We start from the raw sequence: 56,397 nt of genomic DNA, 5'->3' as shown, positions 1-56,397 counted from the left end.
GTTGCGGATGTCCTGGTCGTGGTGCATGCCGATGATGACCGAACCGGCCGCAAGGAACAGCAGCGCCTTGAAGAATGCGTGGGTCATCAGGTGGAACACGGCCACCGAGTAGGCCGAAGCGCCAAGCGCCACGGTCATGTAGCCCAGCTGCGACAGCGTGGAGTACGCCACCACGCGCTTGATGTCGTTCTGGATGATGCCCAGGAAGCCCATGAACAGTGCCGTGATGCCGCCGATGATCATCACGAACGACAGGGCGGTGTCCGACAGCTCGAACAGCGGCGACATGCGCGACACCATGAAGATACCGGCCGTCACCATGGTTGCCGCGTGGATCAGTGCCGAAATCGGGGTCGGGCCTTCCATCGAGTCAGGCAGCCACACGTGCAGCGGGAACTGCGCCGACTTGCCCATCGCGCCGATGAACAGGCAGATGCACGCCACGGTGATCATCAGCCAGTCGGTGCCCGGGAAGATCACGGTTGCCAGCTGCTCGCGCTGGGCGAACACGTCCGTGTAGTTCATGCTGCCGCTGTACGCCAGCAGCAGGCCGATACCGAGGATGAAGCCGAAGTCACCCACGCGGTTGACCAGGAACGCCTTCAGGTTGGCGAAGATCGCGGTCGGACGCGTGTACCAGAAGCCGATCAGCAGGTACGACACCAGGCCCACAGCTTCCCAGCCGAAGAACAGCTGCAGGAAGTTGTTGCTCATCACCAGCATCAGCATCGAGAAGGTGAACAGCGAGATGTAGGCGAAGAAGCGGTTGTAGCCGGGGTCCCCGTCCATGTAGCCGACGGTGTAGATGTGCACCATCAGCGAGACGAAGGTCACCACGACCATCATCATCGCCGTCAGGGAATCGACCAGGAAGCCGACTTCCATCTTCAGCGAGCCGATGGCCATCCATTCGTACACGGTGGCGTTGTAGCCGGCGCCGTTCATCACGTCGAGCAGCACCATCACGGAGAGGACGAACGAGATGGCGACACCGAGGATCGTTGCCGAGTGGGCCACGATGCGGCCGCCGCGCGTCTCCGAGGAGAACGTGCCGAAGAACTTGGTACCGAACAGACCGGCTATCGCGGCACCGGCGAGCGGTGCCAGCGCAATCGCCAGCAGCAGGTTGGGGTTGAGCGTGGTTGCCATAGGACGCTTATTGGTGTGCGGTCGGGATGCAGTCTTGGTTCATGTCGTGAGCGTTCATGTCAGCCCTTGAGGGTATCCATGTCGTCCACGTTGATCGTGTCCAGGTTACGGAACAGCACGACCAGGATTGCCAGACCGATTGCCGACTCGGCGGCGGCCACCGTAAGGATGAAGAAAACGAAAACCTGTCCGGCCAGGTCGCCCATGTAGTGCGAGAAGGCGACGAAATTCATGTTCACCGCAAGCAGCATCAGTTCGAGCGCCATCAACAGCACGATGACGTTCTTGCGGTTCAGGAAGATGCCAACGATGCTGATCGCGAACAGGATGGCACCGAGGACGAGAAAGTGAGCGAGAGACAGCACAGCGGGTTCTCCGGGCTTAGTTCTTGTTGGCGGACACAGCAGCATCCGCTTCGGCCCGGCCCTCGGCCGGCATCTTCACCATGCGCACGCGCTCGTCGCGGCGTACACGCAGCTGGGCACCCACGTCCTGCGCCTTGACATCCTTGCGGCGGCGCAGCGTCAGGGCCACGGCGGCCACGATGGCCACCAGCAGGATGATGCCGGCCACTTCGAAGGCGTACACGTAGTCGGTGTAGATCAGCTTGCCCAGCGCGGCGGTGTTCGAATAATTCGGGTCCTGCGCGCCCGGCGGCAGCACGGCGTTGGTAGTGCCGATGAAGTTGCGCACCAGCACGATGGCCATTTCGGCGATGATCAGCGCACCGACGATCGACGCCATCGGCACGTACGTCCAGAAGTCGCGGCGCAGGTGCTCGATATCGATATCGATCATCATCACCACGAACAGGAACAGCACCATCACCGCACCTACGTACACCAGCACGAGCAGGATGGCGAGGAACTCGGCCTTCAGGATCATCCAGATCGCCGCGGCGGTGAAGAACGCCAGGACGAGGAACAGTGCGGAATGCACCGGGTTCTTTGCCGTGATGACTTTCAGTGCGGAGAGCACCAGCACCAGGGCAAAGGCATAGAAGATGGCTGTCGTGAGTTCCATGGTCCCTATCGGATCCTCTTTGGGCCGCGCCGGTCCGGGCTGCCCGTCGGGGGCAGCCACGCCTTGCGCGACTTGCTTCTCTTGGTTGTGCCCCTTGCGGGGCGACTTCAAATTCGTTGCCGGGAACCGCGCACCGTATGCCTGGCTCCCGTCCTGCCGGTCCGCTTAGCGGTACTTCGCGTCCGCGGCCTTGGCTGCCGCGATCTGCGGCTCGTAGCGGTCGCCCACTGCCAGCAGCATGTCCTTCGTGAAGTACAGGTCGCCGCGCTTCTCGCCGTGGTACTCGAAAATATGCGTTTCCACGACCGCGTCGACCGGGCAGGCTTCTTCGCAGAAGCCGCAGAAAATGCACTTGGTCAGATCGATGTCGTAGCGCGTGGTGCGGCGGGTGCCGTCGTTACGCACATCCGACTCGATCGTAATGGCCATGGCCGGGCACACCGCTTCGCACAGCTTGCAGGCGATGCAACGCTCTTCCCCGTTCGGGTAGCGGCGCAGTGCGTGCAGGCCGCGGAATCGCGGCGACATCGGCGTCTTCTCTTCCGGGAACTGGACAGTCACCTTCCGGGCGAAGAGATAGCGGCCGGTAAGTGCCATGCCCTTGAAGAGTTCCTTCAGGAGCAGGCTGTTAAAGAAGTCCTTGATGGCGATCAGCATGACGATTGCTTCCTAAGTATTTCCGCGCGGCGCGCCCTGCCCGTTCGGGCGGCGCGCCGTCGCCTGGCCTCTTAGTGCCAGATGTTCCACGGCGACTTGATCCAGATCGCCACAATGATCAGCCACGCCACGGTCAGCGGAATGAAGATCTTCCAGCCCAGACGCATGATCTGGTCATAGCGGTAACGCGGGAACGAGGCACGAATCCAGATGAACACAGACAGCAGCAGGAAAACCTTGATCACCAGCCAGAAGAAGCCCGGGACCGCATTCGTGATCACGCTCGAGAACGGCGGCGCCCAGCCACCGAGGAACATCAGCGAGGTCATCGTCGAGATGATGATCATGTTGATGTACTCGGCCAGGAAGAACAGCGCGAACGTCATGCCCGAATATTCGATCATGTGACCGGCCACGATTTCCGACTCGCCTTCCACCACGTCGAACGGATGGCGGTTGGTTTCCGCCACGCCCGAGATGAAGTACACGGCGAACATCGGCAGCAGCGGCAGCCAGTTCCACGACAGGATGTTGATGCCCATGTCCGCGAAATAGCCCACATTCTGGCTGTTCACGATCGTCGACAGGTTCAGGCTGCCGGCCACCATCAGCACGGTGACCAGCGCGAAGCCCATGGCGATTTCATACGACACCATCTGCGCCGCGGCACGCATGGCGCCGATGAACGCGTACTTCGAGTTCGATGCCCAGCCGGCCAGGATCACGCCGTACACGCCCACCGAGCTGATGGCCATCACGTACAGCAGGCCGGCGTTGACGTCCGCCATCACCACTTCGGGCTGGAACGGGATCACGGCCCAGACGGCCACTGCCGGCACCAGCACCATCAGCGGCGCAACCAGATACATCATCCGGTTGATCTGCGACGGGAACATCACTTCCTTGAGCAGCAGCTTCAGCACATCGGCAATCGGCTGCAGCAGGCCCAGCGGACCCACGCGGTTCGGGCCGATACGGACGTGCATCCAGCCAATCAGCTTGCGTTCCCACAGAATCAGGTAGGCCACGCACAGCAGCACCGGCACCACAATGACCACGGCACGGATCAGGATCCAGATCAGCGTCCAAGCGCTGCCGAAGATGGCCTGGCCCTGCGAGGTAATGAGATCGATCATGTTGCTATCTCGCTCTTCTTATACGGTGGCCGTCGCGGCGGCACCCTGGCCGGCCGACAGGTCGATGGCTTTCTCAACGGTGACGGTACCGAACAGCGCGCCCAGCGTTGCGGCGGCCACGGTGGCAGCCGGCACGCGCACGGCATTGGCCGGCAGCGTCTTTTCCAGCGCCGCGGGCAGCACCACGCTGGCACCGTCCTGCGTCACGCGCACCGGGTCGCCCGCCTGCACGCCCAGCTTGGCGAACAGTTCCGACGACAGGCCCACCGTCATCGCGCGGCGCGCGGCAGCGGTCAGCTGCAGCGAATCGGCACGACGCACGATCGGGTCGGCGTGGTAGATGGGCACATCGGCGATACGCTCGATACCGTTGGCGGCGGCAGCCGTCACGCGGATCGGGGCGTCGGTAGCGTTGTTCAGCTGCGCCGGAGCCAGCTTGACCAGTGCGGCATCGCGCACGGCTTCGGCGGTTTCGAAGTCGAAGCCCGGCACGTCGAGCAGGTTGCCCAGCACGCGCAGCACCTTCCAGCCCGGACGCGACTCACCCAGCGCGCGCACCACGCCGTTGAAGCTCTGGGCACGGCCCTCGGCGTTCACGAACGTACCGGCGGTCTCGGTGAACGGCGCGATCGGCAGGATCACGTCGGCGTATTGCATGGCCGCTTCCGAGCGGAACGGCGACAGCACCACGACGGTTCCGGCCTGCTGCAGCGCGGCCAGGGCCTTGCGTGCATCGGCGGTATCGAATTCGGCTTCGGCGTTCAGCACGATGTATGCCTTGCGCGGCGCATCGAACATCGCCTGGGCATTGGCACCGCCCTGTTGCGGCAGCGCGCCGGCAATATAGCCGCCGACGGTGTTGGCCGCCTCGGTCAGGAAGCCCAGCGTGGCTCCCGTTTCCGTTGCGATCCACTGGGCCAGCGCGTGCAGCGCCGAGAATTGCGGGTGGCGCACGGCTTCGTTGCCGAGGAACACGGCACGGCGCTCGCCCGACAGCAGCGCATCGGCCACGGTCCTGGCGGCGTCGCCACCGTCGAAACCATCGGTCCCGGCCGGAGCGGCCACGCCCTTGGCGGCGGCCACGGCACGGGCCACGCCGGCCAGTGCGGCAGTCCAGGCCGACGGTGCCACGTCGATACGTGCGGCCAGCGGCATCAGCAGGTCTTCACCGCCGGTACCGATCACGGCCACGCGGGCACCCTTCTTGGCGGCCTGACGCAGGCGGGAGGCCAGCAGCGGCTGATCCTTGCGCAGCGAAGCGCCAATCACCAGCGCGCGTTGCAGCGTGGTGACGTCGGCAATCGGCATGCCCAGCCACGGCGCGCCCTTCAGCGCGGCCGAGAAATCGGTCTGGCGCAGGCGGAAGTCCACGTTGTCGCTGCCCAGGCCACGGACGAGCTTGCCCAGCAGGAACAGTTCTTCCAGCGTGCTGTGCGGGCTGGCGATGGCGGCGATCTGGTCGGCACCATGGTCACGCTTGATGCTCGCCAGGCCGTTGGCCACGTATTCCAGCGCGGTCTGCCAGTCGGTTTCCATCCACTGGTTGCCCTGCTTGAGCATCGGGCGGGTCAGACGGTCGGCACTGTTCACGCCTTCGTACGAGAAGCGGTCCTTGTCGGAGATCCAGCACTCGTTGACGTCTTCGTTTTCCAGGGGCACCACGCGCATCACGCGCTGGTTCTTGGTCTGGACCACGAGGTTGGCACCCACGCCGTCGTGCGGCGACACCGACTTGCGACGAGCCAGTTCCCAGGTACGGGCCGAATAACGGAACGGCTTGCTGGTCAGCGCGCCAACCGGGCACAGGTCGATCATGTTGCCGGACAGTTCCGAATCCACGGTCTGGCCGACGAACGTCGTGATTTCCGAGTGTTCGCCACGGTTCAGCATGCCCAGCTCCATCACGCCGGCCACTTCCTGGCCAAAGCGCACGCAGCGGGTGCAATGGATGCAGCGGGTCATCTCCTCCATGGAGATCAGCGGGCCCACGTTCTTGTGGAACACCACGCGCTTTTCTTCCTTGTAGCGCGACTCCGAGGCACCGTAGCCCACGGCCAGATCCTGCAGCTGGCATTCGCCGCCCTGATCGCAGATCGGGCAGTCGAGTGGGTGGTTGATCAGCAGGAATTCCATCACGGACTTCTGGGCCTTGACAGCCTTCTCGGAGTTCGTGAAGACCTTCATGCCGGGCGTCACCGGGGTGGCGCAGGCGGGCAGCGCCTTGGGCGCCTTTTCCACTTCGACCAGGCACATGCGGCAGTTCGCCGCGATGGACAGTTTGCGGTGGTAGCAGAAGTGCGGGATGTAGGTGCCCAGCTTGCGGGCCGCTTCCATCACGAGGCTGCCTTCCGCAACCTCTACCTTCTTGCCGTCGATCTCGAGTTCAACCATGTTCTGCCACGCTTCAGGAATGGGCCGGGACCATGCACTGCTTGTGTTCGACGTGATATTCGAACTCTTTCCAGTAGTGCTTGAGCATGCCGCGTACCGGCATCGCCGCGGCATCGCCGAGCGCGCAAATCGTGCGACCCATGATGTTTTCCGCGACGTTATTGAGCAGGTCCAGGTCTTCCTGGCGGCCTTCTCCGTGTTCAATACGATTCACCATGCGGTAGAGCCAGCCGGTGCCTTCACGGCACGGCGTGCACTGGCCGCACGATTCTTCAAAGTAGAAATACGACAGGCGCAGCAGCGACCGCACCATGCAGCGCGTTTCGTCCATGACGATCACGGCGCCCGAGCCCAGCATCGAGCCGGCCTTGGCGATCGAGTCGTAGTCCATGGTCGACGCCATCATCAGGTCGGCCGGCACCACCGGGGCCGACGATCCGCCAGGGATCACGGCCTTGAGCGCCTTGCCGCCGCGCATGCCACCCGCCAGCTCCAGCAACGTGGAGAACGGCGTGCCCAGCGGGATTTCGTAGTTGCCCGGACGCTCGACGTCGCCGGAGATCGAGAAGATCTTGGTGCCGCCGTTATTCGGCTTACCCATCTTCAGGTATTCGTCCGGGCCCACGGCCAGGAGGAACGGCACCGCTGCGAACGTCTCGGTGTTGTTGATGGTGGTCGGCTTGCCGTACAGGCCGAAGCTGGCCGGGAAAGGCGGCTTGAAGCGCGGCTGGCCTTTCTTGCCTTCCAGCGATTCGAGCAGCGCGGTTTCTTCGCCGCAGATGTACGCGCCGTAGCCGTGGTGGGCATGCAACTGGAAGTCGAAGCCCGAACCCAGGATGTTGTCGCCCAGGAAACCGGCGCGGCGTGCCTCCTCGAGGGCTTCCTCGAAGATCTTGTATTCGTTCCAGATTTCGCCGTGGATGTAGTTGTAACCCACGGTGATGCCCATCGCGTACGCCCCGATAGCCATGCCTTCGATCAGCGCATGGGGGTTGTAGCGGATGATGTCACGGTCCTTGAACGTGCCCGGCTCGCCCTCGTCGGTATTGCAGACCAGGTACTTCTGACCCGGGAACGAACGCGGCATGAAGCTCCACTTCAGGCCGGTCGGAAAACCCGCACCGCCACGGCCGCGCAGGCCCGAGGCCTTGACGTCGGCAATCACCTGCTCGGGCGTTACCTTCTGTTCGAGGATACGGCGCAGCTGGGCGTAGCCGCCACGCTTGACGTAGTCCTCGAGGTGCCAGTTCTTGCCGTCCAGGCCGGCCAGGATCAGCGGCTTGATGTGACGGTCGTGCAGAGAGGTCATGTTACTTGTCCCCCTTGGCGGCGGCTTCGGCCTTGAGCTCGTCGACCAGGGCGTCGAGCTTCTGGTCGCTCATGAAGCTGCACATGCGGGTGTTGTTGACGATCATCACCGGTGCGTCGCCGCAAGCGCCCATGCACTCGCCTTCCTTCAGCGTGAAGCAGCCATCGGCGGTGGTTTCGTTGTAGTCGATCCCGAGCTTGCGCTTCAGGTATTCGCCAGCCCGGTCGCCGCCCGACAGCGCGCACGGCAGGTTGGTGCAGACGGTGAGCTTGTACTTGCCCACCGGCTTGGTGTCATACATGTTGTAGAACGTGGCCACCTCTTCCACCCACACGGGCGGCATTTCCAGGTAGCTGGCGACGAACTGCATGACTTCGGGGGAAACCCAGCCCACCTCGCCCTGTGCCACGGCGAGTGCCGCCATCACGGCCGACTGCTTCTGGTCGGCCGGATACTTCGCGATCGCGCGATCGATTTCCTTGAGAGCTTCTGCTGATAGCATGGTCATTGCAGTAATACGGCGAAGTCCTGCCCTTGTATGCCGGGCTTCGCTGGTTTGCAGCCGTCGCTGCCATGTTCTGCCGGCCCGGAATGCTCCAGCGCATTCCTTGCCGATCCGTCGCAGGCCGGAGCCTGCTGCCACCATTACCGCCGGGGCCGGCCGAACACGCCCGGATCGTCGTCCGGACAACGGCCTGTGACGGGATACCCTTCTGCCGGTATCCCTTAGCGGTCGATCTCGCCGAACACGATGTCCTGTGTCCCGATGATCGTGACCGCATCCGCAATCATGTGTCCCTTGGCCATTTCGTCGAGCGCGGCCAGGTGGGCAAAGCCCGGAGCACGGATCTTCAGGCGGTACGGCTTGTTCGCACCGTCCGAGATCGCGTAGATACCAAACTCGCCCTTCGGGTGTTCCACTGCCGCGTAAGCCTCGCCCGGCGGTACGTGGATGCCTTCCGTGAAGAGCTTGAAATGGTGAATCAGCTCTTCCATGTTCGACTTCATGTCCACGCGCGACGGCGGTGCCACCTTGTGGTTCTCGGAAATCACCGGACCCGGGTTGCGGCGCAGCCAGTCGATGCACTGCTTGATGATGCGGTTCGACTGGCGCATTTCTTCCACGCGCACCAGGTAACGGGAATAGCAGTCGCCCGCCGTGCCCACCGGGATGTCGAAGTCGATCTTGTCGTAGACCTCGTACGGCTGCTTCTTGCGCAGATCCCACTCGATGCCCGAGCCACGCAGCATCGGACCCGTGAAACCCATCTGCAGCGCGCGCTCCGGAGTCACCACGCCGATATCCACCAGACGCTGCTTCCAGATACGGTTATCGGTCAGCAGCGTCTCATATTCATCCACGTACGTCGGAAAACGGTTCGTGAAGTCTTCGATGAAGTCCAGCAGCGAGCCCGAACGGTTTTCGTTCATGACCTTGATGGCCTTCTCGTTGTGGATCTTCGACGCGCGGTACTGCGGCATCGTGTCCGGCAGGTCGCGGTAAACGCCGCCCGGACGGTAGTAGGCTGCGTGCATGCGCGCGCCCGACACCGCCTCGTACATGTCGAACATGTCCTCGCGCTCGCGGAACGCGTACAGGAACACGGCCATCGCGCCGACGTCCAGCGCGTGGGCGCCGATCCACATCAGGTGGTTCAGCAGGCGGGTGATCTCGTCGAACATCACGCGGATGTACTGCGCGCGGATCGGCACCTCGATGCCGAGCATCCGCTCGATCGCCATCACGTAGGCGTGTTCGTTGACCATCATCGACACGTAGTCGAGACGGTCCATGTAGGGAACGCTCTGGATCCAGCTCTTCTGCTCGGCCAGCTTTTCGGTGGCGCGGTGCAGCAGGCCGATGTGGGGATCGGCACGCTGGATGACTTCGCCGTCCAGCTCGAGCACCAGACGCAGCACGCCGTGTGCCGCAGGGTGCTGGGGACCGAAGTTGAGGGTGTAGTTCTTGATATCTGCCATGACGCCGTTCTCAGTGCTTCGTGCCGCCGTAGTTTTCCTCGCGAATCACGCGCGGCGTGATTTCGCGCGGCTCGATCGTCACCGGCTGGTAGATGACCCGCTTCTGCTCGGGGTCGTAACGCATTTCCACGTAGCCCGAGACCGGGAAATCCTTCCGGAACGGATGGCCCACGAAACCGTAGTCCGTCAGCAGACGGCGCAGGTCGGGGTGGCCTTCGAACACGATGCCGTAGAAGTCGAACGCCTCGCGCTCGAACCAGTTCACCGAGTTCCACACGTCGATCAGCGACGGCACCACGGGCATGTCGTCGTCCGGCGCGAACACGCGCAGGCGCAGGCGCCAGTTGTGCTTGAGCGACAGCAGATGCGTGACAGCCGCGAAGCGCGGGCCGTCCCAGGTGCCTTCGGCATAGTCGGAATAGTCGACGCCGCAGAGGTCGATCGCCTGCTCGAAGTGCAGCGACGGGTCGTCACGCAGCAGGCGTGCCACGTCGAGGTAGTCGGCAGCCTTGACGATCAGCGTCAGTTCGCCGATGGCCTCGGTCAGGTTCTGCACGCGCTTGCCCAGAACTTTCTCGAGGGCGGCCTTGAGGGTATCGAGGTTCGCCATGTCAGCCCTTGCGCGCAATGGTGTTGGTACGCTTGATCTTGTTCTGGAGCTGGATCACGCCGTAGATCAGCGCCTCCGCGGTCGGCGGGCAGCCCGGAACATAGATGTCGACCGGCACGATGCGATCGCAGCCACGCACCACCGAATACGAGTAGTGGTAGTAGCCGCCGCCATTGGCGCACGAGCCCATCGAGATCACCCAGCGCGGTTCTGCCATCTGGTCGTAGACCTTGCGCAGCGCGGGGGCCATCTTGTTGCAGAGCGTGCCTGCCACGATCATCACGTCGGACTGACGCGGCGACGGGCGGAAGATCACGCCGAAACGGTCCATGTCGTAGCGTGCGGCGCCGGCGTGCATCATTTCCACTGCACAGCAGGCCAGACCGAACGTCATGGGCCACAGGGAACCCGTGCGGGTCCAGTTGATCAGCTTGTCAGCGGTCGTCGTGACAAAGCCTTCGTTGAGAACGCCTTCGATTGCCATTTCACATCACTCCCAATCGAGCGCGCCCTTTTTCCAGATGTAGACGAAGCCCACGATGAATTCCAGCAGAAACACGCCCATGGCGATGAATCCCGGCCAACCGATGTCCTTGAGGGCAACGCCCCAGGGAAACAGGAAGGCAGTTTCGAGATCGAACAGGATAAAGAGGATGGCGATGAGGTAGTAGCGCACGTCGAACTTCATGCGCGCATCCTCGAATGCCTCGAAGCCGCACTCGTACGGCGACAGCTTCGCTGCGTCAGGATTGTTGGGACCGAGAATCCGACCAATGGACATCAGTGCCACACCGAGCACGATGCCAAAGAGGATGAAGACGAGGACGGGGAAGTAGGCTTCGAGTGTCAAGGTACGGCCAGCCTTATCTGGAATGTTGTCAACAGCACCAGCTAGCGGCGACCTGTTGCCCACCCCAGGCGCCATCCCGTCTTAGCACGGCGCCGCCTTGCGGACTGCCGGAGAGTCAATAGTGCGATCCGTGCATGACACGGACGCGACATTGACTTCCGATCAATTGTTTGGTGCCGACGGCGAGACTCGAACTCGCACAGCTTTCGCCACTACCCCCTCAAGATAGCGTGTCTACCAATTTCACCACGTCGGCTGGGGGAGAAACAATATTGCCTTGCGCCGGGTTTTTACACCCTACGAAGCGTTGTCAGAAGAGTCTGTCCTCTGGCTTTCGCCCCGCGCTGGGGAATCGTTTCAAGCCTTGCATTCTAACTCATGATCCCTGATTTGTTCAATGCACAATCACAAATTAAATCAGGAATCCTTGAACACACTGTTCGATTATTGCGTCAATGCCGAAGCTTACTTCGGCACTGCGGGCCCGGCCGGTGCCGATGCGGCAGCCGCTGCCGGCGCCGATGCGGACGGTGCCGAAGCCTGGGTAGCCTGCGGCTGCTGGCTTGCGCCCATCACGCCCAGCGAAGCCTGCGGCTTGTAGTTGCCCAGCAGCGTCAGGCCCAGCGTGCAAGCGAAGAACAGCGCCGCCAGAACGGCCGTGGTACGCGACAGGAAGTTTGCCGAGCCCGATGCACCGAACAGGCTGCCCGATGCGCCAGAGCCGAAGGCCGCGCCGACGTCGGCGCCCTTGCCGTGCTGCAGCAGGACCAGACCGATCACGCCCAGCGCGGACAGAACCTGCACGACGACCAACAGAGTCTTGAAAATTGCCATTTGGTTAAATTCGTTTCGTACTTGCCTGATCAGACAGTCGCATCCGGCATTCAGGCGTTGCCGATCGCGAGGAAATCATCCGCCTTCAGCGAGGCGCCGCCAATCAGGCCCCCGTCGATATCGGACATGGAAAACAGTTCCGCCGCATTGTCCGGCTTCACGCTGCCGCCGTACAGGATGGCGATACGCTCGCCCACGCCTGCGTCCTTGCCGGCGACCTGCGCGCGCAGTGCGGCATGGACGGCCTGAGCCTGCTCGCTGGTGGCCGTCTTTCCAGTGCCAATGGCCCAGACGGGCTCATAGGCCAGGACAATGCGATTCAATTGATCGATAGACAGTGCATCGAGCACGGCTTGCAGCTGACGGCCCGCCACCGCCTCGGTCTGCCCCGCCTCGCGCTCGGCGAGCGTTTCGCCGACGCAAACGACCGGAATCAGACCCGATTCCAGGGCGCGCAGTGCCTTGGCAGCCACCTTCGCATCGGATTCACCGTGGTACGTGCGGCGCTCGGAGTGACCCACCAGCACATAAGTACAGCCGAACTCGGCCAGCATCGGCGCCGCAACTTCGCCCGTGAAGGCCCCGCGGACTTCGGCCGACGTGTCCTGGGCGCCCCACGACACCTGGGTACCGGTGAGCAGCGACTGGCACTGGGCAAGATAGGGGAACGGTGCGCAGACGGCCAGTTTTGACTTGGCCGGCGCTGCCTTGATGCCTTCCAGCAGGGCCGCATTGGCGGCGAGGCTGCCGTGCATCTTCCAGTTGCCGATGACCAGCTTTTGTCTCACAAGGGTCCCCTCTCAAATCAAACCGGCTATTGTAGCGTGGTCAACGGGGGGCCGCCAGCGCATGGCGGCCAATTGCGGACAGCCAGTGGTCGTCGGCCCACAATTGCGACAGCGATGGTGCGATTGTGGGCCGACGAAACCCGTTACCAGGTCAGCACGATCTTGCCGGTGTGCTCGCTCGATTCCATCAGGCGATGGGCATCGGCGGCCTGCGCGGCAGGGAAGACCTTGTAGATCACGGGCTTGATCTTGCCCGAAGCCAGCAGCGGCCAGACGTTCTGGTGCAGCGCCTGCGCAATCGCGCCCTTGAACGATGCCGGACGCGGACGCAGTGTCGAACCTGTCACGGTGATGCGCCGGCGCAGGATATCGCCCAGCGGAATTTCGGCCTTGCCGCCGCCCAGCAGCGCGATGATGACGATGCGGCCGTCGTCAGCGATGCACGACAGTTCCCGGGCCAGGTACGAACCGGCCACCATGTCGAGAATCACATCAACACCCTTGCCTTCGGTCAAAGCCTTGACCTCGGCGACGAAGTCCTGCGTCTTGTAGTTGATCGCACGGTCGGCGCCCAACGCCTCGCAGGCCTTGCACTTGTCGTCGCTGCCCGCCGTCACGAACACCTTGAAGCCCATCGCCTTGGCGATCTGGATGGCCGTGGTACCGATGCCGCTCGACCCGCCCTGGATCAGCAGCGTCTCCGCCGCTCCGCGCGGGCCCTTGCCCAATTGGCCACGATCAAACACGTTGCTCCACACGGTGAAGAATGTCTCCGGCAGCGCGGCAGCTTCGATATCGCTGAGGCCGTCGGGCACCGGCAGGCATTGTTCGATCGGTGCCGTGCAAAGCTCGGCGTAGCCGCCGCCCTGCACCAGCGCGCAAACCCGGTCGCCCACTTTCAAGCCAAAACGGTTCGCCGGATTCGACAGGTCGCCGCCCACCACCACGCCGGCCACCTCCAGGCCCGGCAAGTCGGACGCACCCGGCGGCACCGGATAATTGCCGGTACGCTGGAACACATCGGGGCGATTGATGCCCGCTGCCGCCACGCGGATCAGGATCTCTCCGGCCTTCGGCTCCGGGTCGGGACGCTGCGTTTCCTGCAGGACTTCAGGGCCGCCGTATTCACGGATTTCGATGGCTTTCATGATCGCTCCTCATCAATGTCGTATGTCGCATGGCGCGCGGCAAGCATGCGCGCGCCCAAGGCAGGTAAAAGACTGACCGGCAGTGTAAACAAAAAAGCGGCTGGACATCGCCAGCCGCTTTTGCAGGTACTGCTATCGGTACCGCCTGCCGTTCAGCTTACTGCTGCTGTTCCGGCGAGGTCGATGCCGCCGGCGCATCGCCTTGCGGGGCGATCGGGCTGATGCTGCCGCCCTCTTCAGCCAGCGCAGCCTTCAGCGACAGACGCAGACGACCCTTCTCGTCGGCCTGGATCAGCTTCACGCGCACCTGCTGGCCTTCCTTCAGCCAGTCCTTGATGTCCTTCACGCGCTCGTTGACGATCTCGGAGATATGCAGCAGACCGTCCTTGCCCGGCAGGATGTTCACGATGGCACCGAAGTCCAGCAGCTTCAGCACGGTACCGGCGTAGATCTTGCCCACTTCGGCTTCGGCGGTGATGCCTTCGATGCGGCGCTTGGCTTCGGCCATGCCATCCGTCGAGGTCGAGGCGATCGTGATCGTGCCGTCTTCCTGGATGTCGATGGTCGTGCCCGTTTCCTTGGTCAGCGCCTGGATGGTCGAACCGCCCTTGCCGATCACTTCACGAATCTTGTCCGGATGGATCTTCATCGTGATCATGCGCGGCGCGTGCTCCGACAGCTCGGTGCGGGCGTGGCCCATCGCTTCCTGCATCTTGCCCAGGATGTGCATACGGCCTTCACGGGCTTGCGCCAGTGCCACCTGCATGATTTCCTTGGTGATGCCCTGCACCTTGATGTCCATCTGCAGTGCCGTGATACCCGTATCGGTACCCGCCACCTTGAAGTCCATGTCGCCCAGGTGATCTTCGTCGCCCAGGATGTCGGTCAGCACGGCAAACTTGTTGCCTTCCAGGATCAGGCCCATGGCCACGCCGGCCACGTGCGCCTTCACCGGCACGCCAGCGTCCATCAGTGCCAGGCAGCCGCCGCACACCGATGCCATCGACGACGAGCCGTTGGATTCGGTGATTTCCGAAACCAGGCGGATCGTGTAGGCGAATTCGTCTTCCTTCGGCAGCACCGGGATCAGTGCGCGCTTGGCCAGACGGCCGTGGCCGATTTCACGGCGCTTCGGGCTGCCCACGCGGCCCGTTTCGCCGGTGGCGAACGGGGGCATGTTGTAGTGGAGCATGAAGCGGTCGCGGTACTCGCCGGCCAGCGCGTCGATGATCTGCTCGTCGCTCTTGGTGCCCAGCGTGGCCACTGCCAGCGCCTGGGTTTCGCCACGCGTGAACAGCGACGAACCGTGGGCGCGCGGCAGCACCGACGAACGGATCTCGATCGGGCGCACGGTGCGCGTGTCGCGGCCGTCGATACGCGGCTCGCCGGCCAGGATCTGGCCACGCACGATCTTGGCTTCCAGGTCGAACAGGACGTTACCCACTTCCACCTTGTCGGCTTCCACGCCGGCTTCGGCCAGCTGGGCCTGCACGGTTGCGTAGATTTCCTTGAGCTTGGTGCTGCGTGCCGACTTCTGGCGCAGTTGGTAGGCTTGCTGCAGCAGCGGCAGGCCGATCTCGCTGACCTTGGCGATCAGTGCCTCGTTCTTGGCGGCAGGCGCCCAGTCCCATTCCGGCTTGCCGCCTTCACGGACCAGTTCGTGGATCGCGTTGATGGCGGTCTGCATCTGCTCGTGGCCATACACCACGGCGCCCAGCATCACGTCTTCCGACAGCTGGTTGGCTTCCGATTCCACCATCAGCACGGCACGCTCGGTACCGGCGACGACGAGGTCCAGTTCCGACGCGGCGATCTGCGAACGGTTCGGGTTCAGCAGGTACTGGCCGTCCTTGTAGCCAACGCGGGCGGCGCCCACCGGGCCGCTGAACGGGATGCCCGACACGGCCAGCGCGGCCGACGAGGCGATCAGGGCCGGGATGTCGGCCGGCACTTCCGGGTTGATCGACAGGACGTGGATGACCACCTGCACGTCGTTGTAGAAGCCTTCCGGGAACAGCGGGCGCAGCGGACGATCGATCAGGCGCGAGGTCAGCGTCTCGTTTTCCGACGGACGGCCTTCACGCTTGAAGAAGCCACCCGGGATCTTGCCGGCGGCGTAGGTCTTTTCGATGTAGTCGACGGTCAGCGGGAAGAAGTCCTGGCCCGCCTTCGGGCTCTTGGCTGCCACCACGGTGGCCAGCACCACGGTGTCTTCCACGTCGACGATCACGGCACCCGATGCCTGACGGGCGATTTCGCCGGTTTCCATGCGGACCGTGTGCTGGCCCCACTGGAATTCCTTGACGATCTTGTTGAACATGGTCATGAGCGTTCCTTGATTCATGCTTGCCTGCCGTAAACAGATACAGCGGGCCGACGCCTGCGCTCGCAGCGGCAGGCGGACTGCCGGAAATTTGCCCGGTCCGCAGTCTCAGGGAAGTGCTATGCCATTCCATCGCGCCACCGTCCGGCCCACATGAGGACGATGCGATACGCGATGGAATGACACAAAACCCCGTTTCCTTGGCCAGTTCCGGTGTCAGAAAGAGCGAGGTAACTTACTCCGTCGCACGGCGTGGCGCAACGGCGTACGGGCAAATTCGCCCGCGTTTAGTGTGAAACAAACATCACATCCATCACTGCCCGGCTAAAATTCGCCGGTGCAGAAAAGCAAAATGCCTGCCCCAGCAGTGCTGGCGCAGGCATCGTGGCCTCACGTGAAATCGTGCTTGAACAACGCTTGCAGGACCCGTGCTGCCATCCGCAGACCTTACTTGCGCAGGCCCAGGGCTTCGATCAGGGCGCGGTAACGGTCAGCGTCGTTGGACTTGAGGTAGTCCAGCAGGCGACGACGACGGCTCACCATGCGCAGCAGACCGCGGCGGCTGTGGTGATCCTTCATGTTGGCCTTGAAGTGCGGGGTCAGTTCGTTGATGCGGGTGGTCAGCAGTGCGACCTGGACTTCGGGGCTACCCGTGTCGTTGGCGCCGCGGGCGAACTTCTGGATGACTTCGGACTTGTTGGCAATTGCCATGATGTTTTCCTTTCACTTGCGAACGCTGCAGCACGGGATGCGCCGCCTGCGTCGTGCCTTGCTTTTTGACTCGGCATCCGCCGTCCGCAGCCAGATGACTTGCGGACGACAGCCGCGGATTATAGCCGAATTCCGTCCGGCGGCGAAGCCCATCCCCGGCATTGGCTCAATTTCGCGCCGGGCGCTCCATCCGGCACGTGGTGGGCAGCGTGGTCTGGGCCGTCTTGAGCTTCTTGATGGTCCGGAAGCCGTAGCCCGAACCCTCGTTGTCGAAACGCACCTCGCCGCCCTGCCTGGCCATCATCGAGACATAGAGCGGCTGCAGCACCTGGTGGTCGTCCGCCCGCACCGTGGCCTCGTGGAAACCGTTCGTGAAACGCATGTTTTCGAGCGCGTAGGCCACCGCCACGGCGTCGGTGCTGCCAGCCTGCTCGATCGCGCGAGCCAGCATTTCGACCATCATCTGCATGCGCAGATGCACGTAGTCGTCGCGCGGATCGGGATAGCGGGTGCGGAACGCCTGGTAGAACGCGTCGGACGCCGCGCCGCCCACGTTCGGATGCCATTCCGCCACGGCCAGCACCCGGCCCACGCCGGCATCGCCCATGGCAGCGGGCGCGCCCAGGCCGTTGCCATAGAACGTGTAGAAGCGCGCGTTAAGGCCGCCCTCGCGCGCGGCCTTGACCATCAGCGTCAGGTCGTTGCCCCAGTTGCCGGTAATCACGGCGTCGGCGCCGCTGGCCTTGATCTTGGCGATATACGGGGCAAAGTCCTTGATCTTGCCGATGGGATGGAATTCGTCGCCCACCACCTGGATATCGGGCCGCTTGGCCGCTAGCATTTCGCGCGCGGACCGGGCCACCTGATGCCCGAAGCTGTAATCCTGGTCGATCAGGTAGACCTTGCGCACCGCGTGTTCGCTGCGGATGGCCTCGGTCAGCGCCTGCATGCGCATATCGGCACTGGCGTCGAAGCGAAAATGCCAGAAACTGCAATTCTCGTTGGTCAGCGTGGGGTCCACCGCCGAATAGTTCAGGAACAGCACGCGCGCGTCGGGCTGGCGCTGGTTCTGGCGATTGATCGCGGCCACCAGCGCGCTGGCCACGGCCGAACTGTTGCCCTGCAGGACGAACGGAATGCGTTTGTCGACCAGGCTGCGGAACTGGATCAGGCTCTCGTCGACATTGCCCTTGCTGTCGAACGTCACCAGTTCCATCGGATGGGCGCCATCGGGCAGTTTCACTCCACCCCGGGCATTGATGCGATCGATCGCGATCCGCAGGTTGCGCACCACGGCCTCGCCTGCATTGGCGAAGGGGCCGGACAACCCGTCGATCATCCCGAGCCGGATCGGCGCGCCAACCGGCTGCTGTGCCGCAGCGGCCGTCGCCACGCAGCACAGCGTCGCGGCCAGCCACGCCCGCAGCCGGGCCATGCGCCCGCTTGTTCGGATTCCGCCCATTCGACTTCCCTTCTCTGCGCAAAAGCCGCGATGGTACACACATTGCGCCGGGGCCCGCTACACTACGACTCGTGCACTTTTTGCTGCAAATCACTGAACATGACGACATTTCCGACAGTCGCCCGGCACTGGATCGCCGCCGCGACACTGGCTGCCGGGGCCCTGGCCGGCTGCAGCAGCCTCGGGCCCGCCCTGACCCCCGTCAACACCGGCCTGAAGCTCGTAGGTCAACCGCAAAGCGCCGTGGCGGCAACCTTCGGCAAACCCACCGATGTGTACCGGCTCGACGAAGGCACCACCCGCTGGTTCTACTCGAAACAACCGCTTGGCGAATATTCCTATGCCGCCGATTTCGATCGCGACGGCAAGCTGACCAATTTCCGGCAGATGCTGACCACGACCGAGCTCTACAAGGCCAAGGTCGACGCGTGGACGAAGAAGGATGTGCTGGAACACTTCGGTGCCCCGCGCGAGCCGATCGAGTACTACCCGCGCCTGAAACAGGAAGCGTGGAGCTACCGCTTCCTGCATGAAGACCAGTGGTACTCGATGTTCAACTTCATGTTCGACGACGCGGGCGTGCTGCGCCGCACGCTGATCACCCCCGATCCGCTGCGCGACCGCCCGGACCCCCGCTGAACGCGCACAAACGACAAACCGCCCGGCCCTGCGGGATACGCATCGGGGCGGGCGGTTCATGACAGCCGGGGCCTTGTGAGCCCCGCCATCGCATCGCAGGAATCAGGTCAGATAAAGGTCAGATCTGCGGATTGATCTTCTGCACGGCCTTGTCGTGCAGCTTGTTCAGTGCAGCCAGGTAGGCCTTGGCCGATGCGGCGACGATGTCCGGATCGGTACCCACGCCGTTGACGATGCGGCCGGCCTTGGACAGGCGCACGGTCACTTCGCCCTGGGCCTGCGTACCGGCCGTGATGGCGTTCACCGAATACAGCACCAGTTCGGCACCGCTGTTCACGCGCCCTTCGATGGCGTGCAGCGTCGCATCCACCGGACCATTGCCTTCGGCCTCACCAGCCTGCTCGGCGCCATCGATGTTGAACACCACGCGGGCGTGCGGACGCTCGCCGGTTTCCGAGCGTTGCGACAGCGACACGAAGCGATAGTGCTCGTTGGCGTTTTCCTGCTCTTCGTCGGAAACGATCGCCAGGATGTCTTCGTCGAAGATCTCGGCCTTCTGGTCGGCCAGTTCCTTGAAGCGGGTGAACGCGGCGTTGATTTCGGCTTCGCTTTCGAGCTCGATGCCCAGTTCCTGCAGGCGCTGCTTGAATGCGTTGCGGCCCGAGAGCTTGCCCAGGACGATCTTGTTGGCGGTCCAGCCCACATCTTCCGCGCGCATGATCTCGTAGGTGTCGCGCGCCTTGAGCACGCCATCCTGGTGGATGCCCGAGGCGTGGGCAAACGCATTGGCGCCCACCACGGCCTTGTTCGGCTGCACCACGAATCCGGTGACTTGCGACACGAGCTTGGAGGCCGGCACGATCTGCGTGGTATCGATGCCAACGTCCATATTGAAGTAGTCGCGGCGCGTCTTCACGGCCATCACCACTTCTTCCAGGCTCGTGTTGCCGGCGCGCTCGCCCAGACCGTTGATCGTGCACTCGATCTGGCGCGCGCCGCCCAGCTTCACCGCCGCCAGCGAGTTGGCCACGGCCATGCCCAGGTCGTTATGACAATGCACCGACCAGACCGCCTTGTCCGAATTCGGAATCCGCTCGCGCACCGAACGGATCAGCTCCGCATAGCCTTCCGGCACGGCGTAGCCCACGGTATCCGGCAGGTTGATCGTGGTTGCGCCCTCGGCAATCACGCCTTCGAGCACGCGGCACAGGAAGTCCATGTCCGAACGGCTGCCGTCTTCGGGCGAGAACTCGATATCGTCCGTGAACTGACGCGCAAAGCGCACGGCCAGGCGGGCCTGCTCGTAGACCTGGTCCGGCGTCATGCGGAGCTTCTTCTCCATATGCAGCGCGGACGTGGCGATGAACGTGTGGATACGGAACGAGTTGGCCGGCTTCAGGGCCTCGGCGGCACGCGCGATGTCCTTGTCGTTGGCGCGGGCCAGCGAGCAGATCGTAGAATCCTTAACAACCTGGGCAATGGAGCGGATCGCTTCGAAATCGCCATTGGAGCTGGCCGCGAAACCGGCCTCGATCACATCGACCTTCAGACGCTCCAGCTGACGCGCAATGCGGATCTTCTCCTCGCGGGTCATGGACGCACCGGGCGACTGCTCGCCGTCGCGCAAGGTGGTGTCGAAAATGATGAGTTTGTCAGACATTTTGTGGAGCTCCTGGGCTGTGCCTTATGTACTGGTCCGCCGTCCCGCAATCGCGACACCGGGCATTCGGATCGGAATGCAAAACGCCCCGGCGTGCATGAATGCAGGCCGGGGCGTTTTCAAAAATCCTGGTGATTTCCGCGCCAGGGGGAGGTAACCGAGTCCCTTAGCGCGCGCGCGTCCCGACCTGATGGCCTAGTAGGCCACCTAGGGTGGTGCGGGCGATCTGGGTCTGGTGCGAAATCATGTCGGCGACTATAGCTCGTTTGCTGCGGCGGCGCAACCGGGTTATTTCGGAGGAATGCGCAGTTTTTGCCCCGGGTAGATCTTGTCCGGGTGCGTCAGCATCGGCTTGTTGGCCTCGAAGATCTTGTTGTATTCGGCGCCATTGCCGTACGCGGCCTGGGAAATCGCCCAGAGCGTGTCGCCCTTCACCACGGTGTGCCACTGCGACTCGTCGCTCTCCACGTTGACCGACATCTTGTCCTCGACCGAATCGACCCCCTCCACATTGCCGCAGCACAGGATGATCTTCTCGCGCGTGGCCTGGTCGGGCGCCACACCGAATACGGTGACCTTGCCCTGCGATCCGTCCACGGTCACGGTCAGGCCCGTGGCGGACAGTCCCATCTGGGCGATATAGGCCTCGATCGCGTCGCCGGCCGCGCGGTTGGCCGCCTCGGCCTTGTCGCTTGCGGACGGATCGGCCGCGGCAGCCTCCTGTGCCGCCTTCGCCTCGCCCTTGCCGAACAGTTTCTCTCCCGCTTCCTTGATGAAGTCGAACATGCCCATGACACTCTCCTGAGGTTGTGGAACGGAAAAACAAAGGGCGCCCGATGAGCGCCCTTTTCTTCAAGATCCGGTCAATTGCCGCTGCCCGCGCCGTTGCCGTTGCCGCCGGCACGCGCCTTGGCCACCCCGCCGGGCTGACCATGCACCGCACGCCAGGCCCATAGCACGTAGCCCGAGATCGCATAGGCCACGAACAGGCCAAACAGTGCAACCGGCGGGTCGGACGACACGATGACGAACAGCACCAGCACCAGCACCATCATGCCGAACGGCACGCGGTAGCGCACGTCGAGCGCCTTGCCGCTGTAGAACGGCGCGTTCGACACCATCGACAGGCCCGCATAGAGCGTGATCGCAAAGGCAACCCACGGCATCCACAGCTCCTTCACGGGCAGCTTGTTGTCGATGGCCAGCCAGACAAAGCCGGCCACCAGCGCGGCCGCGGCCGGGCTCGGCAAACCCTGGAAGAAGCGTTTGTCGACCACGCCGATATTGGCGTTGAAACGCGCCAGCCGCAGCGCGGCACAGGTGCAATAGACAAAGGCTGCAATCCAGCCCCACTTGCCCAGGTCGTGCAAGATCCACTCGTACATCACCAGCGCCGGCGCCACGCCGAACGATGTCATGTCCGACAGCGAATCGTACTGTTCGCCAAACGCGCTCTGCGTATTGGTGATGCGCGCGACGCGGCCGTCCATGCCATCGAGCACCATGGCCGCGAAGATGGCGATGGCCGCCACGTCGAAGCGCATGTTCATGGCCTGCACGATCGCGAAGAACCCCGCGAACAGCGCCGCCGTGGTGAACGCGTTGGGCAGCAGGTAGATGCCGCGCCGGCGCGGACGCACGTACTCGATGTCGTGCTCGTCGGCCTCGTAGGCGGCGTCGTTGCGCAGCTGGTTATGGCGGAACGGACGCAGATGCGTCACGTTGCCATTGCTCACGCGCTTGTTGCGTCGGTTGAAGGCACCCATGCCAGGTCTCCTGTCGCTGACCGATCCGGCCTCAGGCCTGGACGTCCAGCTCGGCGAGCACGGTGGACGAGGCCGACACCTTCTCGCCGATCGTCACGCGCGGGCGGGCATCGACGGGCAGATACACGTCGACACGCGAACCAAAACGGATGAAGCCGTAACGCTGGCCGCGCGACAGCGTGTCGCCGACCCGCGTGTAGCACAGGATGCGGCGAGCCACCAGGCCGGCCACCTGCACCAGCGTGACCAGCTGGCCGTCCGCCGCGCGACGGATCACCACCGCGTTGCGCTCGTTTTCCAGCGATGCCTTGTCCAGATCGGCATTGACGAACTTGCCCGGGAAATACTCGAGCTTCTCGACCTTGCCATCCAGCGAAGCGCGGTTCGAATGCACGTTGAACACGTTCATGAACACGCTGATCTTCAGCGCCTCGCGGCCGGCATACGGGTCCTGGGTCTTTTCTACCACGACGATGCGGCCGTCGGCCGGCGCCAGAATGGCATTGGGGGCCGACGGAATCGGCCGCGGCGGGTCGCGGAAGAACTGCAGCACGAAGATCGTGATGATCCACAACGGCAACGCCCACCAGAAGCCCGCGCTGACATGCACCAGCAGCGAGATGATGAAAGCGCCGGCCAGGAACGGCCAGCCTTCACGGGCGATAAGCGGATGAGGATAGTTCATGCAAGCGTTGTTCTGTTGTTCGCGCAGACGGTGCACATCATGTCGAATAGCCAGCCCGCAGCGTACCGCGTGGCATGCCTTCAGGATATGTCGGCGCGAGAGATAAGAAAAAATTCAGGCCAGCGCCTGAAAAAGTCCGACAAGGATAACAAAAAGCCGCCCAGTCACCGCCGAAATGTCTTGTGCAATCACAAAAGACCGGCGGCCGACTGGGCGGCTGCGGCACTGGCGAGGCACCTGGCCGCATCGGCCCGGTGCCCGCTTCTGCCCGTACTGCTTAGTTCTTCGACTGGTCGACCAGCTTGTTCTTGGCGATCCACGGCATCATCGCGCGCAGCTTCGCACCCACTTCCTCGATCTGGTGCTCAGCCGTCAGGCGGCGGCGCGAGATCAGCGTCGGGGCGCCCGCCTTGTTTTCCAGCAGGAAGCTCTTGGCGTATTCGCCGGTCTGGATGTCGGTCAGGCACTGCTTCATGGCCTTCTTCGTCTCTTCCGTCACGACGCGCGGGCCAGTGACGTACTCGCCATACTCGGCGTTGTTCGAGATCGAGTAGTTCATGTTGGCGATACCGCCTTCATAGATCAGGTCGACGATCAGCTTCAGCTCGTGCAGGCACTCGAAGTAGGCCATTTCCGGCGCGTAGCCGGCTTCCACCAGCGTCTCGAAGCCAGCCTTGATCAGCTCGACGGTACCGCCGCACAGCACGGCCTGCTCGCCGAACAGGTCGGTTTCGGTTTCTTCGCGGAAGTTCGTCTCGATGATGCCGGCACGGCCGCCGCCGTTGGCGGTGGCGTACGACAGCGCGATGTCACGGGCGGCGCCGGACTTGTTCTGGTGCACGGCGATCAGGTGCGGCACGCCGCCACCTTGCGAGTACGTCGAACGCACCGTGTGGCCCGGCGCCTTCGGGGCGATCATGATCACGTCCAGGTCGGCACGCGGAATCACGGCACCGTAGTGCACGTTGAAGCCGTGGGCGAAGGCCAGGGCGGCGCCTTCCTTGATGTTGGCGTGCACTTCGTTCTTGTACACGTCGGCGATCTGCTCGTCCGGCAGCAGGATCATGACCACGTCGGCGCCCTTCACGGCTTCGGCCACTTCCTTGACCGTCAGGCCGGCGTTGACGGCCTTGTTCCACGACGCGCCGCTCTTGCGCAGACCGACCGTCACGTTCACGCCCGATTCCTTCAGGTTCAGCGCGTGGGCGTGGCCTTGCGAGCCGTAGCCGATGATGGTGACATTCTTGCCCTTGATGAGGGAGAGGTCGGCGTCCTTGTCGTAAAACACTTTCATGATATTTCCTTCAATTTCTCAAATCTTCGTATTGGGGTGGCGGCGCAACACCTGACTGTTGGGGTCGTCGCGCCGCTTCGGGATACTGCGTGTCGGCTTGTGGCCGTGCTCTGTTGCCGGGGGCGCCGGTCAGACCTTCAGGATGCGCTCGCCACGGCCGATGCCGGAGCCGCCCGTACGGACGGTTTCCAGGATCGCGGTGCGGTCGATGGCATCGAGGAACGCATCCAGCTTGCCGCCGTTGCCGGTCAGCTCGATGGTGTACGTCTTTTCGGTCACATCGATAATGCGGCCACGGAAGATGTCGGCGGTGCGCTTCATTTCCTCGCGCTCCTTGCCCACGGCACGGACCTTGACCAGCATCAACTCACGCTCGATATGCGCGCCTTCGGTCAGGTCCACCACCTTGACCACCTCCACCAGGCGGTTCAGGTGCTTGGTGATCTGTTCGATCACGTCGTCCGAGCCGGTGGTGACGATGGTCATCCGCGACAGCGACGCATCTTCGGTGGGAGCCACCGTCAGCGTCTCGATGTTGTATCCACGGGCCGAGAACAGGCCCACCACGCGCGACAGCGCGCCGGGTTCGTTTTCCAGCAGGACCGAGATGATGTGACGCATTACAGGTCCTCCGCGCCGAGCAGCATTTCGGAGATCCCCTTGCCGGCCTGGACCATCGGCCACACGTTTTCAGTGGGGTCGGTCTGGAAGTCCAGGAACACGGTACGGTCCTTCAGGCGGAATGCCTCGCGCAGGGCCGGCTCGACATCGGAAGACTTCTCAATGCGCATGCCCACGTGGCCATACGATTCGGCCAGCTTCACGAAGTCGGGTAGTGCCTGCATGTAGGAATGCGAATACCGGTTGTCGTATTCGATTTCCTGCCACTGGCGCACCATGCCCAGGTAGCCGTTGTTCAGCGAACAGATCTTGACCGGGGTGTCGTACTGCAGGCAGGTCGACAGTTCCTGGATGCACATCTGGATCGAGCCTTCACCCGTGATGGTGACGACTTCCTTGTCCGGGAACGCCTTCTTGATGCCCATCGCGTACGGCAGGCCCACGCCCATCGTGCCCAGGCCGCCCGAGTTGATCCAGCGGCGCGGTTCGTCGAACTTGTAGAACTGCGCGGCCCACATCTGGTGCTGGCCCACGTCGGAGCAGATGAACGCGTCGCCCTTGGTCAGTTCCCAGATCTTTTCCACCACGTACTGCGGCTTGATGATCTCGGAACTGCGGTCGTACTTGAGGCAGTCCACCGAACGCCATTGTTCGATCTGGTCCCACCACTTCGCCAGCGCCTCGCGCTTGGGCTTGACGTCGCTGGCCTTGATCTGGGCGATCAGTTCCTGCAGCACGTCCTTGACGTTGCCGACGATGGGGATGTCCACCTTGACGCGCTTCGAGATCGACGACGGGTCGATGTCGATATGGATGATCTTGCGCGCCTGCGCCGTGAAGTGCGACGGATTGCCGATCACGCGGTCGTCGAACCGGGCGCCGATGGCGATCAGCACGTCGCAGTTCTGCATGGCCATGTTGGCTTCATACGTGCCGTGCATGCCGAGCATGCCGACGAACTGCTTGTGCGTGCCGGGGAATGCACCCAGGCCCATCAGCGTGTTGGTCACCGGATGGCCGGTCAGCGCGGCCAGCTCGCGCAGCTCGTCGCTGGCGTTGGCCAGCACCACGCCGCCACCCGAATAGATATACGGACGCTCCGCGGCCTGCAGCAGCGCCACGGCCTTGCGGATCTGGCCCGAGTGCCCCTTGTTCACCGGGTTGTACGACCGCATGTCGACGGCCTTCGGGTACTCGAATTTGCAGGCGTTGCGCGACACGTCCTTCGGGATGTCGACCACCACGGGGCCGGGACGGCCGGTGGCGGCAATGAAGAACGCCTTCTTGATCGTCGCGGCCAGGTCGCGCACGTCCTTCACGAGGAAGTTGTGCTTGACGATCGGGCGCGTGATGCCGACGGTGTCGCATTCCTGGAACGCATCCTGGCCAATGGCGTGGGTCGGCACGTTGCCGGTGATCACCACCATCGGGATCGAATCCAGGTAAGCGGTGGCGATGCCGGTCACGGCGTTGGTCACGCCCGGGCCCGAAGTCACCAGTGCCACGCCCACCTTGCCGGTCGCGCGGGCATAGCCGTCAGCGGCATGCACGGCGGCCTGTTCGTGGCGCACCAGGATATGTTCGAATTTCGTTTGCTTGTGAAGCTCGTCGTAGATATAGAGCACTGCGCCGCCGGGATAGCCCCAGACGTATTCGACGCCTTCTTCGGCAAGTGCGTTGACGAGGATTTCCGCTCCGATCATTTCCCGACCGGAGGATGAATTGCTGTCTGCGTGGGAGAATTCCGCGCTGGGCATGTTCATTTCTGTCCTTTGCAATTTTCGGCAAAAAATTGTTTGGATGCTCTCTGCCGGGCTTGTGGCTCGGGTTCAAGCGGTGCGCGTCTGCATGAAGAGACCGCCTTATAAGCGGTCTGATGAGACAACCACTGATGTCGTGAACCGTCGATGATACTGCAATGCACCAGCGCGGTAAATGTATCAGCGGAACTTTTTGCACGGTCGCCCCGGTCCAGGTCATCCGCGCGACGATCGTGCGTTGCGCAGTCAAGCGAGCATGTCTGCACTTGAATACAGGAGTGGCAGAGGGCAGGTGTTTTTTGTTAGGATCGCAGACATTTCCGGGGTGCCACAGGACGAGTCCGGCACATTCGGCCTGGCCTGACCGCCCAACTGCTGTTTTCGCCTGCATGGCCACCGACAAGGAACTCTCAGACTTTCTCGCCAGCGTCGAACGCCGCGCCTTCAAACAGGCCGTGTTCGCCGTGCGTGACGACGAAGCTGCGCTGGACATCGTGCAGGACGCCATGATCAAGCTGGCGGAAAAGTACGGCGACAAGGGGCCGAACGAACTGCCGCCCCTGTTCCAGCGCATCCTGCAGAACACCATTCACGACTGGTTCCGGCGCCAGAAGGTGCGGAACACCTGGGTCACCCTGTTCTCCAACCTGCGCGACGACCGCGAAGGCGACGACAGCGACCTGCTGGACACCCTGGAAGCCGAAAGCGGCACGGAGATGGCCGAAAGCAGCGCCGACAAGGTCGAGCGGGCCCAGGTCATGCATATCATCGAGCAGGAAATCCAGCGATTGCCCACGCGTCAACGCGAGGCTTTCCTGATGCGTTACTGGGAGGATATGGACGTAGCCGAAACCGCAGCCGTGATGGGCTGTTCGGAAGGCAGCGTCAAGACGCACTGTTCCCGCGCCACGCATACGCTGGCGCAAGCGTTGCGTGCGCGGGGAGTCCGACTATGAGCAGAAACGAACGAGATATCCAGGAACGGCGCTTCGCCCATGAGATCCGGGTGGCACTCGATGCCTCCGCGGAGGCGCTGCCGCGGGACATTTCCGAACGGCTGGCCGCCGCGCGGCGCATGGCGCTGGCCGCCAAGAAGGCTGAAGTGCGTGCTCACGTGCCGCAGCTCGTGCTGCCCAATGCACCGCACGGCTACGCCTTCGACGACGAGGATGACACCCCGCTGCACCGCGCCGGTGCGTGGCTGCGCAAGCTCGCCCTGGTGTGGACGCTGGTCGCGCTGGGTGCCGGCCTGATGGGCATCTACCACTGGCAGCAGCAGAAGCGCGTCGAGGAACTGGCCGATGTCGATGCCGCGATGCTGCTCGACGACCTGCCCCCGACGGCCTATGCCGACCAGGGCTTTCACGTGTTCCTGAAGCGGGACCGCGACCAATAAGATGGCCTGCGCACCTTCCCGTACCGACGCACTCCGTCGCCGGCTTGCCGCGCTTTGCGCCGCCGGCGCAACCCTGGCTGCACTTTCGATCGATGTCGCGACGGAAGAGGCGCACGCCCAGGGCCAGCAAGCGCAGTCGGCCAGCCAGCCGGCAGCGCGGCCCGTCATCAACGCCCATCCCACCTGGCAGGAACTGTCTGCGCCGCATCGTCAGATTCTGGCGCCGCTGCAGCCGCTCTGGGACACCATCCCGGAACTGAACCGCCGCAAGTGGCAGCGCATTGCCGACCTGTACCCCACGCTCAAGCCCGAGGAACAGCAGCGCCTGCAGGAGCGGATGGCCGAGTGGGTCAAGATGACGCCGCAGCAACGCCGTCTGGCCCGCGAGAACTACCAGATCACGCGCCAGTTGCCGCCGGAAAAGAAAGCGGAAGCGTGGGATCGCTACCAGCAGCTGCCGGAAGAGCAGAAGAAGAAGCTGGCGGCCGCCGAAAAGGTACCGCGCCGTCCGGGTGCTGTCAGCGCGCTGCCTTCGGGCAAGCGCCCGCCGGCCGATACGAGCCGGCAGCTCCACCATCAGGGCCGCCCGGCCAGCGCACCGGAAGCCTCGCCGGCATCCGCGCCCGGGGCGCCCGCCTTGGCGGGTAGTGCGGCAGCCACCGCCCCGGTGGCCCCGGCACCTGCGCCGGCCGCGCCGGCTGCGGCAATGCCGGCCTCGCCCGCCCAGGCACCGACGCTGTCGCCGCCGGTGACGGGCGAAGCGGCCACTGACTTCAACCAGACCGAAACGCGTCCGTAACACCCCCTCCGGCAGAGCCACCTCTGCCCACCCGATCTTCGGCAGCCTTGCCGGATTGCCCCACCGGAACGTCAGCGATCCACCGCGACCCCGCATCCCGGGAATTCCGGCAATGGCCCCCTGTGCGCCGTTTGGCATAATGGCCGCTTCCCCCGATCCGCCACGCGCCATGCCTGCCGCCACGCCAGCCGCCTCCGCCCAGAATCCCGCCACGCCGCCGCGCGCCCCCACGCTGGGCCGTCGCCTGCTTTGCATGCTCTACGAAGGCGTACTGCTGTTTGGCGTGCTGATGCTCGCCAGCGCCGTCTCGGTCCTGGCCCGTCCGCTGATCCAGCAGCTTGGGCTTCCCCACGTGTACGTGGATCAGGTATGGATGTTCATCGTGCTTGGCGTCTATTTCTCGTGGTTCTGGCAGCGTAACGGCCAGACGCTGGCGATGCAGACCTGGCGTATCCGCCTGGAGACGACCGCCGGCCAGCCGCCGGGCTGGTCCAAGGCGCTGCTGCGCTACGTGCTGGCCTGGCTGTGGCTGCCGCCTGCGGCCGCCGTGGGGCACGCGATGGGCCTCACGCTGTGGCCGTTTATCGGCGTGTTGACCGTCGGGCTGCTGATCTGGATGTCGCTGGCATGGCTCGATCCGCGCCGCCAGTTCCTGCATGACCGACTGGCCGGCACCCGCCTGACCGACCTGCGCCCGCAGCAGCCATGAGCCTGACGGCCGCCGCCCTGCGTCGCGTCGCCGTGCTGGTACAGACGGCGGCGGCGGGCGGATTGGCGGCCTGGCTGGCGCTGGGCCACGGTTGGGCATGGATGCCGGCACTGGCCGCAGGCCTGGCCATCGTGCTCCTGACCTTCGGCGCCAGCGTCGCCTGGGCGTTCGGCGCGACACTTGGCGGTCTGGGCATCCCGCGCCGGAACCGGCCGCCGCTTCCCGATCAAGCGCCATCCCGGCAACGTCTTGACGCCGGCGCAGCACTGCGCTGCTTTCTGGCCGAATGCCGCGCCGTCTTCCGGATGTTCAACTGGCTGCAGCCATTCCGGTCACGGCTGAGCCTTGCCCAGCCCACACGTCCGCTGCCCGATGCCCCTCCCGTACTGCTGGTACACGGCTACGGCTGCAACCACGCGGTCTGGCTCGACATGGCGCCGGCGTTGGCCGCCGCCGGCTACCGTTGCGAAGCCATCGACCTGACACCGGTGCTTGGCGACATCGACGACTACGCCCCGCAACTGCTGGCGCGCATGCGCGAGATGCAGGCGCGTACGGGCCGGGCCCCGCTACTGGTGTGCCACAGCATGGGCGGACTGGCCGCGCGCGCCGCGCAGGCGCTGGCCGCGCAGGCTGGCGACACGCTCTGCGCGGGCATCGTTACGCTGGGCAGCCCGCACCAGGGGTGCGCGCTCGCGCGCTTCGGCAGTGGACGCAATGCAGCGCAGATGCGATGGCAGAGCCCGTGGCTCGCCGCGCTGGCCGCCGCGGAGACTCCGCCGATGCGCGCGCGCATCGTATCGGTCTTCAGCTGGCATGACTCCATCGCCGGCCCGCCGGGCACGTCGTGGCTTGACGGCGCACAGCATCTGGCGCTCGACGGCATCGGCCATGTGTCGCTGCTGCGCGACCCGCGTGCCGTGCAGGCCACGCTCACGGCGCTGGCCATGCTCCAGCGACAGCCCGCCTCCCCCGCCATCGTCACGCCCCACTAGCCATCGCGCCGCGCCGCGGCCGGCAACCTTCATGTGACATTCATGTTTCCGTCACGGCTCCGTCATGCGGCACTGGCTCAATGCAGCCATCGCCGATACCGGGGCCACCATGGTTCAAGCCATCCGATCTGCACGCGTGAGTTTGTCGCGGGTTGCGCAGCGCCTGCGCGGCAAGCCTGACACGACGCTCTCGATGTCTGCCGCCTACGCGGCGTTCATGCCACCGCAGGCCGATCTGTCCCCTGCCCGGGCCATCCCCCCGCGCGACCCCGCCGACGCCGGCCAACGCCCGCCGGCCTCCGCCGAACCTTCTGCGCAACGCTACCGCGCCATCTGGCTGTCCGATATCCACCTGGGCACGCCGGGCTGCCAGGCCACCTACCTGCTCGACTTCCTCAAGCACAACGATTCCGACGTGCTTTACCTGGTTGGCGACATCATCGACGGCTGGCAACTGCGCCGTGGCTGGTACTGGCCGCAGAGCCATAACGACGTGGTGCAGAAGCTGCTGCGCAAGGCGCGCAAGGGCACCGAGGTGATCTACATCCCCGGCAACCACGACGAAGGTGCCCGCCAGTTCGACGGCCTGGCCTTCGGCGACGTCAGCGTGCGTGAGGACGCCGTGCACGTCACCGCCACCGGCAAGCGCCTGTGGGTCGTGCATGGCGACCTGTTCGACGGGGTGGTGCAGCATGCCAGATGGCTGGCCTACCTTGGCGATTCGCTCTACACGATGATCCTGGCGCTGAACCGCCACTTCAACCGCGTACGCGCCCGACTCGGATTCGACTACTGGTCGCTGTCCCAGTACCTGAAGCACCAGGTCAAGAACGCGGTGAGCTACATCAATTCCTTCGAACACGCGATGGTGGACGAGGCGCGCCGCCGTGGCTGCGACGGCGTGGTCTGCGGCCACATCCACAAGGCCGAGATCCGCGAGGTGGACGGCCAGCTCTACTGCAACGACGGCGACTGGGTGGAAAGCCTGTCGGCGCTGGTGGAAACCATGGAAGGCGAGTTGAAGATCGTCTACTGGACCACGCTGATCGATCCGCCAGTGCCTGCCACCCGCCGGCGCCGCCGCACCGCCGAGATCGCGGCCTGAGAAGGCCCGGGCCACCGCCTGGCCGGGCCCGCGAGCCAACGCCCATCGGCTGGGCCCGCCCCGGCCCGCCCGGCGCGGACCCGCCCCTCCCCCACAACACCACGGCGCTGCCGTCCCAAGGAGCCTCAATGAGAGTCATGATTGTCACCGACGCATGGGAACCGCAGGTCAACGGCGTGGTTCGCACGCTGAAGTCGACCCGCCGCGAACTCGAAGCCATGGGTCACACGGTGGATCTGCTCACCCCGCTGGAATTCCGCACGGTGCCGTGCCCGACCTATCCGGAGATCCGCCTGTCGATCCTGCCGGCCGCCAAGGTGCGCCGCCGCATCGATACGTTCCGGCCGGACGCCCTGCATATCGCGACCGAAGGCCCGCTGGGGCTGGCCGCGCGCGCCTATGCCCTGAAACACAAGCTGCCCTTCACCACCGCCTACCACACGCGATTTCCGGAATACGTGCAGGCGCGCTTCGGCGTGCCGCTGGCCTGGACCTATCGCTTCCTGCGCTGGTTCCACGGCCCGGCGCGCGCCGTCATGGCCCCTACCCCGGTGGTGCTGAAGGACCTGCACGACTACGGCATCACGCACGGCGTGCTGTGGACGCGCGGCGTGGACCTCGACGTCTTCACCGCGCAGCGAGCGAACGTTTTAAACACCGCCCATCCGATCTTCCTGTACGTGGGCCGCGTGGCCGTCGAGAAGAACGTCGAAGCGTTCCTGCAGCTCGACCTGCCCGGCTCCAGGTGGGTTGTTGGCGATGGCCCGGCACTGGCCACGCTGAAGGCGCGCTATCCGACGGCCAACTACCTCGGGGTGCTCAAGCAGCCGGAACTGGCGAAGGTGTATGCTTCGGCAGACGTCTTCGTGTTTCCCAGCAAGACCGATACCTTCGGGCTGGTCCTGCTGGAAGCACTGGCCAGTGGGCTGCCGGTGGCAGCATACCCGGTGACGGGTCCGATCGACGTGCTTGGCGACAGCCCGGCCGGCGTGATGCACGAAGACTTGCGGGAGGCCTGCCTGGAGGCGCTGCGCATCGACCGCGCCACCGCCCGTGCCCACGCGGAGAAATTCTCGTGGCGCGCGGCATCCGAGCAGTTCCTTGCGCATCTGCGTCCGCTGCCCAGCGCGGCTGGCGGATCCGATCATCCGGAATCTTCCGTCGCACCCGATCATGGCCAAGCCCCAACCCACGCTACCGCCCGATCCGTCGCTGCACCGGTCGACCGCCACCCGGGTGGCGGCTGAGGTGGAAACCGATTACTCGATCGCCAACAATCCGCACAAGGGCAACCGTGGCCTGACGCGCGCCTGGCACGCGGCGATCAACTCGCTGTCGGGCCTGCGCTATGCCGTGCTGGAAGAAAGCGCGTTTCGCCAGGAACTGACGCTGGTCGTTATCCTGACGCCCTGTGCGTTCATCCTGCCCGTGTCCGTGGTCGAGCGCGTGATGCTGCTGGGCACGCTGTTGCTGGTGCTGATCGTGGAACTGCTCAATTCGAGTGTGGAAGCGGCCATCGACCGGATTTCGCTGGAACGCCACAGCCTGTCCAAGCGCGCCAAGGATTTCGGCAGTGCGGCGGTGATGCTGGCGCTGATTCTCTGCGGCGGCACATGGATGGCGATCGGCGGCCCGCACGTCCTCCGGTGGATCGGGATGCTGATGAACTAGGCCCCTGAACTTGCCGCTTCGACTCGCCCGTTCGGCTAGTCGTTTCGCCAGAAAGCAGAACGCCGCCATCGCTGGCGGCGTTTTCCATCGCGGCAGGCTTTCCGGCTTACGTCTTCTCGCGGCCTTGCTGCCACTTGTCCACGCGCACGCGCGGCGCGGCGGCCAGCTGGCCGAGCAGGTCCTGCGGCGACGTCGATACGTGCAGCATGTCGGCGTGTACCTGCTTCAGGAACCCCTCGCCCACGGCGTGATGCAGGAACGCCAGCATGCCGTCGTAGAAGCCGGCCACGTTGAGCAGGCCCACCGGTTTGTCGTGATAGCCAAGCTGCGCCCACGTGAACGTCTCGAACAGTTCCTCGAACGTGCCCACGCCGCCGGGCATGGCGATGAAGGCGTCGGACCGGTCAGCCATCATCTGCTTGCGTTCGTGCATGTTGCGCACCACGTGCAGTTCGGTCAGACCGCGATGACCCACTTCCTTCTGCATCAGCGCGTCGGGAATCACGCCGATGGCCGTGCCGCCGTGCGCCAGCACGCTATCGGCCACGATCCCCATCAACCCCACCTTGCCGCCGCCATAGACCAGCGCCAGGCCCTGCTCGGCCATGGTCTGGCCCAATGCCTTGGCCGCTTCGGCGTATTCCGGCCGGAAGCCGGGACTCGAACCGCAGTACACGCAAACCGATTTCACTTTTTGTCCTTTTCGGCCTTGGCCGCCTCGGCCGCCGCCTTTTCCGCGGCGTACTCGCGCGCCAGCTGGTCGAACGCCTCGCGCGCCTTGCCGCGCAGGTAGGGCGCCAGGATCGAGAAGATGTGATAGCTCGACCCATGCAGATAGCCGCGGATCTGCTCGGGATCGTTGTACTGGCGCGGATGCTGCACGAACTGGAACGACAGCCAGTAGGTGGCAATGACAACAATATTGGTACACACCGCATCGACCTGCTCGGGCGTGGCTTCCATGTCGCCGTCTTCCTGGAACTGGCGGCAGATTTCCAGCGCGAACCGCTTCTTCTGGTCGACGATGCGCTTGAAGTTGGTCTCCAGCATCCGGTTGCGCGCCAGCAGGTCGTTGATGTCGCGATACAGGAAACGGTAGTTCCACAGGAACTCGGACATGTACTGCAGGTAGCCCCAGCTCTCCCCCAGCGTGGCCTTGTGGTCTTCCGGCATCTTCAGGCGGCGCTCCATCTCCTGCTCGAAGCGCACGAAGATCGAGTTGATGATGTCGTCCTTGTTGCGGAAGTGGTAGTACAGGTTGCCAGGGCTGATTTCCATGGCTTCCGCAATCGTCGTGGTGGTGACGTTGGGCTCGCCAAGTTCATTGAACAGGCGCAGCGACACGTCGAGGATGCGGTCTCGGGTACGGCGCGGACCGGCTTGCGGTTTGGCTTCCATGGGTATCGGAAAGACTGTGTAACGGCAGGATTGCGATTATAAGCACACCGGGCCGGGCACCCCGGCCCCAAGCGGCGTTTTCGGCACAGGAAGTGCCTAGAAGCGCGATCCGGGCTGTTTCAGGAAGGCCAGCTCTTCGGCGCTGCTCGCGCGGCCCAGCACCGCATTCCGGTGCGGGAAGCGGCCAAAGCGCGCGATGATCTCGTGATGCTTGATGGCCCATTCCACGACATCGACCCGGCCGGCCGTGTCCTGGCGCAGCGCCGTGGTTTCGCGCACGGAGATATCCTGGTCGGCCAGCGACTCGGCATGCTCGAACGGCAGATAGCAGAACACGCGATGCCAGGCCGTCGGCAGTTGCCGGTCCCAACCTTCGGCCAGCATGCGCCGCGCCACGGCCAGCGCCTGCGCATCGGTGGCAAAGCTGCGCGCATCGCCGCGGAACATGTTGCGGGGGAACTGGTCCAGCAGCACGATGCGCGCGCAGGCGCCCTCGGGCGTCACGGACCAGTCATCGTCGGCGCCGTCGTGCGCGGCCTGCCAGAGCGGCAGGAACTGTTCGCGGATGCTGGCATCGAAGTCGTCCGACTTGGCGAACCACTCGCGCCGTGACCCATCCCATTCGGGCGATCCCGGCGTGCCGAACCAGAACGCGAGCACGGCCTGCGCCGCCGCCGGCAACAGCTTAGCGCTGGACATTGCGCATCCAGTCGGCGGTCTGGAACAGCGCCTGCATCAGGCGCATCTGCAGCGACTCGGGCAGCCCCACGTCCTGCATGGCCAGCGCCATGCAGCGCATCCACTGGTCGCGCTCGCTGGTGCCGATTTCGAACGGCAGGTGACGCGCCCGCAGGCGCGGATGCCCGAATCGCTCGATAAAGTAGTTCGGGCCGCCCAGCCAGCCGCACAGGAACCAGAACAGCTTGTCGCGCGAGCCGTCCAGTGTGGGCGGGTGCAGCGCACGCAGCCCGGCGAATTCGGCTTCCAGGTCCATCAGGTCGTAGAAGCGGTCGACCAGCTCGCGCACGCGCCCTTCCCCGCCAATCAGTTCGTAGGCGGTGATGTCGTCGCGGTTGTCTTCGGGTTCTGCAGGTTCGGTAATCATGGCCAATCAGTTCACATCGCGCAGCGTGGCCAGCGCCGGCTGCCGCAGCACCTCGCGCAAGCCGAGCCAGCCGCCGGCAAAAGCGCACAGCATGCCAGAAACCACGCCGACCGGCACAATCCACGCATTGAAGCGATACGGAAAGTCGAACACGAACTGCGACAGCCCCCAGCCCACGCCGATCGCGCCCAGGCCGGCCAGGAACCCGGCCAGCCCGCCCACCACCAGGAATTCCGCATACTGGGTCTGCCGCACCAGCGACGCCGGCGCGCCCAGCGCCTTGAGCAGGCCGGCATCGCGCTTGCGCTCGTCGCGCGCACCCGACAGTGCAGCATAGAGCACTGTCACGCCGGCCAGCAGCGTGAAGACGAACAGAAACTCCACCGCCGCGATCACCTGGTCCAGCACGTTCTGGATCTGGCGCAGGATCAGGTCGGTGTTGACCACGGTGATGTTCGGGAACGCGGCGGTCAGCTGGTTGCCCAGCGCCGCCTTGGCCGGCGGCAGGTAGAACGACGTGATGTAGGTCTCGGGCAGCCCCTGCATCTTTGCCACCGGGAGGATCACGAAGAAGTTGACGCGCATCGAGCCCCATTCGAGCTTGCGCAGCGATGTCACCGGCGCCTCGACGATCTGGCCGGCCACGTCGAAGCGCAGCGTATCGCCCAGCCGGATATGCAGCGTCTTGGCGATGCCTTCCTCCACCGACGCGCCGCCTTCCCACCGGCCAGCCACCACCTCGTTGCCGTCAGGCATCTTGTCCATGTACGACAGGTTGAACTCGCGCTCCACCAGGTTGCGCGCGCGCCCGTCGGGGTAGCTGCTGGCCTGCACCGGCCGGTCGCCGATCTGGATCAGGCGTCCGCGCACCATCGGGAACAGCAGGTCATCGACCCCGCTCCTGGCCAGCATGGTTCGCAGCGGTTCGCGCTGGTCGGGCTGGATATTGATGATGAAGCGGTTCGGCGCGTCGGCCGGCGTGGCGTTGCGCCAGGAATCGATCAGGTCGTTGCGCGTCATGCCCAGCAGCAGCAAGGCCATCAGCCCCACCGCCAGCGCCACGGTCTGCAACACGGTCACCCCGCGGCGCCGCTCCAGCACCGCCAGCGCAAAGCGCCAGCCCACGCTGCCGCTGGCGCGCCCGCGCATGGTGCGCGACAGCGCCATCAGCAGCCCCAGGGCCAGCAGCGCAAACACCACGCCGGCGCCAGCAAATCCGCCCGCCGTGGTCAGCCCGAGCTTGAGATCGCGGGCCGCCACCATCAGCAGCGCAACGAACGCCCCCAGGCCCAAGGCATATGCCACCCAGGCGGAAATGGGCGGCACGCCCACGTCGCGCCGCAACACGCGCAGCGGCGCGATGCGCGTCAGCGCCAGCAGCGGCGGCAGCGCAAACCCGGTCAGCAGCACCAGCCCGGCCGCCACGCCCACCACCGCCGGCACCCACGACGGATGCGGCAGCGACACCTGCAGCAGGCCGCCCAGCGACATCAGCAGCCCGTAGTGCGCCGCGTAGCCCAGCGCCACGCCCACGAGCGCGCCCCCCAGGCCCAGCAGCAGGAACTCGATGCCGAAGGCCGCCAGGATCTGGCCGCGCGACAGTCCCATGCACTTGTAGACCGCGCACGCATCGGTGTGGCGCTGCATGTAGCGGCGCGCGGACATCGCAATGGCCACCGCCGCGATCATCGACGACAGCACCGCCACCAGCGACAGGAACCGCTCGGCGCGGTCCAGCGTCGCCCGCATCTGGGGCTGCCCCGACTCCAGCGATTCCACGCGGGTATTGCGCAGGTGGCGCTGTTCGATTTCGGCCGTGGCCCATTTGCGGTAGGCCTCGCCGGCGGCATCGGGGCCCGCCACCAACAGGCGGTAGGTCACGCGGCTACCCCAGCCGATCAGCTTCGTGGCATCGAGATCCGACATCGGCAGCAGCACGCGCGGCGCGAAGTTCATGAAGCCGGCGCCGCGATCCAGTTCCTGGGTGATGATCCTGTCGATACGGAACGTCTTGCTGCCAAGCTGCAGCCCGTCGCCGACCCGCAGGTTCAGGGCGGTCAGCAGCGCCTCGTCCACCCACACCGTGCCGGGGGCCGGAATGCCTTCGGCGTTCGATTCCGGCCCGCCGGGCGTCTGCGCGACCTTGAGCCGGCCGCGCAGCGGATAGCCGTCCGTCACGGCCTTCAGCGCGCCAAGCTGGCTGGGCGCCTCGCCCTGCGCCGGCGCGCCATGGGCCCGCGCCGTGGCCATGCTCGGAAAGGTCACCGTCTGCGCCACTTGCAGGCCATCGCGCCGGGCGCGGTCGCTGAAGGCGGCGTCGAACGGCTGGTCGGAGATCAGCAGCACGTCGGCGGCAATCATCTGCCTCGCGTCGCGCTCCAGCCCCAGGCGCATGCGGTCGGCCAGGAAGCCCACGCTGGTCAGCGCGGCCACGGCCAGCACCAGCGCAAACAGCAGCAGCGTCAGCTCGCCGGCCAGCCAGTCGCGGCGCGCCATGCGAAGGGCCTGGCGCCACGCGGAAAACCTTGCTTGGGGAACAACGGGATCGGAGGCAGTCGACATGTTCGGCTGACGGTTGGCAAAAGGGTCTCAGGGACGATGCGGCGGCTACTTTGCCGGCGGCCGGGACGCCGGCTGTGTCTTGTCGCGCAGGCTGGCATGCAGCCGTCGCGCGCCGCGCCACAGTTTGGGCACCAGCCACGCGGCAAGCACCAGGAACAGCACCAGCAGGATCAGGAACACGACCGGCAGGAAGAACGCCAGCAACAGCCCGCCCACCGTGCCGATATCCTCGGTGAATGAGGCCACCCAGTTCGAAAAAGGTTCGGGCGACACATTGATCAGCGCCCGCGTGCCCGCCTTGGCGGCATGGGCGGTGCCGGCCAGCGTCCCGCCGATCAGGCCGGCCGCCACGGTCCACTGCGGGTCCATGTGGCCAAACGCGGCGGCGGCCAGGATCGCCCCGGCCGGAATGCGGATAAAGGTCTGGATGCCGTCCCAGACGGTGTCGAAGCCGGGCACCTTGTCGGCCACGAATTCGGCCACCGTCATCGCCGCGGCCACACCGATCACCCACCACGACGACAGCACCTGCAGCCCCGATGGCAGGTCAAGCCAGCCCAGGCGGGCCAGCACGCCCGCCGTCAGCACGGCCAGGTACAGGCGCAGGCCACTGGCCCAGGACATGCCCGCAGCCAGCGCAGCGGTTTCCAGCATGGGAGCTCCTCGCGACCGAGCGCGCGTTCAACGTCCGGTGAGTGTACCGCCAGCGGCGGTCAAGGGGCCTCCCGGGGCGTCAGGACGGCGGTCGGCGCAAGTACGGCGCGCAAGTAAAGCGCACGACACATCGGTCAGGCCTGGCTGGCCGGTGCCGGTTCCAGGCGGGGAAGCTGAGGCAGGTCGGAGGCCACTTCGGCGATCATGCGGCGCAGCCACATCACGTCCGGGGCGGCATGGCAGCGTTCGTGCCAGAGCTGGTAGAAGCGCATGCGCGGGAACGTCACCGGCGACGGCACCATGCGGATGGGCAGGTACTGCGCATAGTGGGCGGCAAACTGGCGGCCCGTGGTGAATACCATGTCGGTCTTCATCAGCACGTAGGGCACCAGGCCGAAATACGGCAGGGTGACCTGGATATTGCGCTTGTAGCCCTGCTCGGCCAGCGCCTGGTCGATCATGCTGCGCTGCATCGACGCATACGGCGCGGGCGCCAGATGCGGCATTTCCAGGTAGTGGCGCAGGGTCAGGCCATGGCGGGCCAGCGGGTGCTGGGCGCCCAGCATGCAGACCACCTCGTCGTCGAACAGCGGCGAGATGTGCAGGTGCTCGGGCGGCGACAGCCAGTTGCCGACCACGATGTCCAGATGGCCCTGCTCCAGCGCGTCCAGGAAATCCGTGGACTGCGTCATCGGATGCACGAACAGCTTGGCGCCCGGCGCCAGCCGGCGCACGCGCTCGACGATATTGGGCAGGAAGAAGGCGTCCAGGTAGTCGGGCGCGCCCAGGTGGAACGTCCGCGTGGTGGTGGCCGGATCGAACTGCTGCGGCGGACGGGCGATGCGATCCATCGCCGCCAGGCTCTGTTCGGCCAGCAGCAGCAGTTCGCGGCCGCGCTCGGTTGGCACCATGCCGCTCTTGCCGCGCACCAGGATGGCGTCTCCGGTGATTTCGCGCAGCCGCTTGAGCGTGTTGCTGATGGCCGGCTGCGACTGGCCCAGGCGGACGGCGGTGCGGGTCACGCTCTGCTCGGTCAGCAGGGTGTGCAGTACCCGCAGCAAATAGGTATCGAGATGGTCGCGTCCGTGCATGGCAGGTGCCACCTGGCTCTTTTGGCGGGCGTGGGTGGCGTGGGGGAAGGGAACGGCGCATAGTGTAAGACAGCCACCGGGGATGCGGTCAAATCCGGCCAGTCGTCCCGATGCACTACGGGTAGACCCGTAGATCGGCGCTAGGCCGCCCCGGGGCAGCGATGGCGGGCACGGGCCGCCCACTGGCACGCGCCTTGATGGGGCATATCACATGGGCCAAATATTGCAGGAAAAGGCCTGATGCTATGTTTGCAGCCATCCCCGAAAGAGAGAAGACCATGGAGACGCAAACCATCCGCTTTTTCCACCGCGGCCAGGTCCAGGAAGTATCCGACGCCCCCGTAACCCGTACCGTGCTGCAGTACCTGCGTGAAGACGTGCGCTGCACGGGCACCAAGGAAGGCTGCGCCGAAGGCGACTGCGGTGCCTGCACCGTGGTGATCGGCGACCTGCAGGCCGACGGCAACGTCGAATTCAAGGCGGTCAACGCCTGCATCCAGTTCCTGCCCACGCTCGATGGAAAGGCCCTCATCACGGTCGAAGACCTGCGCCAGGCCGACGGCGCCCTGCACCCGGTGCAGGAAGCGATGGTCGAGTGCCATGGCTCGCAGTGCGGCTTCTGCACGCCCGGCTTCGTGATGTCGCTGTGGGCGCTCTACCAGCAGCACACGCCCGGCGGCGAACCGCCCGCGCGCCAGGACATTTGCGACGCACTGACCGGCAACCTGTGCCGCTGCACCGGCTACCGCCCGATCGTCGATGCCGGCCAGCGCATGATGGCCCTGCCCGCCCCGACCGCCAGCCGCCTGAACCCGAAGCAGATCGCCGACACCCTGCGCAACCTGAAGCGTGGCGAGACGTTCCATTACAACGCGGGCGGCCAGCACTTCTACGCCCCGCGCACCGCCGCCGAGTTCGCCGCGATCAAGGCCGCCGAGCCGAATATCCGCATCCTGGCCGGCAGCACCGACGTGGGCCTGTGGGTGACCAAGCAGTTCCGCGAACTGGGGAACCTGCTCTACGTCGGCCAGGTGGAAGACCTGAACACGGTCACCGAGCGCGATGGCTTTATCGAGATTGGCGCCGCCGTGACGCTGGAAAAGGCTTATGCCGCCCTGAATGCCGTCCATCCCGAGCTCGAAGAGCTGTGGAAACGCTTTGCGTCGCTGCCGATCCGCAATGCCGGCACCCTGGGCGGCAACGTCGCCAACGGGTCGCCCATCGGCGATTCCATGCCCGCGCTGATTGCGCTGGGCACCGAAGTGGTGCTGCAGCACGGGAACGTGCGCCGCGCGATGCCGCTGGAGGATCTCTATCTGGCCTACCAGAAGACAGCCATGGCCGAAGGCGAATTCGTGGCCGCGCTGCGCGTGCCGGTGAAGGGGCCGCAGCATTTCCGCACCTACAAGCTGTCGAAGCGGTTCGACGAGGACATTTCCGCCGTGTGCGCCGCCTTCGGCATCACGGTCGAGAACGGCATCGTCACGGCCGCGTGCATCGCCTTCGGCGGCATGGCCGCCACGCCCAGGCGCGCCGCGCTGGCCGAGGCCGCGCTGACCGGGCAGCCCTGGAACGAGACCACCGCGCGCGCCGGCATGGCCGCGCTGGGCCAGGACTACACGCCGCTGACCGATATGCGGGCCACTGCCGCCTACCGCAGCCGTGGCGCCGCCAACCTGCTCTATCGCTTCTGGCTGGAAACGCGTGATGGCGCGCTGCCCGCCGCCATGGTCAACGTCCGCGCCGTGGGCGCCGGTGAAACCGTGAGCGCCTGAGGAGAGCCCCCATGAACAAGCAAACCGAACCCTTCCTGCTCGACGCCAGCGTGGCCGCCGAATCCACCCCGGTGGTCGGCATTTCGCGCCCGCACGAATCGGCCCACCTGCACGTGGCCGGCACCGCCACCTATACCGACGACATCCCCGAGCTGGCCGGCACGCTGCACGCCGCCCTGGGCATGAGCACCAAGGCCCATGCACGGCTGAAAAACGTCAACCTGGACCGCGTGCGCAAGGCGCCCGGCGTGGTGGCCGTGCTGACCGTGGACGACATTCCCGGTGTCAACGACTGCGGCCCGATCATCCACGACGATCCGATCCTGGCGAAGGACGTGGTGCAGTTCATCGGCCAGCCGATCTTCGTGGTGGTGGCGTCGTCCCACGACGCCGCGCGCCGCGCCGCCCGCCTGGCCGATATCGACTACGAAGACCTGCCCCCGGTGCTGACGCCCGAGGCCGCGCACGCGGCCGGCAGCTACGTACTGCCGCCGATGCACCTGACGCGCGGCGAACCGGCCAGGCACATCGGCGCCGCGCGGCACCGCGACCACGCGAAGATCCAGCTCGGGGGCCAGGAACAGTTCTATCTGGAAGGCCAGATCGCCTACGCCGCCCCACGCGAAAACGACGGCATGCATGTCTGGTGCTCGACCCAGCACCCGACCGAGATGCAGCACGCCGTGGCCCACATGCTGGGCTGGCATGCGCACCAGGTGCTGGTGGAATGCCGCCGCATGGGTGGCGGCTTTGGCGGCAAGGAATCGCAGTCGGCCATGTTCGCGTGCTGCGCGTCGCTGGCGGCCTGGAAGCTGCTGTGCCCGGTCAAGCTGCGTCCGGACCGCGACGACGACATGATGATCACCGGCAAGCGCCACGACTTCACGTTCGATTTCGACGTGGGCCATGACGACGATGGCCGCATCGAGGGCGTGCGCGTGGAAATGGTGTCGCGCGCCGGCTTCTCGGCCGACCTCTCCGGCCCGGTGATGACGCGCGCCATCTGCCACTTCGACAACGCCTACTGGCTGCCGAACGTGCAGATCGACGGCTATTGCGCCAAGACCAACACGCAGAGCAATACCGCCTTCCGCGGCTTTGGCGGCCCGCAGGGGGCGTTCGCGATCGAGTACATCCTCGACAACGTGGCGCGCAACGTGGGCAAGGATTCGCTCGACGTGCGCCGCGCCAACTTCTACGGCAAGGGCGAGCGCAATGTCACGCCGTATGGCCAGACCGTGGAAGACAACGTCATCCACGAGCTGATCGACGAACTCGTGGCCACGTCCGAATACCAGGCCCGCCGCGCCGCCACGCGCGAATTCAACGCCAGGAGCCCGGTGCTGAAGAAGGGCATCGCCATCACGCCTGTCAAGTTCGGCATCTCGTTCAACGTGGCGCACTACAACCAGGCCGGCGCGCTGGTGCACGTCTACAACGACGGGTCGGTGCTGGTGAACCACGGCGGCACCGAAATGGGCCAGGGCCTGAACACCAAGGTGGCGATGGTGGTGGCGCACGAACTGGGTATCCGCATGGAGCGCGTGCGCGTGACGGCGACCGATACCAGCAAGGTGGCCAACACGTCGGCGACTGCGGCATCCACGGGCGCCGACCTGAACGGCAAGGCCGCGCAGGACGCCGCGCGGCAGATCCGCGAGCGCCTGGCCACATTCGCCGCCCGCAAGGCCGGCGTGGAGCCCGATGCGGTGCGCTTCAACGACGATCTGGTGATCGCCGGCGAACTGCGCCTGCCGTTTGGCGACCTGGCCCGCGAGGCCTATGTGGCGCGCGTGCAGCTGTGGTCGGACGGCTTCTACACCACGCCGAAGCTGTACTGGGACCAGAAGGCGCTGCACGGCCGGCCGTTCTACTACTACGCCTACGGTGCCGCGTGCGCCGAGGTGATCGTCGACACGCTGACCGGCGAATGGAAGCTGCTGCGCGCCGATGCGCTGCATGACGCGGGCAAGTCGCTGAATCCGGCCATCGACATTGGCCAGGTGGAAGGGGCTTTCATCCAGGGCATGGGCTGGCTGACCACCGAGGAACTGTGGTGGAACCAGAACGGCAAGCTGATGACGCACGCACCGTCCACGTACAAGATCCCGACGATCAACGACTGCCCGGAGGACTTCCACGTGCGGCTGTTCCAGAACAGCAACGTCGAGGACAGCATCCACCGGTCGAAGGCCGTGGGCGAGCCGCCGCTGCTGCTGCCGTTCTCGGTGTTCTTCGCGATCCGCGACGCGATTGCCGCCGTGGGTGACTACCGGGTCAACCCGCCGCTGCGCGCGCCCGCCACCAGCGAAGCCATCCTCGATGCGGTGGAAGCCGTGCAGGCCGCGATGGCCACGCAGGCCGCCGGCACCGAAGCCGTACCCGCCTGACGCCAGGCACGCAAGACAGCAAGAGAGACCACCATGCAGGACGCCCCGCTCAAACCGTTCCGCTTCGCCGATGCCGCCCGCTGGGTGCGCGCCGGCGTGCCCGTGGCGATGGTCACCATCGTCGACGTCAAGGGTTCCGCGCCGCGCGAGCCCGGCATCCGCATGCTGGTCACGGCCACCGACCTGGTGGGCACCATCGGCGGCGGCCATCTGGAATGGCGCGGCATGGATATCGCGCGGGCGATGCTGGCCAACCGTCATGTGCGCGGCAATCCCCATCGTCGTATCGAGCGCATTCCGCTGGGCCCGGCCCTGGGCCAGTGCTGCGGCGGCGTGGTGAAGCTGGCCTTCGAGGTACTGGGCGAAGCCGACCTGGCGTGGCTCGATGCCGTCGAGACCGTGTTCCGGGCCGGTCGGGCGTTGCAACGCACGGTGCCGCCGGACGGCGCGATCACGGTCGAAGCCAGCCGCGCGATGCTGCATACCGCTGTGCTGCACGCAGACGGTACGTGGACCGACACGCTGGTGCCGGACGACATGCACGTGGTGCTGTTCGGCGCCGGGCACGTGGGCCACGCGCTGGTCAAGGTGCTGTCGACGCTGCCGTGCCGCGTGCACTGGGTGGACGAACGCGACACGCTGTTCCCGGGCGGACTGCCCGACAGCGTGGAGGCCGAGGCCACCGATACGCCCGAGTCCGTGGTCGACCAGGCGCCGCCCGGCGCGTACTTCATCGTCATGACGCACAGCCACGCGCTGGACCAGCAGCTTTGCGAGCGGATCTTCCGGCGCACCGATTTTGCCTATTTCGGCCTGATCGGATCGAAGACCAAGCGCGCCAGGTTCGAGCACCGTATGGTGGAACACGGCGTGGACCCGGCGCGCCTGCCGGAAATGACGTGTCCGATGGGGGTGGCGGGCATCACCGACAAGGCTCCGGCTATGATTGCGGTTGCCATCGTCGCCCAGCTGTTGCAGGTTCGCGAGCAGCGCATCGCCGCGCTGCGTGCCAACCGGCTGGAGGCGGTGCTTCCGTAACAGCACAGCCGTGATCCGGCTGTCAGCATAGAAAAGAGGCCCCATGACCATCGATGCCGCGCTGGCGGACAAGATCCGCCGTACCCCCAAGGCCGAACTGCACGTGCATATCGAAGGCACGCTCGAACCCGAGCTGATCTTCCGGCTGGCCCAGCGCAACCACGTCAAGCTGGCCTACGCCGACGTGGAGGCGCTGCGCGCGGCCTACGCGTTCACCGACCTGCAATCGTTCCTGGACATCTACTACGCCGGCGCCAGCGTGCTGCTGACCGAGGAAGATTTCTTCGACATGACGATGGACTACGTCAAGCGCGCCGTGGCCGACAACGTGCGCCATGCCGAGATCTTCTTCGATCCGCAGACCCATACCGAGCGCGGCGTGCCGATCGGCACCGTGATCGACGGCATTTCCGACGCACTGGCGCAGGCCCGCACCGAATACGATTTTTCCAGCAGCCTGATCCTGTGCTTCCTGCGCCACCTTTCGGAGGAAGACGCGTTTGCCACGCTGGAGGCCGCACTGCCCTACCGCGACCGCTTTGTCGGCGTGGGCCTGGATTCGTCCGAACGCGGCAACCCGCCCGAGAAGTTCGCGCGCGTGTTCGCCAAGGCGAAGACGCTGGGCCTGCACCTGGTGGCGCACGCCGGCGAAGAAGGCCCGGCCCAGTACGTGACCGACGCGCTGGACATCCTCAAGGTCGAGCGCATCGACCATGGCGTGCGTGCCATCGACGATGCCGCGCTGGTAGCGCGGCTGGCGCGCGAACGCATTGCGCTGACCGTGTGCCCGCTGTCGAACCAGAAGCTGAAGGTGTATCCGGACCTGCGCGACCATTCGCTCAAGCAGCTGCTCGATGCCGGCGTGGCCGTGACGCTGCACTCGGACGATCCGGCCTACTTTGGCGGCTACATGAACGCCAACTGGGAAGCCACGTTCGACGCGCTGCCGCTGGATGCGGCCGACGCCCACAAGCTGGCGCGCAACAGTTTTGAAGCGGCCTTCCTGCCTGCCGTGCAGAAGGCCGAATTCCTGGCGGAGGTCGACCATTTCTGGTCGGCCGCGCCCATGACCCCGCCCGCGACGGCCCACGTGACTTCCACGAGCTAAAGCGGGCGCATACCCAGAACGCCGGATGCCGCGCCCGCTGCCAGCCAGGCACGGGCGGGGCGCCGGCCGCCCCGAGACAAGACGATGACGACGACTTCCCCCGCCTCCGGCACCCATGGTGCCGTCACCCGCGCCATCCGCGGCCGCATCCTTCATTTCCTGCGCGACCCGCAGTTTCATGACGATGCCTATCAGTATTGGGAAGACGGCCTGCTGATCGTGACGGCCGGCCACGTTGCCGCCGCCGGATCGTACGACAGCCTGGCGGGCGAGATTCCCGCCGGTGCCGAGGTGATCGACCATCGCGGCAAGCTGATCGTGCCGGGCTTCATCGACACGCACATCCACTATCCGCAGACCGACATCATCGCGTCGCCGTCGCCGGGCCTGCTGCACTGGCTCGACACCTACACGTTCCCCGAGGAACGCCGCTTCAGCGACGCCGCCTATGCGCGCGGCGTGGCCGACTTCTTCACCGACGAACTGCTGCGCAACGGCACCACCACGGCCATGGTCTGGAGCACCGTGCACGCCGCCTCGGCCGACGGCCTGTTCGCGGCCAGCCAGGCGCGCAACATGCGCATGATCACGGGCAAGGTGCTGATGGATCGCAACTGCCCCGACTTCCTGCGCGACACCGCCGAGTCCGGCGCGCGCGAATCGGCCGACCTGATCTCGAAGTGGCACGGCAAGGACCGCCTGGCCTATGCCATCACGCCGCGCTTTGCGCCGACATCGACCGAAGCGCAACTGGCCGCCTGCGGCGAACTGGCCCGCGCCCACGACGACGTGTTTATCCAGACGCACGTGGCCGAGAACCGCGACGAGGTGAAATGGGTGGGCGAGCTGTTTCCCGACGCCCGCAGCTACCTGGACGTCTACGACCGCTACAACCTGCTGCGTCCGGGTGCGTTCTACGGCCACGCAATCTACCTGGACCCCGAGGACCGCCGCCGGCTGGCCGACAGCGGCGCGGCCGTGGCGCACTGCCCCACGTCGAACCTGTTCCTGGGCAGCGGGTTCTATGACTTCCACCAGTCCGACGCCAACCGCCTGAACGTGACGCTGGCCACCGACGTGGGCGGCGGCACGTCGTTCTCGATGTTCCGCACGATGAACGCGGCCCACAAGGTGGCCCGCATGGGCGGCTATCACCTGACCGCGCTGCGCATGTTCTACCTGGCCACGCGCGCCGCCGCCGAGGCGCTGGGCTGGCAGGACCGTATCGGCAGCTTCGAGCCGGGCTGCGAGGCGGACTTCGTGGTGCTGGACCCCGAGGCCACGCCGCTGATCGCGCGCCGCAGCCATCGCTCTGCATCGCTGGAGGAGCAACTGTTCGCGTTTGCGATGCTGGGCGACGACCGCGTGATCGACAGCGTCTACATCATGGGCGAGCAGGCTACGGCCGATGCGCCACTGGCAGCCTGACGACGGCTCGCCACTTCGACAAGGGGCTTTTCGGTCGCATGCGAACGAAAAGCCCCTTTTAGAGGTCTTGTATTGACTGGAATCAACACAACCGTCATCAAACCCTTCTAGCCTGTCGCATCCGTGCGCCCTCGAAGACTGGGCGCCACCGCATTCCGACTCGCTGGACCATCGATGACTGCCCGATCCGACACCATTTCCCCTGCCGATGCCCAAGACATCGGCACGGCGGCCGCACCCGGCCCCTCCCGACAGACCCGCCCTTCCGGCGACGTTCCCCTGCCGGAACCGATCGCCTTCGAGGCACCATTTCCCAATCGCAAGACCATCCGCGGCTGGCTGATCCCGCTGGGCCGGCGCAGCACGTCGCGCGCGCTGTGCCTGTTCGCGTTCGACTACGCGCTGTTCGCGGCCGTGCTGGCCGGCGTGGTGCTGCTGTCGGCATGGTGGGCCAAGGTGGGCCTGGGCGTGCTGGCCGGCCTGATCATCGCGCGGCTGTTCATCATCGGCCACGATGCCTGCCACCAGAGCCTGACGGACCATCGCGGCCTGAACAAATGGCTGGGCCGGCTGACCTTCCTGCCGTCGCTGACGCCATACAGCCTGTGGGAAGTGGGCCATAACGTCGTGCATCACGGCTACACGAACCTGAAGGGCTTCGACTTCGTCTGGGCGCCCTACTCGCTCGAGGAATTCCGCGCGCTGCCGCGCCGTCGCCGCGTGATGGAACGCATCTACCGCAACGGCTTCGGCGCCGGGCTGTACTACCTGATCGAAATCTGGTGGTTCAAGCTGTTCTTCCCGAGCAAGCGCCAGATGGCCACGCGCCGGGCGGTCTTCATGTGGGACTGCGCGCTCGTCGCGGCCTTCGGCGCGCTGTGGATCGGCGCGCTGGCGTGGCTGGCCATTGCCACGGACCAGTCCGTGCTGCTGATGATCGGCACCGGCTTCGTGCTGCCCTTCCTGGTCTGGAACACCACGGTCGGCTTCGTGCTCTATGTCCACCACACGCATACGAGCGTGGCTTGGTACGACACCAAGCCGATGTGGGCCAAGGCCCAGCCGTTCGTGTCGACCACCGTGCATCTGCGCTTCGGCATGGGGATTGGCGCGGCACTGCATCACATCATGGAGCACACGGCACACCACGTGGACATGAGCGTGCCGCTGTACCAGCTCAAGCGCGCCCAGGCGCTGCTGGAGCACGCGCTGCCGGGACGCATCATCATCGAGAACTTCTCGTGGCGCTGGTACTTCCAGACCGCGCGGCGCTGCAAGCTCTATGACTTCAAGGCACTGTGCTGGACCGATTTCCGCGGTCGGCAGACCAGCGAGAACAGCCCGGTCCCGACCTGAGAATCATTCGCAAAGTATCGTAAAAACGCCAGATTGATGGACATCATCCTTCGGTCTGGCTACAATGCGGGCTTCCATTGGGGAGTAGCCGCCCTGATCTCACCGCGCCGCGCAATGCGGCACCCGGAAGACAGGGGCGTACGTCAACAGACTTGACCAAATGCCGACATGGCAGGCGGTTATGGCGTGCGCAGCCAAGGACCTTGTGTCCGACGCCTGGCGAGACCGATGACCATACCTTTCTGGCCGGGCCGGGAAAGGTGTGTGTCATTGGCATCTCGCGAGATGCGTTTGCGGCCCGGTTCATGCACCAATAAAAATGGAATCGTTCCTCGTCTCCACAGGTATCGTCGCGCTCGCCGAAATGGGTGACAAGACGCAGCTGCTGTCGCTCGTGCTGGCCGCACGGTATCGCAAGCCCCTTCCCATCATTCTCGGCATCCTGATCGCCACGCTGGTCAACCACGGCTTTGCCGGCGCGCTGGGCGGCTGGATCACCGGCATGCTGGGCGCCAACCTGCTGCGCTGGATCCTTGGCCTTGGCTTTATTGCGATGGCAGGCTGGATGCTGATTCCGGACAAGCTCGACGACGCCGAGGAAGCCAAGCCGGTCAAGGGCGCGCTGGGCATCCTGGGCACGACGATCGTGGCGTTCTTCTTCGCCGAGATGGGCGACAAGACGCAGATCGCCACGGTGGCCCTGGCGGCGCGCTTCCATGGTGAAGTGCTGGCTGTGGTGGCGGGCACGACGTTCGGCATGATGCTGGCCAACGCGCCGGCCGTGCTGCTGGGCGACCGCTTTGCCAACAAGATGCCAATCGCGCTGGTGCACAAGATTGCCGCGGCGATCTTCCTGGTGCTGGGCCTGCTGGCGCTGTTCAACGTGGGCGGCTGACCCACATCGGCAGCAGACATAAAAAAACGGGGCCGAAGCCCCGCTCAAACCCTCGCCGGTCCGGTACAGCCGGCTGCCGACTGCGCAGCCTCCGGACCGTCGATCACCGATGCCCGGTCAAATCAGTTGGTCGTCTTGGCGCCGCCCTCGAACCACTGGCCCAGCAGCGCGCGTTCGTCGTCCGTAATCTGGGTCACGTTGCCCAGCGGCATGGCCTTCTGCTGCACGGCCTGCTGGTAGATCAGCTGGGCGTGCGACTTGATACCGTCGACGCTGTCGAGCTTGATACCCTTGGCGGCCGTCGGCATCATCTTCGGCTGCTCGGCGTGGCACTGCACGCAGCGCGTGTTCATGATTTCCTGAACCTTCACGAAGCTCACGGCCGTGGCAGCGGCGTCGCCGTCGGCGCCCTTCGCCACTTGCTGGCGCGGCTGCGGGGCGATCAGGAATGCCACCAGGCCCAGGCACGCCACACCGGCCGTCGGCCACGCGAAGTTGATCTTGCCCTTGTGCTTCAGGATGAAGAACTGACGGATCAGTACACCGGCCAGCATGACCAGGATCAGCACCAGCCAGTTGTTCTTGGCCGCATACGTCATGCTGTAGTGGTTCGACAGCATCGCGAACAGCACCGGCAGCGTGAAGTAGGTGTTGTGCACGCTGCGCTGCTTGCCGCGCTTGCCGTGGATCGGGTCCACCGGCTGGCCGGCCTTCAGTGCCGCCACCACCTTGCGCTGGCCCGGGATGATCCAGAACAGCACGTTCGCGCTCATGATCGTGGCGATCATCGCGCCGGTCAGCAGGAATGCCGCGCGGCCCGAGAAGATATGGCAGGCCGCGAAGGCTGCCACGGCCACATACACCGCCACCAGAATGCCCACGGTCCGGTCGCTCTTGCCGAAGATGCGGCAGATCGCGTCGTAGACCACCCAGCCGACGATCAGGTACGTCACCGCAAAGCCGACGGCTGCGCCAGGCGACATGTCGTAGACGTTCTTGTCGATCAGGAACGTGCTGGCGTTGAACAGGTACAGCACCACCAGCAGCGCAAAGCCGCTCATCCACGTGGAATACGACTCCCAGTAGAACCAGTGCAGGTTCTCGGGCAGCGACTTGGGCGCGGTCAGGTACTTCTGCGGATTGTAGAAGCCGCCACCGTGCACGGCCCACAGCTCGCCGTCCACGCCCTTGTCCTTCAGGCCGGCATCGGTGGGGCGCGTCAGGCTGTTATCGAGCCAGACGAAGTAGAACGACGAACCGATCCAGGCGATCGCCGTGATGACGTGCAGCCAGCGCAACAGCAGATTGGCCCAGTCGAGAATGTAGCCTTCCATGACTTGTCTCCTTGTTCCCGTCCGCCTTGACTCAGCTGCCGCGGTAGGTCGAATACGACCACGGCGACACCAGCAGGGGCACGTGGTAGTGCGCGTTCGTGTCGGCAATGCCGAAACGCAGCGTCACCACATCAAGGAATGCCGGCTCGGGCAGCTTCACGCCCTGGGCACGGAAGTAGGCGCCAGCGCCGAAATCGAGTTCGTAGACCCCGGGCTGCAGGTCGGCGCCTTCCAGCAGGGGCTGGTCGGCACGGCCGTCGTGGTTGGTCTGGATCGACTTCAGGGTCTCGCGACGATTGTCGACAATTTTATGCAGGGTAACCGACATGCCGGCACCGGGCGTACCGGCGGCAGTGTCGAGAACGTGAGTGGTCAAGCGTCCCATCCTGTTCTTCCTTTGGAGTGTGGGTTGTGAGGGGCGCCGCTGCCTTCACTAGCACCATTTGTGGGAAATGGTGCCCGCTCGGTACGTGTTTCAACGCATCCCGGCGCTGGATTGGTGCGAGGCGACAATGCGCCCGCCCTATCCTGATGACAACTCGGTAAATACCCGTAGTTGTCGAAAACCTGAGTCGGTTTTGTTGACAATGGTGCTTGCATATCCAAATAATTGTCAACAATTTTTAGATCGGCGAAGCCAAATGATCGATATCAAGACCCTTGATGTTGATGCCTGCACGGCTCGCTACGATCGCTGACCATCGCCTGTCCCGCTTCCACGAGTGCCCAGCATGTCCAAGAATCTCAAGCTGATTGCCGCCGCCGACGCCCTGCCCGCGTCCACCGATAACAAGCCCGCCCGCAAGGGGTCGGTGGAAGAGCGCATGTATCACGAGATCTACGACGCGATCATGGAGCACCGGCTGCCGCCCCGGACGAAGCTGACCGAGCATTCGCTTTGCGAAATCTATGCCACCGCACGTCACACGGTGCGCAAGGTGCTGTCGCGCCTGGCCGCCGACGGCATGGTCGATCTGGAGCCGAATCGCGGCGCGTTCATCGCCAGCCCGTCCACCGACGAGGCCCATGACATGTTCGAACTGCGCCAGATGCTGGAGCGCGCGGTGCTGGAAAAGCTGGCCGCCATGCCGAACGTGCGCACCGTGATCGCTCCGCTGCGCAAGATGGTCAACGACGAGCGCCAGGCCTTCCTGACCCACGAGCGTCCCACCTGGATCCGCCTGTCCGCCGAATTCCACACCGCACTGGCCGACCTTTCCGGCAACGAACTGCTGGTGACGATGATGCGCCGGCTGGTGTCGCGCACCACGCTGATGATTGCCAGCGTCGAAGCCCCCGGCCACAACGCCTGCTCGTTCGACGAGCACGACGACATTCTCGACGCACTGGAACAGGGCGATGCCGCACTGGCCCAGTCGCGCATGGCGCACCACCTTGGCGCCTGCGCGGACCGCGTACAGCCGGACGAACCCGGCAACTTCGATCTTCGCACCGTGCTGGGCCGCTCCACCTAGCACGATGTTCCCGCCGCCGGGCAACAGAGACCCCCTGTTGCCGATGCCATCCCGCCGGTTTTCCGTCGCTGATCAAGCCCGCCAGAGGCGCGACTGAAACCGGACAAGAACCGCCAACAAACGCCCTCGACAAAAGGCGACGACAAGGCGGTCAAGGGTGGAACCCGGCGTGCGTTCCCATCGAAACCAAAGGAGAGGAGACACACCCATGAATTCCGCAAGCACCACGGTCCCCACGGATCTGACAAACGAGCGGCTGCCCTCCGGGCGGTTGCTGGCGCTGGGCCTGCAGCACGTGCTGGTGATGTATGCCGGCACGGTTGCCGTCCCGCTGATCGTTGGCGGGGCGCTCAAGCTCCCGAAGGACCAGCTGGCCTTCCTGATCAACGCCGACCTCTTCGCGGCCGGCCTGGCCACGCTGATCCAGGCCATCGGCTTCTGGAAGTTCGGTATCCGCATGCCGGTGATGATGGGCGTCACGTTTGCGTCGGTAGCGCCGATGATCGCCATCGGCAACGATCCCAACGTCGGCCTGCTGGGCATCTACGGCGCGGTGATCGCTTCCGGGGTGTTCGGCATACTGATTGCGCCCATGATGGGGCGCATGCTCGGACTCTTCCCACCCGTGGTCACGGGCACGGTGATCACCCTGATCGGCGTGTCGCTGATGCGCGTGGGCATCAACTGGGCGGGGGGCGGCCAGCCCACCACGCGCGCGGTGATCGACGGCGTGGTCAAGGACGTGCCGAACCTGGCGTATGGCGACCTGGGCAACCTGGCCATCGCCGGCCTGACGCTGCTGGTCATCCTGGCGCTCACCCGCTATGGCCGTGGTCTGGTGGCCAACTGCGCCGTGCTGCTCGGCATCATCATCGGCACCTTCGTGTCCATGGCGTTCGGCAAGGTATCGTTCGACGGGCTCCATGACGCCAGCTTCGTGGCCGTCATCACGCCGCTGCACTTCGGCATGCCGACGTTCCAGCTGACCGCCGTGCTGTCGATGTGCATCGTCATGCTGATCACGCTGGTGGAATCGACCGGCATGTTCCTGGCCTTGTCCGACATCACCGGCCGCAAGCTGAGCACGAAGGACCTGACGGCCGGCCTGCGCGCCGACGGCCTGGGCACGGTGATCGGCGGGGTGTTCAACACGTTCCCGTACACGTCGTTCTCGCAGAACGTGGGCCTGGTCACGGTGACCGGCGTGCGCTCGCGCTACGTGGCGGCGGCCGGCGGCCTGATCCTGATCGCGTTCGGCCTGTTCCCGAAGATGGCGCACGTGGTGGCCTCGGTGCCGCAGTTCGTGCTGGGCGGCGCCGGCATCGTGATGTTCGGCATGGTGGCGGCCACCGGCATCCGCATCCTGGGCGGGTGCGATTTCAACCGCAACCGCCACAACCTGTTCATCGTGGCGATCTCGATCGGCTTCGGCATGATCCCGACCCTGTCGCCCACGCTGTTCCAGTACCTGCCCAAGTGGACCGACCCGTTCACGCACAGCGGCATCGTGCTGGGCACCATCGTGGCGGTGGCGCTGAACCTGTTCTTCAACGGCATCCAGTCGGCCGAGGAAGCCATGCGCAACGCCGCCGCGAACAGCCACGGCACGGAGTAACGCCACACGCCAACGACGAACAATCGACGCTGACAATCGGACTCGACAATTGCGCACGGACAATCCACGGCACGTTGCGCACGGTTGTCAAGTCTTTCGCCGGAAATCTGGCACGCGCTTTGCGTAAGCCAGTGCGCTCCAGGTTCCGGCCAGGCCCTCGCCCGAACAGCGGGTCGGGGGCAGCAGTTTGGATTTCTCTCCTGAAGCAGACACAACGAGATGACACACGATAACTATCCACGCGATCTCATCGGCTATGGCGCCCAGCCACCGCACGCCCGCTGGCCGGGCGGTGCGCGTATCGCGCTGCAGTTCGTGCTCAATTACGAAGAAGGCGGCGAGAACTGCGTGCTGCACGGCGACGCCGCGTCGGAGCAGTTCCTGTCCGAGATCGTCGGTGCCGCGGCTTACCCCGCGCGGCACATGAGCATGGAAGGCATCTACGAGTATGGTTCGCGCGCCGGCGTCTGGCGCATCCTGCGCGAGTTCGAGCAACGCAAGCTGCCGCTGACCATCTTTGGCGTGTCGATGGCCCTGCAGCGCCATCCCGAACTGACGCGCGCCTTCGTGGAACTGGGCCACGAGATCGCCTGCCACGGCTGGCGCTGGATCCACTACCAGAACATCGACGAGGCTACCGAGCGCGAGCACATGCGCATCGGCATGCAGATCATCAAGGAACTGACCGGCGACATGCCGCTGGGCTGGTACACCGGCCGCGACAGTCCCAACACGCGCAAGCTGGTGGTCGAACACGGCGGCCTGCTGTACGACGCCGACTATTACGGCGACGACCTGCCCTTCTGGACCGAGGTGGAAGTCACCGGGGGCGAGAAGAAGCCACACCTGGTGGTGCCGTACACCCTCGACTCCAACGACATGCGCTTTGCCACGCCGCAGGGCTTCAACACGGGCGAGCAGTTCTTCCAGTACCTGAAGGACGCGTTCGACGTGCTGTACGCCGAAGGCGATCCGCGCGGGCTCGATCAGCCGAAGATGCTGTCGGTGGGCATGCACTGCCGCCTGCTGGGGCGCCCGGGACGCTTCCGCGCACTGCAGCGGTTCCTGGACTACGTGCAGTCGCACGACAAGGTATGGATCTGCCGGCGCGTGGACATCGCGCGCCACTGGATCGACACCCACCCGTACCGGAGCCAGGCATGAGCCAGAACCCCTACACCATCACCCAGCTGAATGCGATGCCCGAAGCCGAGTTCGTCCAGGTACTCGGCGGCATCTACGAACACTCGCCGTGGTTTGCCGAAGCGGCCGCGAAGCAGCGCCCGTTTGCCAACGCGGCCGAACTGGCTGCCGCGCTGCGCGGCGCCGTTGACGCGGCGGGCCAGGAAGCCCAGATCAAGCTGGTGCGCGCCCACCCGGAGCTGGCCGGCCGCGCCGCCGTCCGGGGCGAGCTGACCGCCGAATCCACGCGCGAACAGGCCGGAGCCGGCCTGGACCAGTGCACGGCCGAGGAATTCCAGCGCCTGCAGGACCTGAACGCGGCCTACAACCGCAAGTTCGGCTTCCCGTTCATCCTGGCCGTGCGCGGCTACGACCGGCACGGGATCATCGACGCTTTTGCAAGACGTATCGAAAACGAGCCGGCGGTGGAGTTGCAAACATGCATCAACCAGATTCATCGCATTGCGCAGTTCCGCCTGAACGACTTAGTATCCGCCTGAAAAAAATCCACGGCAGTCAA

At 65.0% G+C, this 56,397-nt stretch carries 54 protein-coding genes, 1 tRNA gene and 1 riboswitch (1 of these 56 cut by a window edge); of the genes, 20 read left to right on the top strand and 35 right to left on the bottom strand.

What is annotated here, in order from left to right; translation table 11 throughout:
* The 19 genes from nuoL to AC3G88_RS07860 form a co-directional block, all read right to left on the bottom strand.
* Positions 1 to 1,149 carry the 5' portion of an NADH-quinone oxidoreductase subunit L gene (nuoL, locus tag AC3G88_RS07950; RefSeq protein ID WP_488771229.1) on the bottom strand. 936 nt of this gene lie to the left of the window's left edge, so the window shows 1,149 of its 2,085 coding nt (coding positions 1-1,149); its start codon is at positions 1,147 to 1,149; its stop codon lies off the left edge, out of view.
* Between the two features lie 59 nt (positions 1,150 to 1,208).
* The gene (gene nuoK, locus AC3G88_RS07945; protein ID WP_029050842.1) at positions 1,209 to 1,514 is read right to left on the bottom strand and encodes an NADH-quinone oxidoreductase subunit NuoK; all 306 of its coding nucleotides are present in this window, start codon (positions 1,512 to 1,514) and stop codon (positions 1,209 to 1,211) included.
* Positions 1,515 to 1,530: 16 nt separating this feature from the next.
* A complete protein-coding gene (locus AC3G88_RS07940; RefSeq protein WP_488771228.1) occupies positions 1,531 to 2,172 on the bottom strand; it encodes an NADH-quinone oxidoreductase subunit J in 642 nt (213 codons plus the stop codon).
* A gap of 165 nt (positions 2,173 to 2,337) precedes the next feature.
* On the bottom strand, positions 2,338 to 2,826 hold the full coding sequence (gene nuoI, locus AC3G88_RS07935; protein WP_175459842.1) for an NADH-quinone oxidoreductase subunit NuoI: 489 nt from the start codon (positions 2,824 to 2,826) through the stop codon (positions 2,338 to 2,340).
* A 74-nt stretch (positions 2,827 to 2,900) separates the two neighbouring features.
* Positions 2,901 to 3,965 carry an NADH-quinone oxidoreductase subunit NuoH gene (gene nuoH / locus AC3G88_RS07930; RefSeq protein ID WP_153947589.1) on the bottom strand — a complete coding sequence of 355 codons (1,065 nt, stop codon included), beginning with the start codon at positions 3,963 to 3,965 and terminating at the stop codon, positions 2,901 to 2,903.
* An 18-nt stretch (positions 3,966 to 3,983) separates the two neighbouring features.
* Entirely contained in the window at positions 3,984 to 6,356 is a 2,373-nt protein-coding gene (gene nuoG, locus AC3G88_RS07925; protein ID WP_488771226.1) for an NADH-quinone oxidoreductase subunit NuoG, read from the bottom strand.
* A 13-nt stretch (positions 6,357 to 6,369) separates the two neighbouring features.
* Positions 6,370 to 7,665 carry an NADH-quinone oxidoreductase subunit NuoF gene (gene nuoF / locus AC3G88_RS07920; protein ID WP_153947587.1) on the bottom strand — a complete coding sequence of 432 codons (1,296 nt, stop codon included), beginning with the start codon at positions 7,663 to 7,665 and terminating at the stop codon, positions 6,370 to 6,372.
* A 1-nt stretch (position 7,666) separates the two neighbouring features.
* A complete protein-coding gene (nuoE, locus tag AC3G88_RS07915; RefSeq protein ID WP_029050848.1) occupies positions 7,667 to 8,167 on the bottom strand; it encodes an NADH-quinone oxidoreductase subunit NuoE in 501 nt (166 codons plus the stop codon).
* 224 nt (positions 8,168 to 8,391) lie between these two features.
* The gene (locus tag AC3G88_RS07910; RefSeq protein WP_400391137.1) at positions 8,392 to 9,645 is read right to left on the bottom strand and encodes an NADH-quinone oxidoreductase subunit D; all 1,254 of its coding nucleotides are present in this window, start codon (positions 9,643 to 9,645) and stop codon (positions 8,392 to 8,394) included.
* Positions 9,646 to 9,655: 10 nt separating this feature from the next.
* Positions 9,656 to 10,255, bottom strand: coding sequence for an NADH-quinone oxidoreductase subunit C (locus tag AC3G88_RS07905; RefSeq protein WP_400391136.1), 600 nt, complete (start codon positions 10,253 to 10,255; stop codon positions 9,656 to 9,658).
* A 1-nt stretch (position 10,256) separates the two neighbouring features.
* Complete coding sequence (locus AC3G88_RS07900; RefSeq protein ID WP_008643342.1) at positions 10,257 to 10,739, bottom strand: NuoB/complex I 20 kDa subunit family protein; 483 nt, start codon at positions 10,737 to 10,739, stop codon at positions 10,257 to 10,259.
* Between the two features lie 6 nt (positions 10,740 to 10,745).
* On the bottom strand, positions 10,746 to 11,105 hold the full coding sequence (locus AC3G88_RS07895) for an NADH-quinone oxidoreductase subunit A (RefSeq protein ID WP_029050851.1): 360 nt from the start codon (positions 11,103 to 11,105) through the stop codon (positions 10,746 to 10,748).
* 171 nt (positions 11,106 to 11,276) lie between these two features.
* A tRNA-Leu gene (locus tag AC3G88_RS07890) sits at positions 11,277 to 11,361 on the bottom strand.
* A gap of 209 nt (positions 11,362 to 11,570) precedes the next feature.
* Positions 11,571 to 11,939, bottom strand: a complete 369-nt coding sequence (secG, locus tag AC3G88_RS07885) for a preprotein translocase subunit SecG (RefSeq protein WP_153947584.1) — start codon at positions 11,937 to 11,939, stop codon at positions 11,571 to 11,573.
* A gap of 50 nt (positions 11,940 to 11,989) precedes the next feature.
* Positions 11,990 to 12,727 (bottom strand): triose-phosphate isomerase, encoded by a 738-nt coding sequence (gene tpiA, locus AC3G88_RS07880; RefSeq protein ID WP_488893257.1) that lies wholly within the window; start codon positions 12,725 to 12,727, stop codon positions 11,990 to 11,992.
* A 143-nt stretch (positions 12,728 to 12,870) separates the two neighbouring features.
* Positions 12,871 to 13,875 carry an NAD(P)H-quinone oxidoreductase gene (locus AC3G88_RS07875; protein ID WP_488771224.1) on the bottom strand — a complete coding sequence of 335 codons (1,005 nt, stop codon included), beginning with the start codon at positions 13,873 to 13,875 and terminating at the stop codon, positions 12,871 to 12,873.
* 157 nt (positions 13,876 to 14,032) lie between these two features.
* Positions 14,033 to 16,201, bottom strand: a complete 2,169-nt coding sequence (gene pnp / locus AC3G88_RS07870; RefSeq protein WP_488771223.1) for a polyribonucleotide nucleotidyltransferase — start codon at positions 16,199 to 16,201, stop codon at positions 14,033 to 14,035.
* 444 nt (positions 16,202 to 16,645) lie between these two features.
* Positions 16,646 to 16,909, bottom strand: coding sequence for a 30S ribosomal protein S15 (gene rpsO / locus AC3G88_RS07865; protein WP_153947581.1), 264 nt, complete (start codon positions 16,907 to 16,909; stop codon positions 16,646 to 16,648).
* Between the two features lie 166 nt (positions 16,910 to 17,075).
* Positions 17,076 to 18,344, bottom strand: coding sequence for a branched-chain amino acid ABC transporter substrate-binding protein (locus AC3G88_RS07860; RefSeq protein WP_488771222.1), 1,269 nt, complete (start codon positions 18,342 to 18,344; stop codon positions 17,076 to 17,078).
* A 126-nt stretch (positions 18,345 to 18,470) separates the two neighbouring features.
* Between AC3G88_RS07860 and AC3G88_RS07855 the strand changes: the two genes are divergently transcribed.
* Positions 18,471 to 19,010, top strand: coding sequence for a hypothetical protein (locus AC3G88_RS07855; RefSeq protein ID WP_488771221.1), 540 nt, complete (start codon positions 18,471 to 18,473; stop codon positions 19,008 to 19,010).
* Positions 19,011 to 19,128: 118 nt separating this feature from the next.
* On the opposite strand, the gene AC3G88_RS07850 is transcribed toward AC3G88_RS07855, so the two are convergent.
* The 7 genes from AC3G88_RS07850 to AC3G88_RS07820 all read right to left on the bottom strand — a co-directional run bounded on the left by AC3G88_RS07850 (position 19,129) and on the right by AC3G88_RS07820 (position 26,799).
* Positions 19,129 to 20,670 carry a 2-isopropylmalate synthase gene (locus AC3G88_RS07850; protein ID WP_488771220.1) on the bottom strand — a complete coding sequence of 514 codons (1,542 nt, stop codon included), beginning with the start codon at positions 20,668 to 20,670 and terminating at the stop codon, positions 19,129 to 19,131.
* A gap of 288 nt (positions 20,671 to 20,958) precedes the next feature.
* Positions 20,959 to 21,462: a peptidoglycan-binding protein LysM gene (lysM, locus tag AC3G88_RS07845; RefSeq protein ID WP_400393471.1), complete on the bottom strand. Its 504-nt coding sequence runs from the start codon at positions 21,460 to 21,462 to the stop codon at positions 20,959 to 20,961.
* A 71-nt stretch (positions 21,463 to 21,533) separates the two neighbouring features.
* The gene (gene pssA, locus AC3G88_RS07840) at positions 21,534 to 22,436 is read right to left on the bottom strand and encodes a CDP-diacylglycerol--serine O-phosphatidyltransferase (protein WP_488771219.1); all 903 of its coding nucleotides are present in this window, start codon (positions 22,434 to 22,436) and stop codon (positions 21,534 to 21,536) included.
* Positions 22,437 to 22,467: 31 nt separating this feature from the next.
* Positions 22,468 to 23,121, bottom strand: coding sequence for a phosphatidylserine decarboxylase (locus AC3G88_RS07835; RefSeq protein ID WP_066738990.1), 654 nt, complete (start codon positions 23,119 to 23,121; stop codon positions 22,468 to 22,470).
* A 277-nt stretch (positions 23,122 to 23,398) separates the two neighbouring features.
* Positions 23,399 to 24,415, bottom strand: coding sequence for a ketol-acid reductoisomerase (gene ilvC / locus AC3G88_RS07830; protein ID WP_029050863.1), 1,017 nt, complete (start codon positions 24,413 to 24,415; stop codon positions 23,399 to 23,401).
* Positions 24,416 to 24,544: 129 nt separating this feature from the next.
* Complete coding sequence (gene ilvN, locus AC3G88_RS07825) at positions 24,545 to 25,036, bottom strand: acetolactate synthase small subunit (RefSeq protein WP_008643328.1); 492 nt, start codon at positions 25,034 to 25,036, stop codon at positions 24,545 to 24,547.
* A complete protein-coding gene (locus tag AC3G88_RS07820) occupies positions 25,036 to 26,799 on the bottom strand; it encodes an acetolactate synthase 3 catalytic subunit (RefSeq protein WP_029050864.1) in 1,764 nt (587 codons plus the stop codon). Before AC3G88_RS07820 ends, ilvN begins: the two co-directional genes overlap by 1 nt.
* Before the next feature lie 386 nt (positions 26,800 to 27,185).
* On the opposite strand from AC3G88_RS07820, the gene AC3G88_RS07815 reads away from it, so the two are divergent.
* The 8 genes from AC3G88_RS07815 to AC3G88_RS07780 all read left to right on the top strand — a co-directional run bounded on the left by AC3G88_RS07815 (position 27,186) and on the right by AC3G88_RS07780 (position 33,471).
* The gene (locus AC3G88_RS07815) at positions 27,186 to 27,752 is read left to right on the top strand and encodes an RNA polymerase sigma factor (RefSeq protein WP_153947577.1); all 567 of its coding nucleotides are present in this window, start codon (positions 27,186 to 27,188) and stop codon (positions 27,750 to 27,752) included.
* Positions 27,749 to 28,192, top strand: a complete 444-nt coding sequence (locus AC3G88_RS07810; protein ID WP_153947576.1) for a DUF3619 family protein — start codon at positions 27,749 to 27,751, stop codon at positions 28,190 to 28,192. The genes AC3G88_RS07815 and AC3G88_RS07810 overlap by 4 nt, the downstream gene beginning before the upstream one ends.
* 1 nt (position 28,193) lies before the next feature.
* Positions 28,194 to 28,991, top strand: a complete 798-nt coding sequence (locus AC3G88_RS07805; protein WP_488771218.1) for a DUF3106 domain-containing protein — start codon at positions 28,194 to 28,196, stop codon at positions 28,989 to 28,991.
* A 169-nt stretch (positions 28,992 to 29,160) separates the two neighbouring features.
* Positions 29,161 to 29,700, top strand: coding sequence for an RDD family protein (locus AC3G88_RS07800; protein ID WP_488771367.1), 540 nt, complete (start codon positions 29,161 to 29,163; stop codon positions 29,698 to 29,700).
* Positions 29,697 to 30,695, top strand: a complete 999-nt coding sequence (locus AC3G88_RS07795; protein ID WP_488771217.1) for an esterase/lipase family protein — start codon at positions 29,697 to 29,699, stop codon at positions 30,693 to 30,695. Before AC3G88_RS07800 ends, AC3G88_RS07795 begins: the two co-directional genes overlap by 4 nt.
* Positions 30,696 to 30,804: 109 nt before the next feature.
* A complete protein-coding gene (locus tag AC3G88_RS07790) occupies positions 30,805 to 31,800 on the top strand; it encodes a UDP-2,3-diacylglucosamine diphosphatase (RefSeq protein ID WP_488771216.1) in 996 nt (331 codons plus the stop codon).
* Positions 31,801 to 31,928: 128 nt separating this feature from the next.
* Positions 31,929 to 33,047, top strand: coding sequence for a glycosyltransferase family 4 protein (locus AC3G88_RS07785; RefSeq protein ID WP_488771215.1), 1,119 nt, complete (start codon positions 31,929 to 31,931; stop codon positions 33,045 to 33,047).
* Positions 32,974 to 33,471 carry a diacylglycerol kinase gene (locus AC3G88_RS07780; RefSeq protein ID WP_488771214.1) on the top strand — a complete coding sequence of 166 codons (498 nt, stop codon included), beginning with the start codon at positions 32,974 to 32,976 and terminating at the stop codon, positions 33,469 to 33,471. The genes AC3G88_RS07785 and AC3G88_RS07780 overlap by 74 nt, the downstream gene beginning before the upstream one ends.
* Positions 33,472 to 33,577: 106 nt before the next feature.
* Here the strand turns inward: AC3G88_RS07780 and AC3G88_RS07775 are convergent, their stop codons facing one another.
* The 7 genes from AC3G88_RS07775 to AC3G88_RS07745 form a co-directional block, all read right to left on the bottom strand.
* Positions 33,578 to 34,162, bottom strand: a complete 585-nt coding sequence (locus AC3G88_RS07775) for an LOG family protein (RefSeq protein ID WP_488771213.1) — start codon at positions 34,160 to 34,162, stop codon at positions 33,578 to 33,580.
* Entirely contained in the window at positions 34,159 to 34,869 is a 711-nt protein-coding gene (locus tag AC3G88_RS07770) for a TetR/AcrR family transcriptional regulator (RefSeq protein WP_029050993.1), read from the bottom strand. The genes AC3G88_RS07775 and AC3G88_RS07770 overlap by 4 nt, the downstream gene beginning before the upstream one ends.
* A gap of 96 nt (positions 34,870 to 34,965) precedes the next feature.
* Positions 34,966 to 35,568: a DUF924 family protein gene (locus AC3G88_RS07765; RefSeq protein ID WP_488771212.1), complete on the bottom strand. Its 603-nt coding sequence runs from the start codon at positions 35,566 to 35,568 to the stop codon at positions 34,966 to 34,968.
* Complete coding sequence (locus tag AC3G88_RS07760; protein WP_153947570.1) at positions 35,555 to 35,974, bottom strand: group II truncated hemoglobin; 420 nt, start codon at positions 35,972 to 35,974, stop codon at positions 35,555 to 35,557. The genes AC3G88_RS07765 and AC3G88_RS07760 overlap by 14 nt, the downstream gene beginning before the upstream one ends.
* Before the next feature lie 6 nt (positions 35,975 to 35,980).
* Complete coding sequence (locus AC3G88_RS07755) at positions 35,981 to 38,536, bottom strand: ABC transporter permease (RefSeq protein WP_488771211.1); 2,556 nt, start codon at positions 38,534 to 38,536, stop codon at positions 35,981 to 35,983.
* 45 nt (positions 38,537 to 38,581) lie between these two features.
* Positions 38,582 to 39,190, bottom strand: a complete 609-nt coding sequence (locus AC3G88_RS07750; RefSeq protein WP_488771210.1) for a DUF4126 domain-containing protein — start codon at positions 39,188 to 39,190, stop codon at positions 38,582 to 38,584.
* A gap of 134 nt (positions 39,191 to 39,324) precedes the next feature.
* Complete coding sequence (locus AC3G88_RS07745; RefSeq protein WP_488771209.1) at positions 39,325 to 40,281, bottom strand: LysR substrate-binding domain-containing protein; 957 nt, start codon at positions 40,279 to 40,281, stop codon at positions 39,325 to 39,327.
* 278 nt (positions 40,282 to 40,559) lie between these two features.
* Here AC3G88_RS07745 and xdhA point away from each other — a divergent pair, with 278 nt between their 5' ends.
* From xdhA to AC3G88_RS07710, 7 genes are all read left to right on the top strand, one after another.
* On the top strand, positions 40,560 to 42,056 hold the full coding sequence (gene xdhA, locus AC3G88_RS07740; protein WP_488893256.1) for a xanthine dehydrogenase small subunit: 1,497 nt from the start codon (positions 40,560 to 40,562) through the stop codon (positions 42,054 to 42,056).
* An 11-nt stretch (positions 42,057 to 42,067) separates the two neighbouring features.
* The gene (gene xdhB / locus AC3G88_RS07735; RefSeq protein WP_488771207.1) at positions 42,068 to 44,446 is read left to right on the top strand and encodes a xanthine dehydrogenase molybdopterin binding subunit; all 2,379 of its coding nucleotides are present in this window, start codon (positions 42,068 to 42,070) and stop codon (positions 44,444 to 44,446) included.
* A gap of 33 nt (positions 44,447 to 44,479) precedes the next feature.
* On the top strand, positions 44,480 to 45,484 hold the full coding sequence (xdhC, locus tag AC3G88_RS07730) for a xanthine dehydrogenase accessory protein XdhC (protein ID WP_488771206.1): 1,005 nt from the start codon (positions 44,480 to 44,482) through the stop codon (positions 45,482 to 45,484).
* Between the two features lie 43 nt (positions 45,485 to 45,527).
* Positions 45,528 to 46,592, top strand: coding sequence for an adenosine deaminase (locus AC3G88_RS07725; RefSeq protein WP_400391574.1), 1,065 nt, complete (start codon positions 45,528 to 45,530; stop codon positions 46,590 to 46,592).
* 84 nt (positions 46,593 to 46,676) lie between these two features.
* Positions 46,677 to 48,020: a guanine deaminase gene (gene guaD / locus AC3G88_RS07720; protein WP_488771204.1), complete on the top strand. Its 1,344-nt coding sequence runs from the start codon at positions 46,677 to 46,679 to the stop codon at positions 48,018 to 48,020.
* Positions 48,021 to 48,194: 174 nt separating this feature from the next.
* Complete coding sequence (locus AC3G88_RS07715) at positions 48,195 to 49,376, top strand: fatty acid desaturase (RefSeq protein ID WP_488771203.1); 1,182 nt, start codon at positions 48,195 to 48,197, stop codon at positions 49,374 to 49,376.
* Positions 49,377 to 49,443: 67 nt separating this feature from the next.
* Positions 49,444 to 49,665: riboswitch (yybP-ykoY riboswitch) on the top strand.
* Positions 49,666 to 49,695: 30 nt separating this feature from the next.
* Complete coding sequence (locus AC3G88_RS07710; protein WP_153947560.1) at positions 49,696 to 50,271, top strand: TMEM165/GDT1 family protein; 576 nt, start codon at positions 49,696 to 49,698, stop codon at positions 50,269 to 50,271.
* Between the two features lie 122 nt (positions 50,272 to 50,393).
* On the opposite strand, the gene AC3G88_RS07705 is transcribed toward AC3G88_RS07710, so the two are convergent.
* Both AC3G88_RS07705 and uraH read right to left on the bottom strand, forming a co-directional pair.
* Positions 50,394 to 51,605: a urate hydroxylase PuuD gene (locus tag AC3G88_RS07705; protein WP_153947559.1), complete on the bottom strand. Its 1,212-nt coding sequence runs from the start codon at positions 51,603 to 51,605 to the stop codon at positions 50,394 to 50,396.
* A gap of 31 nt (positions 51,606 to 51,636) precedes the next feature.
* A complete protein-coding gene (gene uraH, locus AC3G88_RS07700; protein WP_153947558.1) occupies positions 51,637 to 51,990 on the bottom strand; it encodes a hydroxyisourate hydrolase in 354 nt (117 codons plus the stop codon).
* Positions 51,991 to 52,336: 346 nt separating this feature from the next.
* On the opposite strand from uraH, the gene AC3G88_RS07695 reads away from it, so the two are divergent.
* The 4 genes from AC3G88_RS07695 to uraD all read left to right on the top strand — a co-directional run bounded on the left by AC3G88_RS07695 (position 52,337) and on the right by uraD (position 56,377).
* On the top strand, positions 52,337 to 53,080 hold the full coding sequence (locus AC3G88_RS07695) for a GntR family transcriptional regulator (protein WP_153947557.1): 744 nt from the start codon (positions 52,337 to 52,339) through the stop codon (positions 53,078 to 53,080).
* A 208-nt stretch (positions 53,081 to 53,288) separates the two neighbouring features.
* Positions 53,289 to 54,695: a nucleobase:cation symporter-2 family protein gene (locus AC3G88_RS07690; RefSeq protein ID WP_488771201.1), complete on the top strand. Its 1,407-nt coding sequence runs from the start codon at positions 53,289 to 53,291 to the stop codon at positions 54,693 to 54,695.
* A gap of 219 nt (positions 54,696 to 54,914) precedes the next feature.
* Positions 54,915 to 55,859, top strand: coding sequence for an allantoinase PuuE (gene puuE, locus AC3G88_RS07685; protein ID WP_488771200.1), 945 nt, complete (start codon positions 54,915 to 54,917; stop codon positions 55,857 to 55,859).
* On the top strand, positions 55,856 to 56,377 hold the full coding sequence (uraD, locus tag AC3G88_RS07680; RefSeq protein ID WP_488771198.1) for a 2-oxo-4-hydroxy-4-carboxy-5-ureidoimidazoline decarboxylase: 522 nt from the start codon (positions 55,856 to 55,858) through the stop codon (positions 56,375 to 56,377). Before puuE ends, uraD begins: the two co-directional genes overlap by 4 nt.
* Positions 56,378 to 56,397: the final 20 nt, after the last annotated feature.

Source organism: Cupriavidus sp. 86D6, from assembly GCF_057815095.1.
The sequence above is the reverse complement of the archived record's forward strand: the minus strand, read 5'-3'. Positions and strand labels throughout refer to the sequence as shown.

Excerpts from the sequence above, each read along its gene's own strand:
- AC3G88_RS07940 (WP_488771228.1), bottom strand. The coding sequence starts at position 2,172 with ATGGAACTCACGACAGCCATCTTCTATGCCTTTGCCCTGGTGCTGGTG.
- nuoH (WP_153947589.1), bottom strand. The coding sequence starts at position 3,965 with ATGATCGATCTCATTACCTCGCAGGGCCAGGCCATCTTCGGCAGCGCT.
- nuoG (WP_488771226.1), bottom strand. The coding sequence starts at position 6,356 with ATGGTTGAACTCGAGATCGACGGCAAGAAGGTAGAGGTTGCGGAAGGC.
- nuoF (WP_153947587.1), bottom strand. The coding sequence starts at position 7,665 with ATGACCTCTCTGCACGACCGTCACATCAAGCCGCTGATCCTGGCCGGC.
- nuoE (WP_029050848.1), bottom strand. The coding sequence starts at position 8,167 with ATGCTATCAGCAGAAGCTCTCAAGGAAATCGATCGCGCGATCGCGAAG.
- AC3G88_RS07910 (WP_400391137.1), bottom strand. The coding sequence starts at position 9,645 with ATGGCAGATATCAAGAACTACACCCTCAACTTCGGTCCCCAGCACCCT.
- AC3G88_RS07905 (WP_400391136.1), bottom strand. The coding sequence starts at position 10,255 with ATGGCGAACCTCGATACCCTCAAGGCCGCCCTCGAGAAAGTTCTGGGC.
- AC3G88_RS07900 (WP_008643342.1), bottom strand. The coding sequence starts at position 10,739 with ATGGCAATCGAAGGCGTTCTCAACGAAGGCTTTGTCACGACGACCGCT.
- secG (WP_153947584.1), bottom strand. The coding sequence starts at position 11,939 with ATGGCAATTTTCAAGACTCTGTTGGTCGTCGTGCAGGTTCTGTCCGCG.
- AC3G88_RS07875 (WP_488771224.1), bottom strand. The coding sequence starts at position 13,875 with ATGAAAGCCATCGAAATCCGTGAATACGGCGGCCCTGAAGTCCTGCAG.
- pnp (WP_488771223.1), bottom strand. The coding sequence starts at position 16,201 with ATGACCATGTTCAACAAGATCGTCAAGGAATTCCAGTGGGGCCAGCAC.
- rpsO (WP_153947581.1), bottom strand. The coding sequence starts at position 16,909 with ATGGCAATTGCCAACAAGTCCGAAGTCATCCAGAAGTTCGCCCGCGGC.
- AC3G88_RS07860 (WP_488771222.1), bottom strand. The coding sequence starts at position 18,344 with ATGGCCCGGCTGCGGGCGTGGCTGGCCGCGACGCTGTGCTGCGTGGCG.
- AC3G88_RS07855 (WP_488771221.1), top strand. The coding sequence starts at position 18,471 with ATGACGACATTTCCGACAGTCGCCCGGCACTGGATCGCCGCCGCGACA.
- AC3G88_RS07850 (WP_488771220.1), bottom strand. The coding sequence starts at position 20,670 with ATGTCTGACAAACTCATCATTTTCGACACCACCTTGCGCGACGGCGAG.
- lysM (WP_400393471.1), bottom strand. The coding sequence starts at position 21,462 with ATGGGCATGTTCGACTTCATCAAGGAAGCGGGAGAGAAACTGTTCGGC.
- pssA (WP_488771219.1), bottom strand. The coding sequence starts at position 22,436 with ATGGGTGCCTTCAACCGACGCAACAAGCGCGTGAGCAATGGCAACGTG.
- AC3G88_RS07835 (WP_066738990.1), bottom strand. The coding sequence starts at position 23,121 with ATGAACTATCCTCATCCGCTTATCGCCCGTGAAGGCTGGCCGTTCCTG.
- ilvC (WP_029050863.1), bottom strand. The coding sequence starts at position 24,415 with ATGAAAGTGTTTTACGACAAGGACGCCGACCTCTCCCTCATCAAGGGC.
- ilvN (WP_008643328.1), bottom strand. The coding sequence starts at position 25,036 with ATGCGTCACATCATCTCGGTCCTGCTGGAAAACGAACCCGGCGCGCTG.
- AC3G88_RS07820 (WP_029050864.1), bottom strand. The coding sequence starts at position 26,799 with ATGAACATGCCCAGCGCGGAATTCTCCCACGCAGACAGCAATTCATCC.
- AC3G88_RS07815 (WP_153947577.1), top strand. The coding sequence starts at position 27,186 with ATGGCCACCGACAAGGAACTCTCAGACTTTCTCGCCAGCGTCGAACGC.
- AC3G88_RS07810 (WP_153947576.1), top strand. The coding sequence starts at position 27,749 with ATGAGCAGAAACGAACGAGATATCCAGGAACGGCGCTTCGCCCATGAG.
- AC3G88_RS07805 (WP_488771218.1), top strand. The coding sequence starts at position 28,194 with ATGGCCTGCGCACCTTCCCGTACCGACGCACTCCGTCGCCGGCTTGCC.
- AC3G88_RS07800 (WP_488771367.1), top strand. The coding sequence starts at position 29,161 with ATGCCTGCCGCCACGCCAGCCGCCTCCGCCCAGAATCCCGCCACGCCG.
- AC3G88_RS07795 (WP_488771217.1), top strand. The coding sequence starts at position 29,697 with ATGAGCCTGACGGCCGCCGCCCTGCGTCGCGTCGCCGTGCTGGTACAG.
- AC3G88_RS07790 (WP_488771216.1), top strand. The coding sequence starts at position 30,805 with ATGGTTCAAGCCATCCGATCTGCACGCGTGAGTTTGTCGCGGGTTGCG.
- AC3G88_RS07785 (WP_488771215.1), top strand. The coding sequence starts at position 31,929 with ATGAGAGTCATGATTGTCACCGACGCATGGGAACCGCAGGTCAACGGC.
- AC3G88_RS07780 (WP_488771214.1), top strand. The coding sequence starts at position 32,974 with ATGGCCAAGCCCCAACCCACGCTACCGCCCGATCCGTCGCTGCACCGG.
- AC3G88_RS07770 (WP_029050993.1), bottom strand. The coding sequence starts at position 34,869 with ATGGAAGCCAAACCGCAAGCCGGTCCGCGCCGTACCCGAGACCGCATC.
- AC3G88_RS07765 (WP_488771212.1), bottom strand. The coding sequence starts at position 35,568 with ATGTCCAGCGCTAAGCTGTTGCCGGCGGCGGCGCAGGCCGTGCTCGCG.
- AC3G88_RS07760 (WP_153947570.1), bottom strand. The coding sequence starts at position 35,974 with ATGATTACCGAACCTGCAGAACCCGAAGACAACCGCGACGACATCACC.
- AC3G88_RS07755 (WP_488771211.1), bottom strand. The coding sequence starts at position 38,536 with ATGTCGACTGCCTCCGATCCCGTTGTTCCCCAAGCAAGGTTTTCCGCG.
- AC3G88_RS07750 (WP_488771210.1), bottom strand. The coding sequence starts at position 39,190 with ATGCTGGAAACCGCTGCGCTGGCTGCGGGCATGTCCTGGGCCAGTGGC.
- AC3G88_RS07745 (WP_488771209.1), bottom strand. The coding sequence starts at position 40,281 with ATGCACGGACGCGACCATCTCGATACCTATTTGCTGCGGGTACTGCAC.
- xdhA (WP_488893256.1), top strand. The coding sequence starts at position 40,560 with ATGGAGACGCAAACCATCCGCTTTTTCCACCGCGGCCAGGTCCAGGAA.
- xdhB (WP_488771207.1), top strand. The coding sequence starts at position 42,068 with ATGAACAAGCAAACCGAACCCTTCCTGCTCGACGCCAGCGTGGCCGCC.
- xdhC (WP_488771206.1), top strand. The coding sequence starts at position 44,480 with ATGCAGGACGCCCCGCTCAAACCGTTCCGCTTCGCCGATGCCGCCCGC.
- AC3G88_RS07725 (WP_400391574.1), top strand. The coding sequence starts at position 45,528 with ATGACCATCGATGCCGCGCTGGCGGACAAGATCCGCCGTACCCCCAAG.
- guaD (WP_488771204.1), top strand. The coding sequence starts at position 46,677 with ATGACGACGACTTCCCCCGCCTCCGGCACCCATGGTGCCGTCACCCGC.
- AC3G88_RS07715 (WP_488771203.1), top strand. The coding sequence starts at position 48,195 with ATGACTGCCCGATCCGACACCATTTCCCCTGCCGATGCCCAAGACATC.
- AC3G88_RS07710 (WP_153947560.1), top strand. The coding sequence starts at position 49,696 with ATGGAATCGTTCCTCGTCTCCACAGGTATCGTCGCGCTCGCCGAAATG.
- AC3G88_RS07705 (WP_153947559.1), bottom strand. The coding sequence starts at position 51,605 with ATGGAAGGCTACATTCTCGACTGGGCCAATCTGCTGTTGCGCTGGCTG.
- uraH (WP_153947558.1), bottom strand. The coding sequence starts at position 51,990 with ATGGGACGCTTGACCACTCACGTTCTCGACACTGCCGCCGGTACGCCC.
- AC3G88_RS07695 (WP_153947557.1), top strand. The coding sequence starts at position 52,337 with ATGTCCAAGAATCTCAAGCTGATTGCCGCCGCCGACGCCCTGCCCGCG.
- AC3G88_RS07690 (WP_488771201.1), top strand. The coding sequence starts at position 53,289 with ATGAATTCCGCAAGCACCACGGTCCCCACGGATCTGACAAACGAGCGG.
- puuE (WP_488771200.1), top strand. The coding sequence starts at position 54,915 with ATGACACACGATAACTATCCACGCGATCTCATCGGCTATGGCGCCCAG.
- uraD (WP_488771198.1), top strand. The coding sequence starts at position 55,856 with ATGAGCCAGAACCCCTACACCATCACCCAGCTGAATGCGATGCCCGAA.